At 49.4% G+C, this 57,671-nt stretch carries 34 protein-coding genes (2 of these 34 cut by a window edge); 20 read left to right on the top strand and 14 right to left on the bottom strand.

Features of this window, described 5'->3' with window-relative positions; translation table 11 throughout:
• The 4 genes from Pan54_RS19550 to glmS form a co-directional block, all read right to left on the bottom strand.
• Positions 1 to 3,672, bottom strand: partial view of a vWA domain-containing protein gene (locus Pan54_RS19550; RefSeq protein ID WP_146505085.1) — the 5' portion only. The gene continues 1,116 nt to the left of window position 1, outside the view; the window shows 3,672 of its 4,788 coding nt (coding positions 1-3,672); the start codon lies at positions 3,670 to 3,672; its stop codon lies beyond the left edge, outside the window.
• A 312-nt stretch (positions 3,673 to 3,984) separates the two neighbouring features.
• Complete coding sequence (locus tag Pan54_RS19545) at positions 3,985 to 5,562, bottom strand: hypothetical protein (RefSeq protein WP_146505084.1); 1,578 nt, start codon at positions 5,560 to 5,562, stop codon at positions 3,985 to 3,987.
• Positions 5,563 to 5,726: 164 nt separating this feature from the next.
• Positions 5,727 to 10,907 (bottom strand): carboxypeptidase-like regulatory domain-containing protein, encoded by a 5,181-nt coding sequence (locus Pan54_RS19540; protein ID WP_146505083.1) that lies wholly within the window; start codon positions 10,905 to 10,907, stop codon positions 5,727 to 5,729.
• 380 nt (positions 10,908 to 11,287) lie between these two features.
• Positions 11,288 to 13,150, bottom strand: a complete 1,863-nt coding sequence (gene glmS, locus Pan54_RS19535) for a glutamine--fructose-6-phosphate transaminase (isomerizing) (RefSeq protein WP_146505082.1) — start codon at positions 13,148 to 13,150, stop codon at positions 11,288 to 11,290.
• Between the two features lie 721 nt (positions 13,151 to 13,871).
• On the opposite strand from glmS, the gene Pan54_RS19530 reads away from it, so the two are divergent.
• Complete coding sequence (locus Pan54_RS19530) at positions 13,872 to 15,005, top strand: WD40 repeat domain-containing protein (protein ID WP_146505081.1); 1,134 nt, start codon at positions 13,872 to 13,874, stop codon at positions 15,003 to 15,005.
• Between the two features lie 12 nt (positions 15,006 to 15,017).
• Here Pan54_RS19530 and Pan54_RS19525 read toward each other — a convergent pair whose 3' ends face one another.
• The gene (locus tag Pan54_RS19525; RefSeq protein ID WP_146505080.1) at positions 15,018 to 15,812 is read right to left on the bottom strand and encodes an enoyl-ACP reductase FabI; all 795 of its coding nucleotides are present in this window, start codon (positions 15,810 to 15,812) and stop codon (positions 15,018 to 15,020) included.
• A gap of 171 nt (positions 15,813 to 15,983) precedes the next feature.
• Entirely contained in the window at positions 15,984 to 16,526 is a 543-nt protein-coding gene (locus Pan54_RS19520) for a M50 family metallopeptidase (RefSeq protein ID WP_146505079.1), read from the bottom strand.
• 166 nt (positions 16,527 to 16,692) lie between these two features.
• Here Pan54_RS19520 and Pan54_RS19515 point away from each other — a divergent pair, with 166 nt between their 5' ends.
• From Pan54_RS19515 to Pan54_RS19495, 5 genes are all read left to right on the top strand, one after another.
• Positions 16,693 to 18,216, top strand: coding sequence for a Na+/H+ antiporter NhaC family protein (locus tag Pan54_RS19515; RefSeq protein ID WP_146505078.1), 1,524 nt, complete (start codon positions 16,693 to 16,695; stop codon positions 18,214 to 18,216).
• 301 nt (positions 18,217 to 18,517) lie between these two features.
• On the top strand, positions 18,518 to 19,534 hold the full coding sequence (locus Pan54_RS19510; RefSeq protein WP_146505077.1) for a thioredoxin family protein: 1,017 nt from the start codon (positions 18,518 to 18,520) through the stop codon (positions 19,532 to 19,534).
• 1,520 nt (positions 19,535 to 21,054) lie between these two features.
• Complete coding sequence (rho, locus tag Pan54_RS19505; RefSeq protein WP_146505076.1) at positions 21,055 to 22,671, top strand: transcription termination factor Rho; 1,617 nt, start codon at positions 21,055 to 21,057, stop codon at positions 22,669 to 22,671.
• A 163-nt stretch (positions 22,672 to 22,834) separates the two neighbouring features.
• Entirely contained in the window at positions 22,835 to 24,676 is a 1,842-nt protein-coding gene (locus Pan54_RS19500) for a hypothetical protein (protein ID WP_146505075.1), read from the top strand.
• A 209-nt stretch (positions 24,677 to 24,885) separates the two neighbouring features.
• Positions 24,886 to 25,287 (top strand): hypothetical protein, encoded by a 402-nt coding sequence (locus tag Pan54_RS19495; RefSeq protein ID WP_146505074.1) that lies wholly within the window; start codon positions 24,886 to 24,888, stop codon positions 25,285 to 25,287.
• Positions 25,288 to 25,555: 268 nt separating this feature from the next.
• On the opposite strand, the gene Pan54_RS19490 is transcribed toward Pan54_RS19495, so the two are convergent.
• A complete protein-coding gene (locus tag Pan54_RS19490) occupies positions 25,556 to 26,077 on the bottom strand; it encodes a hypothetical protein (RefSeq protein WP_146505073.1) in 522 nt (173 codons plus the stop codon).
• Between the two features lie 322 nt (positions 26,078 to 26,399).
• Positions 26,400 to 28,298, bottom strand: a complete 1,899-nt coding sequence (locus Pan54_RS19485) for a hypothetical protein (protein ID WP_146505072.1) — start codon at positions 28,296 to 28,298, stop codon at positions 26,400 to 26,402.
• A gap of 438 nt (positions 28,299 to 28,736) precedes the next feature.
• Here Pan54_RS19485 and Pan54_RS19480 point away from each other — a divergent pair, with 438 nt between their 5' ends.
• From Pan54_RS19480 to Pan54_RS19470, 3 genes are all read left to right on the top strand, one after another.
• Positions 28,737 to 30,839 (top strand): pilus assembly protein N-terminal domain-containing protein, encoded by a 2,103-nt coding sequence (locus Pan54_RS19480; RefSeq protein ID WP_146505071.1) that lies wholly within the window; start codon positions 28,737 to 28,739, stop codon positions 30,837 to 30,839.
• A gap of 190 nt (positions 30,840 to 31,029) precedes the next feature.
• Positions 31,030 to 31,767: a hypothetical protein gene (locus Pan54_RS19475; protein ID WP_207310182.1), complete on the top strand. Its 738-nt coding sequence runs from the start codon at positions 31,030 to 31,032 to the stop codon at positions 31,765 to 31,767.
• A 169-nt stretch (positions 31,768 to 31,936) separates the two neighbouring features.
• Positions 31,937 to 33,772: a UbiD family decarboxylase gene (locus tag Pan54_RS19470; RefSeq protein ID WP_146505070.1), complete on the top strand. Its 1,836-nt coding sequence runs from the start codon at positions 31,937 to 31,939 to the stop codon at positions 33,770 to 33,772.
• 45 nt (positions 33,773 to 33,817) lie between these two features.
• Here the strand turns inward: Pan54_RS19470 and Pan54_RS19465 are convergent, their stop codons facing one another.
• Together Pan54_RS19465 and Pan54_RS19460 are read right to left on the bottom strand one after the other, a co-directional pair.
• Positions 33,818 to 34,579 (bottom strand): 2-phosphosulfolactate phosphatase, encoded by a 762-nt coding sequence (locus Pan54_RS19465; RefSeq protein WP_207310181.1) that lies wholly within the window; start codon positions 34,577 to 34,579, stop codon positions 33,818 to 33,820.
• A gap of 145 nt (positions 34,580 to 34,724) precedes the next feature.
• A complete protein-coding gene (locus Pan54_RS19460) occupies positions 34,725 to 36,224 on the bottom strand; it encodes a serine/threonine protein kinase (RefSeq protein ID WP_165441871.1) in 1,500 nt (499 codons plus the stop codon).
• 305 nt (positions 36,225 to 36,529) lie between these two features.
• On the opposite strand from Pan54_RS19460, the gene Pan54_RS19455 reads away from it, so the two are divergent.
• Both Pan54_RS19455 and Pan54_RS19450 read left to right on the top strand, forming a co-directional pair.
• A complete protein-coding gene (locus Pan54_RS19455; RefSeq protein WP_146505067.1) occupies positions 36,530 to 37,477 on the top strand; it encodes a site-2 protease family protein in 948 nt (315 codons plus the stop codon).
• Between the two features lie 49 nt (positions 37,478 to 37,526).
• The gene (locus Pan54_RS19450) at positions 37,527 to 38,708 is read left to right on the top strand and encodes a M28 family metallopeptidase (RefSeq protein ID WP_165441870.1); all 1,182 of its coding nucleotides are present in this window, start codon (positions 37,527 to 37,529) and stop codon (positions 38,706 to 38,708) included.
• Positions 38,709 to 38,998: 290 nt separating this feature from the next.
• Here Pan54_RS19450 and Pan54_RS19445 read toward each other — a convergent pair whose 3' ends face one another.
• The gene (locus Pan54_RS19445; RefSeq protein ID WP_165441869.1) at positions 38,999 to 39,367 is read right to left on the bottom strand and encodes a SpoIIAA family protein; all 369 of its coding nucleotides are present in this window, start codon (positions 39,365 to 39,367) and stop codon (positions 38,999 to 39,001) included.
• 203 nt (positions 39,368 to 39,570) lie between these two features.
• On the opposite strand from Pan54_RS19445, the gene Pan54_RS19440 reads away from it, so the two are divergent.
• Complete coding sequence (locus tag Pan54_RS19440) at positions 39,571 to 40,197, top strand: RNA polymerase sigma factor (protein ID WP_146505064.1); 627 nt, start codon at positions 39,571 to 39,573, stop codon at positions 40,195 to 40,197.
• 57 nt (positions 40,198 to 40,254) lie between these two features.
• On the top strand, positions 40,255 to 41,673 hold the full coding sequence (locus Pan54_RS19435; RefSeq protein WP_146505063.1) for a serine/threonine protein kinase: 1,419 nt from the start codon (positions 40,255 to 40,257) through the stop codon (positions 41,671 to 41,673).
• Here Pan54_RS19435 and Pan54_RS19430 read toward each other — a convergent pair.
• Complete coding sequence (locus tag Pan54_RS19430) at positions 41,626 to 42,612, bottom strand: IS30 family transposase (RefSeq protein ID WP_165441826.1); 987 nt, start codon at positions 42,610 to 42,612, stop codon at positions 41,626 to 41,628. The two genes, Pan54_RS19435 and Pan54_RS19430, sit on opposite strands and share 48 nt — an antisense overlap.
• Before the next feature lie 95 nt (positions 42,613 to 42,707).
• On the opposite strand from Pan54_RS19430, the gene Pan54_RS19425 reads away from it, so the two are divergent.
• The 3 genes from Pan54_RS19425 (at position 42,708) to Pan54_RS19415 (ending at position 47,508) form a co-directional block, all read left to right on the top strand.
• Complete coding sequence (locus Pan54_RS19425; RefSeq protein WP_146505062.1) at positions 42,708 to 43,679, top strand: hypothetical protein; 972 nt, start codon at positions 42,708 to 42,710, stop codon at positions 43,677 to 43,679.
• 191 nt (positions 43,680 to 43,870) lie between these two features.
• On the top strand, positions 43,871 to 44,875 hold the full coding sequence (locus Pan54_RS19420; RefSeq protein WP_146505061.1) for a hypothetical protein: 1,005 nt from the start codon (positions 43,871 to 43,873) through the stop codon (positions 44,873 to 44,875).
• Positions 44,876 to 45,060: 185 nt separating this feature from the next.
• Positions 45,061 to 47,508: a heavy metal translocating P-type ATPase gene (locus Pan54_RS19415; RefSeq protein WP_146505060.1), complete on the top strand. Its 2,448-nt coding sequence runs from the start codon at positions 45,061 to 45,063 to the stop codon at positions 47,506 to 47,508.
• A 260-nt stretch (positions 47,509 to 47,768) separates the two neighbouring features.
• Here the strand turns inward: Pan54_RS19415 and Pan54_RS19410 are convergent, their stop codons facing one another.
• Positions 47,769 to 48,557, bottom strand: coding sequence for an EF-hand domain-containing protein (locus Pan54_RS19410; protein WP_146505059.1), 789 nt, complete (start codon positions 48,555 to 48,557; stop codon positions 47,769 to 47,771).
• Positions 48,558 to 48,826: 269 nt separating this feature from the next.
• Here Pan54_RS19410 and Pan54_RS19405 point away from each other — a divergent pair, with 269 nt between their 5' ends.
• From Pan54_RS19405 to Pan54_RS19390, 4 genes are all read left to right on the top strand, one after another.
• On the top strand, positions 48,827 to 49,039 hold the full coding sequence (locus Pan54_RS19405; RefSeq protein WP_146505058.1) for a hypothetical protein: 213 nt from the start codon (positions 48,827 to 48,829) through the stop codon (positions 49,037 to 49,039).
• A complete protein-coding gene (locus tag Pan54_RS19400; protein ID WP_146505057.1) occupies positions 49,036 to 49,245 on the top strand; it encodes a hypothetical protein in 210 nt (69 codons plus the stop codon). Before Pan54_RS19405 ends, Pan54_RS19400 begins: the two co-directional genes overlap by 4 nt.
• A gap of 55 nt (positions 49,246 to 49,300) precedes the next feature.
• Complete coding sequence (locus tag Pan54_RS19395) at positions 49,301 to 50,608, top strand: MFS transporter (protein ID WP_165441868.1); 1,308 nt, start codon at positions 49,301 to 49,303, stop codon at positions 50,606 to 50,608.
• 106 nt (positions 50,609 to 50,714) lie between these two features.
• Positions 50,715 to 51,605: a dienelactone hydrolase family protein gene (locus tag Pan54_RS19390; RefSeq protein WP_146505055.1), complete on the top strand. Its 891-nt coding sequence runs from the start codon at positions 50,715 to 50,717 to the stop codon at positions 51,603 to 51,605.
• 285 nt (positions 51,606 to 51,890) lie between these two features.
• Here the strand turns inward: Pan54_RS19390 and Pan54_RS19385 are convergent, their stop codons facing one another.
• On the bottom strand, positions 51,891 to 57,671 hold the 3' portion of the coding sequence (locus Pan54_RS19385) for an alpha-2-macroglobulin family protein (protein ID WP_146505054.1). 423 nt of this gene lie beyond the right edge of the window; the window shows 5,781 of its 6,204 coding nt (coding positions 424-6,204); its start codon lies beyond the right edge, outside the window; the stop codon is at positions 51,891 to 51,893.

Raw genomic sequence — 57,671 nt, 5'->3', positions numbered from 1 at the left:
CGATACATATTTATCTGCAGAAGGATTGAGCTGTTTGTTGATCCCGTCCGTAATCACAATAATCTGTTGTTTTCCGCCGAGCGATTTGGAATTCATTTCCCGAAGAGCCGACTGGATCGAAAGATAGAGCGGCGTTTCTCCCCAGGGTTGTACCGTTTGCAGAATTTTCTGCAGTGAAGCGTCTTCCGATTTTCCGAACCGCCCGAACGGAAGTACGATTTCATAATCTTCATAGGGATACAGGACATCGGGAATGGGAAGGGCGTATTTGGTTTGTCGTAGAATTTGAGTCGGACTGGCGGTGTTCCAGCCGACACGATGTCCGTACAAGACCAGACCAACGCGTGCCTCAGGCAAATTCGCCAGCGAATTCAAGATTTGACCAGTTGCTGCCATCGCCGCATTGAATTTGGTCAATTCTTTTCCAGACGATTCCCAGGGAATGTTCGCGTTCATGCTTTGCGAGCAATCGAGCACGATCATTACAGAAATGGGATTGGCTTGATTATCGATGACCGTAACATCAGCGTGCAGACTGGTAGGATAATAAATATCGGCTTGTTGACCAGCAGGCATCGTCACATCGAGTGGAGTAAAAATTTCATGGCCGCGAAACTGGAACAGTCCCTGAACCTGTTTTGCAGCCTTGGCGTGTAATGTGAGGTCGGTTCCCAGTTCAAACTGATGGACTTGAGAATTCGTCTGCAGGCTCGAATTGATTTTTGCACTCTGTGGAGCCGTACAAGGCATCTTGTCTTCAACAATCACCAACTGACCCTGCATGTCTGGCAGAGCCTGAAACGCCGTTCGCGAACCGGACTGCAAATCAATTTCAAAAGAACCGAAGACATTCCCATCTATGACAAGGCTGCGAGTTCCAGTCAGTTTCAAACCGTTTTGTGCCGCCAGGACACGCTGGTTGAGTAACTCCTGCAATTGCTTTCTATCGAGTGTTAATTCCACATCCATTAAATGGAGGTGATTGAAATAATCCAGATAGTGGTGTGCGGCCTGCTGGAAAAAAGGAGGATTGATTGCGGTGGCTCCCCCGAGAAAATCGTCCAGAACCAGTTCGAGTTGCCACATAATGAAATTGGAGCTGTCAAATTTCAATAGTTCGTCAACGGCTGAGGATTCCAGATGGGGGTGCCAGTAACTGGCCAACTGCCGCGATCTCGAAGCGGCTTGAGTGAGTAACGTCCGCACATCTTTTCCATGCGTGCGAGATTCCTCGATCTGCAAACGGTTCTTTTCCGGATAGGATTCGAGCACGAGTCGGATAAAACTTTCAAAGTTCTCGATGGATCGTTCCGTATTCGATTCGTCTTCAAATTGCTGGAAATCTTTTGCGGAAGCGACAAGGTCACGGATGAGATTTTTTGTTGTTTCCAGTAACGATCGCAGGGAATCATTCTGACTGGCACCCTTGAGAATAGGATCCGCTTGCGGAGTGATCTTTGTGATCTGTATTGGTGCCTGGCTTTCAAAGTGTTTGGACATCCGACGAGTAATCAGATAGAGCGCTTTGCGTTGCTGAGCGCCGCTGAGCTTGTCTTCGTTATTGACAGGAAAGAGAATCGGAACGTGCAGCAGTCCCTGATTCGCTTTGAAATTCTCAATCACCCATGCCGCTTCTGCTGTTTCCAGAGTCGCTTCCCCAGTAAACGACTGCTGCAGTTTTGAAAGCAACAACGTTAATCCCTGAGCTGTTGTCTGCAATCGTTCCTGATCCAGAGCGATATTCTCTCCGGGATTTTCATTCAGGAATTGTTGCAGTTGCAGATTCGCATTCAACGCTGGGGCCAGGAGTTGTTCGGCGAGTTCAATATGATGCTTGAACAGTGAGTCCAGATGGCTGGCATCAGCCAGCCAACGCGCATAAAAGGGGATATCAGCCTGAGCCTGATCGCTCAACGCATAAAACCCTCCCAGTTTATTCACGTACAATTCAAAGTCGTCTATGGTCGCCTGCAGCTTTTGCCAATCGGACAAACTTCCTTTTCCGACCAGCAGGTCGTCTTCAAGTTGTCTGCGGCGTTTTTCAATTGGTCCCCAGGCGGTTTCAATTCGTGAGAGAATTCTCTGATCGGGAAGTAATGCCAGATTTCGACATTGCTGTTGTGTTTTCAATACGGTCGTCATCAATTCGCGATTCGAAATGGTTTGCTCATCTGCCATCTGCTGAACAATTTTGAGGAATCGAATGTCGACGAATTGATCAAACTCGGGGGGTGCATTTTTAAGAAATTCCGCGAGAGCACTAGCCGTGTAATTTTGAATCAGCTCATCGAGAGTCTGGACAAAACTGAGGGTCGTCGCGTCCGCACGTCCAAAATACTGATTCAAGGCGACCGTATGACCAATCGGTCCTGGTGTCGATTTCCAGGCATCACCCTTGTTCTTGGCGTTCTGGTAGGTAATGCCTTGCTGGATTTGAGAGAACTGTTTTTTGAGCGTCAGGAGTTTTTCTTCGACTCTCGTCAGATAGTAGTTTCCGGAAATCAATGCCTTTTCACACCAGCAGAGATCCTGAATGAAACGTGTGGTTGCGATTGGACTCAAACGCAACAAATCGGAACGGGAAACCTGTTCGTAAGACTGCCAGAGTTCATAAAGATTTTCTATGGCTAGAGAAACACGATCGCCCGATCTGTTTGGTGGCGATGCAATTTTGAGATCGCTGATGGCCCAGCCGAGTGATACATTATTGCCATGATCCGGAGTCAGCATGGGGGTCTGTCGTTGACCGCGAGATTTCAGACTCCAGTTTGAAACTCTCGATTCGACAAAGCTCATAATCTCGGACAATTGCAGTTGTCGATCACCATTTCCCTGATTTCGAGTCAGATCGGCTTCGCCAGATAACGCGCGTGCGACACTGTCTCCGAAGATTGAACCCTGCAATCCTTCAGAAAAGTTGGATTGCTGACCAGAACTTGTCGAATTGAGGACAAAAAGATTCGGCATCGCCGCATCGCGGACGGTGTTTGCAAGAGCCACTGCAAATGAATTGTAGACCAGACCTCGATCCCAGTTCGTGATTCGTTTATTGCAGTCCATAAACAGCATGACGGGCTGTTCCAGATTGAGTTCCAGTCGCTTAATTTCTTTCAGTAATTCCGACACGGGAATCCAGGTCGAAGTATCGACCGGTGAGGAGTTGGGAGGAATTAAACAGGGGTTACCGTCGGCATCAACCGAACCATGCATGCTGACGTAAATAAGAATCGGCTGATTCCCGCTGTGCTGAAATTCCGCATTCACCAGTTTGCGACTGAAATCGGTCAGCCATTCGGCTCGACGCATTTGATCTTCACCAACAGGATAAAGTTCCAGGTTGCGTCCATTAAGACTTTTGAAACGTTGCAGGTCTTCTTCCGCCCAGCAGTTCGGTCCGTAAGGCCAGGCGTAATCGAGTGAGACCATCATCAAGAGAGGAGTTTTTTGGGGAGCAAACAGAACAAGGTATGCAAACAGGACAAGTGTGAGTAGCAAACCTGCGACAATGCCCCACAGAAACATGATACGTCGCCAGGAACGGCGAAAGGTTCCACGATTCCCCAACTCCCCACGGACCTGCCATTGATGCTGGATCGAGCGGCTCGAAGCGGATTTTGTCCGCCACGCTTTGCCACTCTTTTTAGTTCCAGATTTTGAAGGTGCTGGGCTCATTTTGCCTTGAGTATTTCTGGAATCGAGGTTAATCCGCTAATCGAGCTTTGCTGAAGACTGTATTCTCATTTGTTGTGCCACTGGCTTTGCCAGTGCAAGTCGAGACTAAAACTGAAGTAACGATACACGGGCAAAGCCAGTGCCACCCAAATATATAGTTGGAACAGAGCTGTAGTGTTTTATTTCAATCGGTTCGTAGGGTGCCATGGCCATGCTTGTCGTGGCCAACTAAGGGATAAGGTCGTTCGGAATTCTATTTCGCATACTTACGCAAGCGTGAGCATGGCACCCGATATTTTGCTACCGACAACATCACTCCTCAAAACCGATCGGCTTTCGTTGTAAAACACGCACGATTTCATATCCGCCCTCAATTTCAATCACGTCGCTCATCTCGCCAATAGCGATAGATTCCAATGCTCCCCTCCGAGCAGAATTGGTGATGTATCCCGTATTTGTCCAGTCGATGGTTTTAGCCGTTAGCTGCTGTCGGAAAAATTCCTCGGGCGGATTAGCTTGAGGACTGTTTTTCAGGAACGCTCGCAACTGCTCCAGCTGCTTACGACCATTTGGAACCGCATCGTCCATCAGGATTAAACTTTCCCAACGAACCATGACAGCTTGACTTTGGTGACTTACCTGTTGAATTTGAGAATCGACAATGATCGGTTGCGGAATCTGCTGGACAATCGGTTTTCCTGCCATTGATGGCTGAGGGAATTTCAACTCGCGTGGAGGTGCAACCTGGACAGGAGATTTTTGCTTTGGCATAGGATTTGTCTGAACGGATTCTTTCACCAGAATCTGCTGTTGGACCTGCAGTTCGTGGACAATATCTCCGACTAATATTTCTCGTTCATTTTGAGTCTGCAGATAGTTTCTCATTCGTTTTCGCAAGATGTCCCGTTTTTCATCCAGAGAGAGGTCCGCTGGTAACTCGGCTAACCAGCTGGAAGCTAACTCTTCCACTTGCGATTGATCCAACCCTGTTAATCCCTCAACAGGATTCGAGGGAGTTGTCGCTAATTCATAACTCGCCTGTTGAACTCCAGTTTCTGGAGTCTGGGCAGGAATGGATTCACCAACTGCTGGTGGCGGGGCGAGTTCCAATGTTGGCCCTTCAATGTCTCCCGGCAAGATATCTGGAACGGCAGCCAGTCCCTTTGCTCCACAGGCAAACAAGGCGAGTCGAGCGACACGGCGGACTCGAGGGGAAGGTTCGCCGGGACAATCCAGACAATCACCTTCCTGAGTCATTTCCATCAATTTATTACGAATCTTCGGACTACAGCAACTTTTATGGGAACAGTAGGCACAGGCATTTCCACCCGATTCTTTCAAAGCGACCACGGCCGCATAACGAACGGATTCTGTGCAATCGTCTAAAGCGGCTAGAAAAGCATCTTCAACATCAGGATAGCAGCCTCCGCAACCAATGGTCGCGAGATAATTTATGGCTTTGACCTTCTGCTGAGCCTGGTTCTCATCCATTTTGATTTTGGCAGCACTTTGCACAGCTGGACTGCTCGAGGTCAAATTTGCCGGAGAATCGAGTGGCAAGACGGGATCACCAGGTTCACGTTCGGGAAAACCTGTTGCAATCACAGGGAAGAGCCGAGCGGTCAGCTGATAAACGCCTCCCGCCAGATTGCGAAACGCAGTTCCAATCCGGGGAAACCCAAGAAAATCGAACAACGAACAGCAGGATCGATGGACATTTACATTCAGATTATTGGGTACGACAACGGTTTTCGAACCATCTGCCCCAGGTGGAAGCGGAGGCAATCCTGGCGGGGCAGGAAGCGCAGCAGCACCCCCGGGAGGGGCCGCACATCCCTGAAGAAATGTGAACGCTCCCAGCAGAAGGATAAGAATTGACTTCCATTCCATCGCCGTAGAATCCATACAATCGGTAAAAACATCCTGAACCATCCATGTTATCGTCATTGATGCAAAATGACTTGAGGAGTGATCTTCGATTGGTCGTGGCAGAGAAAATCTCAAAACGGAATAATCGCACAATAAGAAGCTTGGGCGATTTGACGACTATGGGGCTATTCCAGTTTCAACACAAGATTCGCTTCGGGAGTTGCGGGAGTTAATTCGATGGACTGTGTCAGTGTTCGAATTTTTCCCCGTTCGACAGCTCGGACAGAGAGTTCATACGCGCCAGGTTTTAGATTTTTGATGATAAAACGTCCATTTTCATCAGATTTCGCTTCGCCAGCATTGGCCCCCGTGGCATCTTTAAGAGTGATCATCGCTTCATCGACAGGGTCTTTGCCATAAATAATTTGCCCCCGAACAGTTTTATCGGGAGCCTCTTCCTGTGCTTTCATTTCTTCGGCAGAGAGAAATTTCACAACTGTTCGAGCAGTCCGACTGACATTGCCTGCGCGATCGGTCGCCTGAGCGAGCAGGAGATAGCTTTCCGGTTTCGCATCAGCCGTGGGAACCTGAGCAATCCACTGCCCGTTTTCATTTATTTGCGCCTCAACTAAAGCGGCATCTGGCGTGATTTCTCCTTTCTGGGAGACATCCAGTACCAGCGAAACTTTCTCCACACCACTAAAATTTCCATCTGTTGCGGTCACCTCGACTGAAAGTGGAACACCGACAACAGCTGCGGAGACGGGTGTGACTTCAGAAATCACTGGGGGTTGACCATCGAGGATGATTTCGACTGGTTGACTCCAGACTTCTCCCTGGCCGGTGAGAACCTGTCCTAATAAATTCACGCGCTGATTTGTCAGATTGTCCAGTGGGACTTCAATCGATAGATCCTGGACAACATTGATCAGTTGAAGACTTGTTCCGGTTATCACATAAGAGAGTAGCGGAAGCCGATCCTGACCCAGTTTAACAGAGGGCTCCTGATACAGAACGCGATCCTGGTTGATATCGATTCCGAATTCAATGTAAGTCTGATTCTCTGAAGTGCTCGTGTAACCCAAATCGGCTTGGAGTTTACCGAGTAATTGATTCGTCTGACTGGAAAAAGCGGTTCCTGCTCCGGGTGAGAGAATTTGAATTTCTGATTGCGTCGATCGAGCTAAGTTCCGGATGGACTGGTTGAGTGGAAGTTCATAGCGGAACGCCCGTGGATAACCATCGACTGTGAGGTTGATGGATAATGGAGAAGCATTGGTTTCTGAAAAAGATGTTTCAAATGGAATTTGCTCCAGCTCCGAAGGGAGAGTGATCGGAAAATGAATTGCGTTACTCTCATCACCTGCGGCTACCAATTCCGCTTCAACTCGAATTGTCGGAGAGATGGGAAAGCCAGAGTTAATGCGATTCAGGTTGATCGTCAGTGACTTGGAAATGGTGTCAAAATTTATTTCAGGCTCCACATATTCCTGTGGATGCAGAATTTCAGTTTGTATCGGAACATAGCTCATCAGGTTCTTCTCAGTGTTATTGAGAATCGCAATCAGGACCGGAGCGACAGGTTTCTGTTCGGATGGTGGAGCTGGGGGGCTGCCGGCAGCAGGTCTGACGAACAGTGGAAAATCAGTGGTCTGAGCCGGGATCTCATGGACCACTGCTGCTGAGATCTCTTGGGTTGTCCCCCACTGTTGTTCGATCTGTTTGGTCAGACTTGCGTCCACAGCAACTGGTGGAAGATTCCCGGGCAAGCGATCCAGTCCAACAATTGACAATGCGACTTTCTGCGGAGTGTTGCTGGAGTTACTTGCAGACAATTCAACGTCCGTCGTGGAGTTGGGCAACATCTTAAGACTCCATCCGGCTTCGATTGGAATCGCAATTGCCTGGGGAGAGCTCCAGGTCAATTGGACCGGACTGGTTTGTCCGCAGTTGATCCAAACCGGATAGCGAATGATGCGATTGTTAGTCATGACATTAAATACACACTGACACGATTTCGCCTGAGTTTGAGTTCGGGTCATGCGAAAAGTGAATGTTTGCGTTCCACGTGGTTGCAATACAATTGGTGTTTGTGACGTTTTGACTTCGTCGAGATATCTCGAAAGAGGACGATAATCCGCAATCTGGGCAATTGTTTTCGAGTGATCCGCTTCGGCAAACGGCATCAACGGAACATTTTTACGGCTGTCTGTTCCAACCGTTTCCAGTAAAAATTCACTGCTATCATATTCTGCTGTCAGCCAGAGACTTTGCACCTGATCCCGGCTGGAGACAATCTTCAATTCAAATTCACTCGAAGGACTCGTTTGCAGATCGATCGGTGCTGTTTGTTTAATCTCTACCGGCAAGCCATCGACTACGCGATAGGACCAGACTGGCTGACCGAAAACGACAGGGCGGATCTGATCGGCTTCGCTTTTTATCTGTGGATATTGTGCGAAGGAGATCTCCACGGAATTCAGCAGGCGGTCGCGTAAAGCTTGCGCTATGATTCTTAAATCCTGTGGCAAATAGGTAAGATTCGTAATTTCTGATTGCGAATGGTCAGAAATATTCGTGGGCAAGGAACAGAATATCGCACGCATTCTTTGGGGAAAATTACTTTCGAGTTGTGCTTGTTCTTCTTGCTTCATCTTTGGCGAGCTATAGAAATTCCTCACAAATGCAGCGAAGGCTATTCCAAACTGTTCACTCAATTCAATCGTATGGGTTTGATACATCTGTAGATTCGGAATTGTCATTTCGACATCGTCGAGCGGTTTGAAATGATCTTCGACTTGCTGAAAGAGATCCGTAAGAGCCTCAAACTCAGGGGTCTTTTCTCCCCATAAAGCAATCTCAAGACGAGCCTGTGAATAGGCTTTCTGAATTTGGGATTGTACTGGCATCCAGGATTGCACGGGTCGTGATGAGATATCGAGCAATTGGTCCTCAGGCAGTAATTCCACGCCCGAGGAAGTGAATTTCTCTTCCAGTTTCATTGGGGTATTTAAATCTTCAGTGGAAGGCACCAGTAAATAGGAGTTGGCCTGAGTGACCAGTACTGGGGGGGCACTCTTAACGGTTTCTAAGTTGTATTCATATTGAAATACAGCATTCTGCCCCAACAATAACGCATCTCGATTCTTCAATTGAGCAAGTTGTTGAAAGAGCAATTCCGGATTTGCCTGTTTCACATCTTTAAGAAAGTTGTAGGCACTGGCAAGCACGGTCAATTCCGGGATTGATTTGTGACCGTCTTTCAGAAAAATTTCTTGTCGAACAGGAGTGACTTGATCAAAGTGGGGCGAGGTCACGTCTACAACTTGAACCCACAATTGATTTTGGACGACGGCCATTTTCTCATGAAACTTCAGCACCTGCTGATACAAACCGTCCGCTTTTTCCAGCGATGGTGAAATCTGAGATTCGTCTTCCGGATTCGTGGTCTGACTGATTTGTCGATTTGCATAAGCGAGTAACTCATCGGCTTGTGAGACCAGTTTTTGAGAATAGTCACTTTGAATATAGCGGGAGAATCGACATCGAATACTGATTTGTGTTGTTTGAATGACTTTTTGACAGATCGGCCATTCAATTCCAGATGTCAACAGTTGGTTACAAAGCTCAACTTCGCGATAAGAGTTGATCAATTCAGGATGTAGCGTCAGCCATTTCTGCATTGAATCAGAAGACTCAGAATTGAGAGCCGAATTAAAATCTTGAACGGTTTGCAGCATCGGCTTTTGAAGGGGACGATGATTACATTCCGCCAACCAGGTGAGCAAAATCAAGGAATCGGGCTTTGGCCAGCTGATATATTGACGAGGAAATGCACGATCAACTCTTCTGGCTATTCCGACTGCTCCCGGAAGCGGCTGAGTCGAATCAAATCCCTTCAATGACAAAACTTGTTCCGTCAATAATGTGTTCAATTCCGTCAGATTGGCAGAGCCGGGGCGTCGGGCAAGTGAAGTTGCAGAGACGAGCAGGGTTTCTAAATCTTTCCATGCCGCCGGAGCATAACTGGCGACCGGCATCGATAATGAGTTTTGGATCGATGCCGGTGAGGAATTGAGTAATTGTTCGTATACCCCCCAGCAGTCTTTGAGTGTCTTACTGAGATCTACCGGTTCAGGAGCTGCAGTCGGGGCCTTTTCCGTTTTCTCTTTTTGATTGTGTGATTGCTTGGGTTTTTCAGCTGGGGTATTTGAGGCATCTCCCGATAGAGTTGCCGAATTCTGATTTTGTGGAACTTCCGCAGCTGGGTTCTGCTGGAATGCGGTTGTGAAATACTGAGTGATTAGAAATGGAGAAATAAAAGCAGCCTGGGCTGGCTGCTTTTCTGGTGTTGCGGAACTGTTTTCCTCAGCCGACTCTTTCTCCAAGCCGGAGGAAATAATTCGTTGATTCCATTTTTCGGTGCCACGAGAAGAGTGACTTTTCAGGAATCGAACTGTTTGCTGCAGGCGCTGTTCCGATTCTTCGCCGACACGAAGTTGTACCTTCTGCTCCAGATAACTGAGGATCTCCTGCAATTCGACCCAGCCATTCTGATTCAAGTCGGCCCAACCGGAGAGCCCCTGTGAAAGTACGCTTTCAAATATTGATCGCTGATCCTGATCGGAAACATACGACTTCTCAAAAAGATCATGCGAAGCGATCACCCACAGGTTGTCTTGTTTCTGATCATTGAGGGCTTGTTGGAGGGAACTGTTAAACTGATTGACTAAGATTCCACTTGCCAGATCGGTCTCTAGCGTACCGTAATCGATCAGGACCAGAGTCGCCCGAGTTTCAAACGAGAGCTCTTCCAGTAAATCGCTCACGCTGAATCGTTTCAGAGGTGATTTCGGATTCCCCGTATGAACTAACAAAACGGCATCATCACTATCTGAGATCCCTTGAGCTCTGAGGTAGATCAGGACGACGTCGCGGGAATGAATTCCATTTTTTTGCCGTTTGCGTTCAATTGTGGGGATGAGGTCGCTGAGGCGATTAACCGATTGGGTTTCACAACGCGGCGGCGGAGTTTTCTCTGACTCCTCACCGGCATCTGCAGGTGCTGGTTTCAATTCACGAAACAGCGAATCCGGATTGGCAGGGTAAGCCAGCGGTTTAACCGCAAGCACACTTTCGAGTTGTGAATAGTCAGGAATCTGGTCTTCAAAGATAAACAGATGCGTCCGAGGTTGTCTGAAGACTTCTGTCAGACTCATCAGCAATGCCACAAACAACAGCGTGGTGACAATGAGCAATATCAGCCGACGGGAATAGAGTGTACTGCGAGCGACCGATTCTGAAGGTTGAGGTTTTCTCCACAATTGCTTGTGCAACTTCGACAAGCCCTCAGTTTGCTGGTTCATAGCAATCCATTTTATCTGTGGTGCAGTTTAAAAGATTGATTGAGTTCAATGGCATTCGATAATACAGGCACAAAGCGCAAGCGAGTGTGTTCTGTTACGGAATGGCTTTCTCGATTGCGTTTCTTAAGACTAAAGGTCTGTTCCAATTAAATTTAGAGTGGCACTGGCGAAGCCAATGGCACACAACCCGAAGTTTTAATTGGAACTACGAGTAGTGCTCTTTCGAGCTTTAAATGTCGCTCTCAAATCGCTATTCCGCAGGCAGTTTGCCTGCTCTCCGATGTTGAACTTACACGACATTTTGCGATAGTTGGAATCCTACGGAACTGAAAAAATCACATAGTATTCGGGTTAAGATTAGGCACCATTTAATTGTCACATTATTCTACAGTTACGCTCTTGGCCAGATTTCTTGGACGATCGACGTTGCAGCCGCGATGCAGGGCGATGTGATAGGAGAGTAGCTGCAAAGGAATCGAAGTGACCAGCGGTTGCAAATACTCTTCGACATCCGGGACAAAAATGACGTCATCGGCCAGCTCGGCAATTTTGTCATCTCCCTTACATGCGATGGCAATGACAGGACCTTTGCGGGCTTTCACTTCTTCGAGATTGCTGATGACCTTCGGGTAGATGCCACATTTCGGGACAACAAAGACAGAAGGCGTGACTTCATCGACCAGTGCTAACGGACCGTGCTTCATCTCGGCAGCCGGATAGCCTTCGGCATGAATGTAGCTGATTTCTTTGAGCTTCAAGGCTCCTTCGAGGGCGACCGGAAAATTATAGAGGCGGCCGAGGTAGAGGAAGTTGTTATTTTTTGCGTACTTATCCGCCACGTATTTGACCATCTCATGACATTTGAGCGTCTCTTCGATGATGCGGGGCATTTCTTTCAGATGGCGAATGATTCGAGAACCAGCCGGGTAGGAAAGGTGCCGCATGCGTCCGAAGTATAATGCCAATAATGTCAATACCGTGACCTGCGAGGTGAATGCTTTGGTGGAAGCGACACCGACTTCCGGTCCAGCGTGCAGATAGATTCCACCATCGGCTTCACGGGCAATGGTCGAACCAACGACATTACAGATGGCCAGAGTTGGATGTCCTTTTCGTTTGCATTCTCGCATTGCGGCCAACGTATCAGCTGTTTCACCGCTTTGAGTGATTGCAAAGATCATCGTGTTTTCGGACATCGGCGGGTTCCGATATCGCAGTTCGCTGGCGTATTCGACCTCGGTCGGTATACGGGCAAATTCTTCGAGCAGATATTCGCCGACCAGGCCAGCGTGCCAGGAAGTGCCGCAGGCCGTCAGGACGATCCGGTCGACTTTGCGGATATCCTTGGCAGACATATTCAGGCCACCAAACACGGCAGTCGCTTCATCTTCATTGAAGCGGCCGCGCATCGCGTTTTCAATCGATTGAGGCTGCTCGAAGATTTCTTTGAGCATGTAATGTTCAAATTCGCCGAGTTCGGATTCTGCTGCGGTTTGCTCGAGGACTTCAATTTTCGGGTCAACGATGCCGCTGTCGCGATGAATAATCTGGATATCGTCTGCGGTAAGAACCGCGATTTCATTATCCGAGAGATAGACAACTTCTTCGGTATGGACGGCGAGTGGACTGGCGTCGCTGGCGACGAAGTGTTCGTGATCGCCGATCCCTATCACAAGTGGGCTACCGACGCGGGCGACGTACATGACATCGGGACAATCACGAAATAGAACGGCAATTCCGTAAGTTCCTTTCAATTGAAGCAAGGTGGACTGAATGGCAACCAGACAGCTTTTCTGGGAGCCAGCTTCGCCTCCTTTTGAAACCGCTCGGCGGTATTCGTGAGCGAGCAGATGGGCAACGACCTCGGAGTCCGTTGTCGTGATGAATTCGAACCCCTTCTCTTTGAGCGATTTTCGCAGGCTTGTGTAATTTTCAATCACACCATTGTGCACGAGGCAGACTTCATTGTCGCCACCAATGTGGGGGTGCGAATTCGTATCGTTCACTTCCCCGTGTGTCGCCCAGCGCGTGTGTCCAATTCCGAGGTGACCTTTGAGCGGCTGCTGGGAAATCAGATGCCCCAGTTCCTGCACGCGACCCGATTTTTTACGGATCGTAATCTCTCCCTCTTCGAGCACTGCAATTCCAGCACTGTCGTAGCCTCGGTATTCGAGTCGGTGCAGGCTATCCAGCAATAGATTCTGAGCCTCTTGATATCCAACGTAACCGATTATTCCGCACATAGTATCAACCCTGATTCTTGAGCAATTGAAAATGCTCTGATTGGTTCCCTGCCTGGGCTACCACTCGCCATTTGTGAGAATCATTCCCTCATTCGAGTGATTTCACGTGAAGGCAATAAGCGTTAAGTGTAGTTCTGGCATGAAATTACCAGAATACGGAAAGATTGGTCAACACGGTCTGAGGCTTCGGTAGAAAATATACGGGGTCACGCAAAGAAACTCTCGGTATTTTGTCTGCAGAGTTTCAATCTGACTTAAGCCAACAGATTCAATGCTGGTAGGGCCATCGAAAGTGAGCAAAAGAGCAGCGTGTATTTTTGGATAACCCATTGGAGGTGCGTTTTTCCATTATTTTGAGAAATTCTCAAAATTCCCAGAAGAATTTTGCCTGTCTCGGTGTTTAGTAATTGTCAAGGAAGTGATCTAGTGCCCTTTCAGGGCTTAGATTTAGGACTCAAATAACTGTAGCGCACTCCGTTGTCGTGCTTTATAAGAACATCAACCCAAATGATTTAGTGTGTGAGTCGCACTAGTCCATCCTTTTCAGGGATATCTATCCTTGACGGTATGTTGGTTTAAAAATTCATTTAGGCACGCAATATGCTTACCTAATTGAGTTCTTAGAACCAACCTAATGCGCTCTCCTGTGTGCTCCCTCCTGATTGATTGATCGTTTTCGTGAAGAACTGCTTGCATAGCAGTTCGCCCCGTAAGGTTTCCCATGAATAATTCTGCGCACTCCATGCATGACTCTGCTGGTTCAGAATCAATATTTCTGGACGTTGCTTCACCATTGTTGCCTAATAACAAGGCAAATCGATTCAAAGCATTCGTTGTCTTTGCGATTTTAATCGCTGGTGGGGCCTGGTATCAGTTGAGCAGCACTGGGGCCGGGCTGATTCGGCCTTTTGGTGATACCGATCCAATTGTCAATAATATTGAAAAACCTCTGGGAGGGTTTTTCGATATTGCATTAGTGAGCGGTCAATCGAAAATCATCGCTCGGGCAACAGCTGGACGGACCATGGAACTGAACTTGGAAGATGGAACGATTGAACAAGTTTCCTCTCGTGAAAATCGCTCAGCACTGCAGTTAATGGTTCGCACTTCAGGTCTGCCACTTGCCGTTTACGTCAACTCAAATCCAAATTTTAACTTACACTTTAACTTGAATAATTCGTTCACCGAATTGTTTGTGCCACAATCGTTGGAAGTTTCTGCTGTCACCATGTTTGAGGACAATCAGAAAATCGCCGTTGCCAGTTGCGATTTCAAAGCAGAAAAGCGAGATTCCAAATTGACATACCGTGTTGATATTCTGGATACGATTTCCGGCCGACTTGAAAAGACTATCCGTCTGCAGCATCTGATTTTCGATTTTGCTTATGATGAACAGCTTCATAATCTGTATGCTTCGACAAATAATGGTATTTATCGTCTGGAAGACGGGGTTGATCAATTGGAATTGATCAACTCGTGTCATGCTCGTTCTCTGGAATGCCTGGGCAATAGCCGTTTATTGATTACGGGACAGTTCAATGGGGATGTCCAGGCGATTTCTCTGGATACGCTGGAAACCTGCTGGGCCACCTCAGTTGGAAAATCAGCGACCGTCAAGGCGTTGACCTGCCACGAAACTCTGAACATGATCGCCGTTGGTGGCGAATTCAACTTTGTTCTCCTGCTTGACAGTAACACCGGTGCGACGATGCGAGTGCTCCTTCAAGATGAGTCTGCCGTTAATGATGTCGCTTACTCGGATGATGGTGAGCAGCTCTACATTTCTCGCTCAAATTCTACTGTGGCACTGTGGGATCTGACTCAATCCAGTCTGGTCAAAGTGTATGATCTTTAACAGCAATGTGGTTCAGGAACCCTGCCGCAGGATCTCTTCGTCAAAATAGTTGATGCCCATCCCGGCATCGATCACAAGCCCCTGAGCGTTTATCCCGGAAGAACGCGGGCTGAGCAGGAAGGCGATTGTGTTGGCGACTTCTTCTGTCTGCACGGCTTGTTTTCTGAGCGTGGCTTTTTCTGCATGAAGATAGCTGTCGACGTAACCCGGAATTCCGGCAGAGGCAGAAGTTTTCAGCAATCCGGGGCAAACGGCATTGAAACGGACCCGGGAAAACTTCGAAAACGACTTCGCCAGAAAACAAACGGAGGAATCAAGAGCCGCTTTGACAGGACCCATGAAGCCATAATTTTCTGCGGCCATGCGGGTTGTTGAAATCGAAACCGTTACGATGCTTGCGTCTTCATGCCACTGCTCTTTAAAGGCTTCCGCTAAGGCCATTAATGAAAAGCAGGAGATGTTAACGCTTTGCAAAAACGCCGCCCTTGGTGTTTCGTTATACGGCTTCCAACCCGCCGAGTAGTCCGCAAAGGCTATGGAGTGGACCAGCCCGTCGAGTGTTCCATAGTCTTTCGAGACTTCCTGCTGAAGTCGATCAATTTCGGATTGATGCTCGACATCGCAAATATATACGGGACGATCCCCCAATAATTTCTTGAGTGACTCTTTGCGTTGCTCGGAACGAACCGAGTAAATCACACTCGCCCCGGCTTCTTCAAGTAATTGAGCAGTGTGCCAGGCGACACTCTTACGATTCGCAACGCCGGTAACGAGAATGGTTTTTCCATCGAGCTGGAGGTAATTCATGGAGATGAGCTTTGGTTAGAACATGTCGAAAATAATTAGATTCTTTGAGACATACCATAATCCAAAGAATTCGAATCGCCAACACGACAGGCAATAGCCATAACTATTACAGGGTTGAACGGGAAAAAGAATTTCAAAGGGTTCTGACTATAAAACCAGACTATAAAAAGCTTAAAAGCACTGTTGCTTCGCCATATCAAGAAAGTGTCGGACGGCTCTTCCGCTGATCGTTTCTTTCTCCATCAGCTCGTTGGCAATCAATTCGATCGCTTTCGATGGTTCTGCACCGTTGAGCAGGTTGTCGGTTTTATCGATCAGTCGTTGAGCCAGTCGCTGCAGTTGACGTTCGTTTTTAGCTCGATTTACGGAGAGCAGACTTTCAACGAGGAGCAGATCCTGAGAGGCTCCCAGCTGGCAATACCGTCCGGTCACACGACTTTCCGCCACCATCCCGGCCAGCAAAATCAGAACTTCATCTTCCATCGGGTCTTTGGAAGCTTTATGCCGACCTTTCTGAATTTTGCAGGCTCCGAGTCGACTGATCCCACTCTGCAGCTGCCCGGGAGCAATCGTTACTTTTTCAACGGGTCGCCCCAGCAAAATCGCCATCACCGCATGCCCCGCTTCGTGATAAGCGGTTGCTTTCAATTCTGCTTGGGACCGAGTGACGGTCTCTGCAGTTGATTCTATTTGTCCTCGATTTTTCTTACTCATGATAAGCTGAAAGTTGTAGCAGAAAATTAAGATCGCGTCGCGGATGCTGAAAATATTTGAGTGATAAGCATAATCGACGTAAGGCTTGGTGGCATGCGAGGCAGGCAGCCGAGTATGCTCAATCCGTCATTATTGCGCTCCGGTTCAAACACTTACTGAATTATGTATGGAAGCCTCCCTGCTGAGTCTGTTGCCGCCAGTTGTGGCTATTGTTCTGGCAATCACCTTGAGAAATGTGTTGCCGGCTTTGTTTGTTGGCGTCTGGGTGGGGACGACGATCATGGAAGGCGGTCGCCCGGATCTTGGCTTTCTAAGGATCTTCGACACACTCCTGTTACATCAAGTGGCTGCTCCCGGGGAGAACGGAACGGTCGATTACTTTCACCTGCATATTATTCTCTTCACGGCTTTTCTGGGTGCGATGGTCGGCATTATGACACTCTCGGGTGGCACCAATGCGGTTTTGAATCGGATTGCAAGTCGCATCGACGATCGACGTCACGGTCAAATGCTGACCTGGCTGATGGGGCTGATCATTTTCTTTGACGACTACGCGAACACGCTGCTCATCGGGGGAACGATGCGTCCGTTGACGGACCGATTGAAAATCTCACGAGAGAAACTGGCATTCCTGATTGATTCTACAGCCGCTCCCGTAGCCGGGCTCTCTTTGATTTCCACGTGGGCCGGTTTTGAAGTCTCGTTGCTGGTCGAGGGATTCCAGGCGGTTGGACAGTCGGTGAATGGCTGGGAAGTTTTTCTGGCGACGATACCGTATCGGTTTTATCCCCTGACGATGCTCCTGTTCGTTTTTCTGATTGGATGGACGGGACGAGACTATGGTCCAATGTTGACGGCTGAACTCAAAGCCGCCCATCCTGATCTCACTCCATCCAATGATACCGTGTCTCCAAACAACTCTCGAAATGATTCATTACTGATGCGACATGCCCTGCTGCCGATTGGCACGCTGCTTGTTACAGTCGCCATTGGAATGATGATGGACATGGACCGGGCAACTGAAGTGCTGGTTGTTGCTTCATTTCTCGCGTCAGCAGTGGGCGTAGTAAGCACGATTTTCAGTCGGACGTTTACGGTCAATGAATCGATGGAGGCTTGGATTGAGGGTGCTAAAAGTATGGTTCCAGCGATTGTGATTCTGACAATGGCCTGGATGATTGGAGCGATCTGTGATGATGATCACTTAAAAACCGGACGTTATTTGCAACAACTTGTCGGCAACTCGTTATCCCCGGAATGGTTGCCTGCGGTTGCATTTATCGTCTCGGCTGCAGTTTCGTTTATGACCGGCAGTTCGTTTGCGACGATGGGGTTACTGGTCGTGCCATTCACGGAATTGAGCTGGACGGCGCTCGGGGGAGAGGCGACTCTGATTTCTGATCCGGTATTGCTGGGAACAGTGGGGTCCGTACTGGCAGGTGCAATCTTCGGTGACCACTGTTCGCCAATATCAGATACCACGGTCCTCTCGGCTGCAGCAGCAGACTGCGATCATCTTAAACATGTGGAGACTCAGTTTCCCTACGCATTAACCGTCGGAGGGACATCGTTTTTACTGGGATGCCTGCCGATCGGTTTCGGGGTTAATGTTTGGCTTTGTCTGATTGTGCAAATTGTCGTGCTGTTTTTGTTCCTGCGAATCGTCGGTCGATTTTCGTCGGATAGCTGACGTGACAATGAAGTGTAAGTCAGGCAATGCCTGACCTACACCTTGGTGACATTGCCATCAATCTGAATTGACTCACTCGCTTGTGTATCGTGCTGGGAACGAGAAAACATCTCGATGACTGAGGAAACCGCATAAGACATAACTGTCGATTGTAAGGATTACACGGACGAGAATTTCGTCACAATCGTGTGATTACTCAGCTTTCTTTGAAGAATGATGTCCCCTGCAAGGCTCGGCTTTCGTTTAGAGAACTAGTGACCGATAGCAATAAAAAGCGTGCCTGAACTTCAAGGAGACCGTTATGAAACGGAATCACATTCAATATAATCTGCTAACTCTGTTCGTGTTCTCTCTTTTTTCGGGAGTTTTCACAGGGACAGCCTCCGCTGAAACTCCGCAGTTGATGTACCACGATTTCGACTCGGCTCGTAAAGTCGCCCGCGAACAGAATCTACCAATCCTGTTGCACTTCTATACCGACTGGTGTGGACCTTGCCGACAGATGAATCAAACCGTTTTCTCTTCACCACAATTGCAAAAGCAAATGGGGGGACGAGTGATTCTGGTCAAAGTAAATGCAGAACGGGCAACCGAACTGGCTCGAATGTATCAGGTGGATACTTACCCAACGGACGTGTTTATCGATGCCAACGGTCGCATGCTGAGCAAGCTGGTCGGGATGGCTTCTTATCAGGAGTTTGTCCGCAGTGGACTCGAAGTGGCCGATAAATATCAGAGGTCACAGGAGATACTTCGCGATCGTAAAAATTCCGGCAAAGATCCCGTGCCCGTTTCCATGTGGAAAATTCAGTTGGGAGAAGAAGGAAAACTGGCCGTTGAAGCTCAGGATCCTAATCAACCTGAGGAGCAGTCGGGCGGTCAGCAGAAATCTGTCCCCAATCCGTATGGAACGGATAAAGTCACTGCAGAACTGGAACCGGAAGTTGTGTTCCTGGCTCTGGATGGATTCTGCCCAGTCAGTTTGAAGAAGAACCGTCAGTGGGTTAAGGGGAGTGAAGAATTCGTTATGGTTCACAAGCAGCAGCGGTATCAGTTCACAGGAACTGAAGAACTGCGCGAGTTTGAGCAGAATCCGCACGAGTTCGCCCCCCGGTTACTTGGATGCGATCCTGTGATCGTTTGGGAATCAGATCGTGCGATTCCGGGATCGACCGCTTTTGCCGCTTATTATAATGAGGAGTTGTATCTGTTTACGACGGAAGAGAATCGTAAGTTATTTGAGCTCGACCCGGCTCGATATACGAATACGCGTCATGTGCTCGCACCCCGGGATGTCGAAGCAACTTTGATTCGATAAAAGTAAAATTTACTTGCAGTCGGGAATGATTCTGCCTGAGTTCATGGCTTTTGTGCCTCCAGTCAGAGTGTTTTCGAGTAAACCAGGTCGATAATTTTTTCTGAAAAAAAGCGATCTGTTAGAAAAACAGAATTGAAGATGCATTGACATGCCTTGACGCGTGGTACATACTGCAATTGTGCGAAGGCGATTGCCGAAAGCATAATGCCAAGATCGTGCATTCAAATTCTGACGGGAAGCCTTGCTAGGTTCCTATCGCTTGCAGAGACGATCTTATTGGAATTACATTACCGTAATAAGACATGACCCTTGTTGAAGTATGAGACGGTCAGTTCCTTCAACAAAACGGACTCCATCAACAGTCAATAGCGTCCAGGCAAAAATGTCTGGATAACAGTGTTTCCTGAGCAGTACTATTCACAACCATGGGGTTGCGAAAGACAGTTTCGGGTTCATTTCCCAGAGAAATCACGAATCAAATTTTCTCTAACTCCAAATTTTTTACGTATTGGTCCCTGTAGTGGATCGAATCGTAATTTCCGATCACTAAGTGTACAGGGTAGCACTCTGTAGTAGATTAAAGTTAGTCTGATCGTTACGCTCGAAAGAGTGCGTGAAACCATCGGTGCATTGTCCCGACAGGTCCGATTGCTGTTCTCACACGCAATAATAGAAACATAGCAGGTTCTTCTGAACAGAAAGCGTTCAGGATTTCTGTGTATTGTGTTTCATAAGATCAGCAGACGGTTCAATTCATTTGAAAAAGAATTTCAAAACGTGGCTGTCATCTTCTGAGAAGTTTAAACTTCTCGGTTTTTCACAGCATTTGGCTCATTCCGGCTTGGATTTTGCAATTCAAGAGTGAGCACCATGGGAAAGGAATCTAAACTCGCAAGTGAATGACTGGTCGTTCGTCACGGTGAAAATTTGACAGTAACGATTTTACTGTGACGGTTTTGGGAAGAGTAAGTTGTAAGCACGACAACGGTGTGCATTACAGTTTTTGGATTCCCGAATTAATACCCAGACAGGGTACTGGTCGTTCTCTGCGTCAGGTCTCTCTGGGTCGATTTACGACCGGAAACCGTTTGATGTCAGTCCGTAGGATTGTCTTGTTTATCCATTCAACGTGCACTGTTTAGGGGAGCTGATTTTAAGAACTGAAAATTCTGTGATCGCGGAAGGCTTCCTTCCAACCTCTCAGTTTGACTCTGATTCTTATCATTCTCAAACGGAACATGTTGTTGATTCTCAGGTGACCAATGCGTCCAACGTATTGAAGTTTTCCTGAGTCCCCTGATTTTTTGAGTATTCGATATTCAACCAGGAACGTCCAGGCACTTACACGGAAGTCATTGATTTCTGATGAGCTGGATTTTCCTGCACGAAATGGCAGGATGCTCCAGATGCGGTCGATCGGAATCGTTACGATCTCCGCTCACAACTTACTGCGAATTTTTTCGCGAGAATCACTTACTGCGAAGAAATCGCAAAAACGTAAGGCACTGTAGGAAAGATTTATGCCCACTAAGAGTACCAACTCAAGTAGCCGAACCCCACGCTCGGCTCCCAAAAGTCGCAAACGGACTAAAGCTGAATCAACGGATCAGCCAGCCGAAGAAATGAAAGCGTCCGCGACCGAAAGTGAAGCCCCTGCCAAGCCCAAAAAGGCCCCGGCAAAAACCTCAAATAAAGATGAAGATTTTGGAGATGGTGTGATGGACAACTCCAGCAACGCTAATTCTGGAGGCGGGAGAAAAGAGGGAGGCTCGAACGATGGAGACTCTCAAAAAAACCGCCCGCCTCGTCGCCGTCGCCGTCGACGAACTAACGGACGCGACGACAACACCAGCAATAATAGCAACAACAATAACAATCGTGGTCGCAATAATAACAGCGGCGGTAACAACAGTGGCGGTGGTAATCGTGGTCGTGGCCGTGGTCGTGGCCCGCAACGCCAGGGTGGGGGTGGTCGATCCAATACCAAATCGAATGTCGCTTCAACTGGCCAGCCGATTCATGAAATCGAAGGCGAAATCGAAGGCGTTCTCGAGTTGCATCCCAAAGGCTACGGCTTTATGCGGAACTCCAGCGTCAACTATTCTTCACAGGATTCCGACGCATTCGTCTCCAGCACAACCGTTGAAAAGTATGGTCTCCGCGAAGGGATTCTCATTCGTGGTCAGGTCGGTCCCGGCACTCGCGGACAGGGACCTCGACTGCACGAAATCATCAGTATCGATGGTCGCACCCCTGAAGAGTATTCTCAGATCAAGCATTTTGATGGTCTGACCGCCATCAATCCTTTTGAGCAGATCAAACTCGAAACGCAACCGGAAATGGTCACGATGCGAGTCATGGATCTGCTCACTCCAATCGGCAAAGGTCAACGCGCGTTGATTGTCGCACCACCGCGAACCGGTAAGACAATGCTCCTGCAGGATATCGCCAACTCTGTCAGTACGAATCATCCGGAAGTGCATCTGATTGTGCTGCTGATTGACGAACGGCCTGAAGAAGTGACCGAAATGCAGCGGCTCGTCAACGGCGAAGTGATTGCTTCGTCGATGGACCGCGATGTTGAAAGTCATGTGCGAACCAGTCAGCTCATCATCGAACGAGGCAAGCGTATTGCCGAAGCCGGTGGCGATTGCTTCATTTTATTGGACAGCATCACCCGCACCGCCCGCGCGTTCAATAAATGGGTCGGCAATACCGGCCGAACCATGACCGGTGGTCTGGATGTAAAGGCGATGGACATTCCCAAGAAGATGTTTGGAACCGCTCGCCGCTTCGACGAAGGGGGCTCGCTGACAGTTGTCGGCACAGCCCTGATCGATACCGGCAGCCGGATGGACGATGTTATCTTCCAGGAGTTCAAAGGAACAGGAAATATGGAAATGGTCCTGAGCCGCGATCTCGCCGATCGCCGCATCTGGCCATCAATCGACATTTCCAAATCCGGCACCCGCCGCGAAGAAAAAATCCTCGACCCGGACATCATGGAAGGCGTCACCGCCCTCCGCCGTGCCCTGATCACCATGAGCCCAACCGAAGCCATGGAAGAACTAACCCGCCGCCTGGCGATGTTCCCGAGCAACAAAGAATTCTTGGCCAAAATTCGTACGGTGCTGTAGGATTTCGGGTTGATGTAAGAACCAAAAAGCGGGTGATTTTTTTCACCCGCTTTTTTTATGTTGTCTTCGAATCTAGTTTATGCATAACAAACACTACTGACTACACTTCCTAATCGTGCTATTCTCAGCATGTCCACTAAAAAATAGCGCAGGAAATAAATTTATGAAAGCCAGTTTACAGACCATGTGCTTCGTGTTGCTCCTGATGTCGTTATTAAGTGGGGTGGCGCCCTGGAGTAGTTGCAATGATTTAATTGCCGAAGATAAACCCATTCCGAACACTGGAGAAGTGGCTAAATCTGCGAAATCTCCAACTCAAAATCGAGATGCAACGATTACACTGGAATTTGACAAGCCGACTTACTTTCTCGGTGAGAATGTGATTTTGCATTGGCACTTCGTCAACTCTGGAAATCAACCAATCAATATTAGTATGGGGGGAGATGGACGTACGCCAGGAGCAAAGCGTGCCATTCGATTTAAAGTCGATGTGATTGATGAAAAAGGTCTCTCCGCTGCGGATCCCTACCCGAATCCAAACAACTTTGGAGGAATGTTTGGTAACCCGACGCTTGAGCCTGGAGAGGAGTATTGGGATGAGTTGCAGTTAATGCGATATCGGGAGGTGAAGAAATCCGGAAAATATACGATCAAAGTTTATCATAATCTTGGCTGGAAAAAGCCAGATGAAGCACCGGTTGTGACCACAACCCTCAACTTCATAATGCCGAAAGAGAAACAGGCACGTGAAGTGTTTGAGGAAATGCTGAGCTTGCCGGACAATTCTGATCGCTCATGGGGCAAAAAAGGTCGGAAGTTCGCCGACTTCGAGCTAATGCGTTATCCCGTCTATCTCCCAATGGCGAAAGAACTTGCACAACAGGGTGACATTCGTGGCTTGAAAATGCTAGGAGAGATGGCTTTCCCTGATGCGACCACTGCTCTACTGGAGTTGATGAGTCACAACTCACCTGCGATATCAGAAAAAGCGGGAGAGTTATTACTCAGAAGAATGTCCCCTCACGAAGATTCAACAATTTCCCATGCAAGTTATCTGGCTTCCACGTCCTGGACGGATGAGCTAAGAAAGCTGGCAGCTGTCCCAGCCTGGAAACTATTGGCTGAAGATGACCGGGAGGGAATCATTCGGGGTGCAAGATTAATTCGTTCACTTGGCACCAAAGATGATCTCCCTGCGTTAATCAAGGTGATGGACCGGGTTCTAGTTGACTTGAAACATAACGAGATCGAGCAAAAAGCGTATCTTCGCCCTTGGACTGCCTCAAGCTCGTTGGAAGGAGCGAGTCAGGAATTATTACAACGTGGTGCACGACCACCCGAATCAGCAACAACGCCAGGAAATTCCGTAGTCTGGCTATTAGCTTTAGGAACTAACGAAGATTTTCGCCCTGAAGGTTGGCGCGAAACCATTCGGGGTCTGATTCAGCACGAAATCCCCTTTATTCGCGATCTGGCTTTACGCAATATGCCATTGCCGCTCGACTCTGATACCATCCCTGTCGTGGCGGATGCAATCTTGGATGGTTTTGCGCCCGTTCAGGCGGCAGCATGTGATTTGGCGAGAAGGTCGAAATTGAAAAAGTTTGGCCCCAATTTGATAACTGTTCTCAGACTCTCCGAAAACGATTGGTTAATCCGAGCGGCGTTCCGATCTGCTCATGAATGCGGTGTTCCCAATGACAAACGACTCGAAATCTGTCTCCAGCGAATGGGAGGTTTCACCAATGATCGGAATATGGTGATCCTGGGACTTTTGATCGATGGCTCAATTGACAGCAATGGACATGGGGCACAAGAAATTAAAGATTGGCAGCCATTTCTTCCAAGAATCCAAACTGCCTGGCTCGATTTTATTAAGTCTCATCGACAGGAATTACAAGAGGGTACACGATACCGACCTGGCTCTGAGGCACTCTCTCCAGACATGTTTCCCCCTCAATTTCAATTACATATTAGCGGCCAACCTGGCTGGCCCATTGAATGAAGCAGGATAGAACGCTGAGATTTCACTAGTTCAGTAGGTTGGGTTACTGTTTATAAATCATAAATGATAACAGCGGACAGTACCGCAGTCATTATAATGTAAAGAAAACATGGGACGCGGCTTCACTCATTTATAGCTATGTCGACGACGATCTCCCAGATGAATGGACGCTTTGCTCCGCTTATCTCAACTACGTTCTCGATGATGGAATGCGGCTAGCCGTCAATCAGGCCGACTACTACTGCCCCAATTGCAATCATTTTGTCGTAGGCGAGAGAATCGAAACCGTCTCAGCTCTTGAACAGGAAATCAACGACATCGAAAACGCTCCCCAAAGTCGTCGTCGTATGCTCGCCGAAGTCATTGGAAACATCCCACAACAGATCGCAGAATTGCACATTCGGATCAAGTGGAGAAAAAACCGAAGATCACCACCGAAGTGCCTTCATTGCGGTTGCGCAGATATCCTTCTGATTCCAGATAGAAAAGAATTCAATCATCCTGAAACTGGCAAAAGAATGAAGCGATCTGGAAATGGATTCGCCTCCACAGCCGAATGGTTCGCCACTTACACACCCGAAGGCGATCAAATAGAGTCATCAAACAAGTAGTGAAGTAGGGTGCGTCTTGACGCACCTTCCCATGATTCTCTTACAGGCGCAGGGATGTGCCAAACGCGGGCGTTTGGTTGACGAAAGTCATAAGAGGGTAACTTCCAACCGGGTGACACAATTCACGGTTTTTCATGAATCTTCCTGTTGCTATGCAACCCAGACGCACGCGTCTGGGCCATCCAGCCACCTGTCGTGACAACACCCGAGTCATGACTGACTCGGCTCGCCTCTTTATGGGCTTGATTATGAGATGCGCGATTCATTTTCAGAATATAAAAACACTGAAAATGATGATCAGTACTGCGACGAAGAATGCGGCTGAGATAGCTACGCCTATGGGAGTCCGGAAGAATGATTGCACTCCGATGGCAACCGAATGCTCCGTCTGAAAATCGAATTGATAACCATCCGCTTCGGTCGAGTCGGATGTCACCTGAACTTCGGTGATGACGTCTGAAATCAGTTTGTCCTGATCCTGCAGCCTGACTCCGACAATCTCACAAACGGGGATCGGTTCGTTGAGTCGCCAGGTCAGTCCTTGAACTGCAGAACTGTTTGGCTTGGTACCCAAGTTGGTTATTAGTCCGTTGGAATAATTGACAACGAGTTCATAGTCGGGCAGAGACTCTTGCTGCTTGATAAAGGGTAAATTGTGGTCACGAGGTTCGACTTCTGGATTGAGTGCAGTGACCGTGACCTGAATCAGTCCATTACTACGGAACGCGGCAATGACCACACAAGAAATAACGCTAAGGAGAATGATGCCAAAACAAATCAGCCTCGTCATCGGCCATGCCGAGTGAGTTGAACCTGATCGTGTTCTATCAGACTGTTCCTCTGTCATATAAGAAACCTTACTTCTATCTACAGCAATGTGCACACGTCTGGCACCTGCTTCAAAGTTGGGGGAAAAACCAACAAGTATCGTGACAATACCCGAGTCATCACTGACTTGGCTTGCCTTTGCTTAGGTTTGACTATTGTGTCCCTCTTGTGGTTTTGCCGCCCAGAGAACACTTCGAGATTCTCTGGGCAAACCTGCTCCTTAAAACTCATCCGTGAAAATCTGTGTTCATCCGTGGATCAAATAACTTGATCCTGGAGGGGACTTACGACTTCCGAATAAACTCTGAGGCATAGGCTCGTACGTGTTGTCCGTTGAGGACGTGGAACATGCGTAGTTGTTGGATGGTTTGTTGGCTGAATTTGTTGAGGGGGACGTGGATGATTTTTTTGCCGGAGCGTTGGGCCAGTTTTTTCCAGGCGATGCCGGGGGGCTTTTCGCTCAGTAGGGCGATATGTTTTTCCCGACTGTGATGGGCTCCGGCGACAATGAGGCGTTCTTCGAGGGTGTCGACAAAATCGAAACGGCTGTCGTGCCAGATGTCGCGGATGGGGCGGGGCGGGAACAGGAACATGGCGCCGCCGTAACGTCCCAGGGCGATGCCGGGGCCGACCATCTCTGCGAGATAGTTCGAGGCAAAAAATGAGAGAGTTGATTCATCGTTATGCTCGGCATGCCAGGTAATTCGTTGAGGATAGTCGCGCGGGTCAGCCGGGGAATCGAACAGCATGACGACGCAATCGAGTCCGCCGCGGGTCGGGGGAACTTCCTTCACGTAGAGGTCGCCCGTGTGCCAGTTGCGGAGTGTTTCCCGGATATCGAGGCCATCCTTGAGACTGGTCGTGAACTTCTCGGTTTTCGCCAGATCGTTACCGAGCATCGACATCGCCTGATCTTTGACATGCGAACGAAAATTTTCGATCGCGTTGTCTTCAGGTGGCCAGCTGCAGTGGGCATAGTGGTTCCAACTGGTTAGCCACTCTTTCTGTTGTTGTTTTTGGGGACGCGATTGGAGATTGCACGAGCGCCAGCTGATCGGATGCCCAGGCAACCTGGTTTTCATAGTCACGACATCGCCATCGGGCAGCCGAGCCTGATCGATGCCCATCGAGATATGAGGCGCATCGTTAGGTGGAGAAAAACGATATTCCCGGGCGACTTCGGCCAGGATGATCGCAAACTGATCGCCGAAGACTTGTTGAGCCGCGATGATGAGGGTGTAAAGATCGGGCGTCAAACGGCGTTCGATGAGCGATAAGTTGCGGATATATCGAAAATAGACGCCAAGGAGTTTGGGAGTGATGGGCCGAGCACGTTTTTTAAACTCCTCGACATAGACATCACGCGAGCGGAGCAACAATTGCTTGATGCCGTCGACGCTCAGGTTTTCATCGTTATCCAGTTCAAAGCGGGCTTCCTCATACAGACTAGTAATAGAGGGCAATTCCCCCAAGGCAAAAATGAGCGACTTTTCTGTTACCGTCGCCGTCTGAACAGGTGTTGGCGGAGGGCTCTCTAGCGAATCGACGGCTTCCTGATTGTCATAGGCGGCTTTGATCAGCATCCATTCCGAAAAAGAGCAGAGACAGAGAATCGATGTTTGCGTCCGTTCGAGTTCTCGCAATCGTTCTGCCATGTGTCGAATGCGATACAGCAATTGCGGGGTCTGGGCGGTTGAGAGTACCGGAATGGCAGCCGAGGTGAAGGCTTCGGCATGCAGCCGTTTGACGGCGTAGGGATCGGGAAGTGAGGTATGAATCACTTCAAACTGGGTCACTTCGGGATCGATAAAGGCCCGGGGAATGTGTTCCTGCATCGCGATCCGAATCGCGGCGATGACCGGTTGGCAGGGATCGATCGGCACATAAGTGGCCGATTCGTCATCGAAGTCGTCATCATCATCGTCTGTGAAGGAGTCGGGCTGCCATTGGGTGGCTTCAAAAGTAGCCTGCTCATTTTGCCAGACAACACTGATGACGGGAAGTTGATGAACAGCTGTTTCGACGGGCTCTTGAAATGGTTCCGGAAGTGGAACGGCCAGACAGTCGAATTTCCCGGACAGGAGGATCCGCCGAACTTCAACGGCATAATCTCCACTGCCGTGAATGACAGGCAGTAATTGAATGCGTTCACTCAGTTTTAGCAGACTGATCGATGGGTCCATAAAATTTGATGATATTCCAAAAATAGCGTGACAGCCACAAACAACCACGATGGACATTTATATTGAGATGTGCTGCATTGGATCAGCAATATTGTACGGAATTCGTCACTGGACAGGAGCAAAAATCAACTACAACCGAGCGAATTCATAGAATTCCTATCAACTCGACAATCGGTACAACCGATACCTAAACCGTGGACTTGTTTTGTAATGGAATACATGAGAAGGCCAAAAATCTAAAATGCGGGCTTTTATTGGGTGAATTGAATGCCTGATGTGTCATTGAAAAGCATTTTAAGATGAGGGACTCATATCTTTAGAGACTCCGGAATATCCCGTAGATCTCTGGTTGATACCATCAAGATGGCTGCCACTGGGGGACACCCGAACAGCCAGTTTGATTGATTTTTATTTACTCCAGGGAAGGAGCGACCTCGGATGGCGGATTCATCGAGGTATATTGGGCAACTGACAAGCAGATTGCGAGTTATGGAACTTGCATTGTGTGGTCTGATTCTGTCATGCACGGCCGTTTCGTTCGGGCAAAGTGCACCTCAGCCAGGGCTGGATGCTCGCATTATCAGTATGCCCAAAGTGGAACGAAAACTAGAGATCATTCAAAATCGCAGCCAGTTGATTAAGACTCGCAAACGCGTCACACGCATGGCGATCGCAGATCCAACCGTGATCGATATTGCTCCATTCGAGGACAATGAATTTGCGATAATCGGAGCTGCCCTAGGTACAACGACATTAACGTTGTGGTTTGAAGGCGATGACAATCCACTGATCTATGAAATCACGACCATTCGCGATCCGAACATTGAAGAACAGGTTCGAATCGATTATGGCAAGCTCGAACGCAAGTTGGCGATATTGTTTCCGAACAGTAAAGTCTATCTGATTCCTCTGCACGAAAAACTTGTGGTCAAAGGGGAAGCTCGGGATGCCGCTGAGGCAGCTCGGATCTTGCAAATCATTCGCGGTGAATTCATCGACGATTACGGTGGACTCGGCGGGCCGGGCGGAGCCGGTGGTCGGGGAGATGATTTTGGAGATCGAGGTGGTCCAGCAGGTCGAGATAACGACAACCTGTTTTCAAGTTTTATTGTCAATATGTTGCAGGTGCCCGGAGAATTCCAGGTCATGTTGCACGTTACGATTGCCGAGTTGAACCGCTCTCAGTTACGACGTATGGGAGTCAACATTAACGTGTTGATTAATGATGGCAGTACAGCCCTCACCTCTGCCATTTCCGGCGGTGTGCCTACTTTGACAGGTATTTTCAGCAATGGCGATGTCAGTGTCTTAATCAGCGCGCTGGCTTCAAACGGAACCGCGAAAATTCTTTCGCGTCCTTCATTGACAACCTTAAGTGGACACCCCGCAACTTTTCTGGCTGGGGGTGAATTTGCTGTGCCTACGGTAGTTGGTATTGGCGGAGCACAAGGTCAAACGACTCAGTTCCGAGGCTTCGGTACATCGATGGTTGTAGTTCCAACTGTTGTCGATGGAGATCTGTTTCGCTTACGCATCTCTCCCGAGTTTTCAAAGATCGATCCGAATGCCACCGTTGGTGGTATTCCAGGTTTGAGTTCTCGTCGAGTGAATACAACGGTTGAACTGAGAGAAGGACAAACCATTGTTCTGGGCGGATTGCTTTCACGTCAGCAAAGTACGGAAGTGACTCGAATTCCCTACCTCGGGGAAATCCCACTGATTGGACCTTTGTTGTTCAACAGTAAGCGGGCGAACGAAGATGAACTGGAACTGATTGTTCTGGTCACTCCAGAACTTGTCCGGGCGATGGATCCTGATGAAGTTCCTCCGGTTCCCGGCTTCAATGTCACACACCCGAACGATCCTGAACTTTATCGCTATGCGATGACCGAAGGGGCTCCCGATAACGAAGTGTATCAGCTGGCTCCTTACGGAAATCATGTTGGCGAACCAACACCTGTTGGATTCAACGTCTACAATCCTTCACCAGCAACACCGCAGTATGGACCGATTCCTCAGGCGAATCAGCCAAGTGGTGTGCCTTCGCCAGCTCCCTGGATGAACCAGAATTCCCGATATCAGGGAAACAGCAATGGTCTTCCCGGTGTCGAAATGCAGCAGGGACAGGGGTTTGACAATGGCGTTTATAATCAGTATCCGACTGAGCAGCAGTACTACGATCAGGAGATGATGAATCCTCAGATAATGAACCAGCAGAACATGTATCAGCAGCAAATGTATCAGCCTCAGGGAAACCAGGGGATGATGAATCCGCAGCCGAGGATGGCTCCGCCGACTCAGAATTATCCAAGTCATCCCATTCAAGGATACCAGAACAATTCTCAAATGTTGCAGTCGCCAAATCCAATGATGCCGGTTCCTGACGCGGGGGCTCAGTCTTATCGCGGTGGAAATCCTACGGCAGCAATGATGAATCCGGCTGGAACTCCGAACTACAACACACAAATGTTCAATCAGCAATACGCGGCTCCCGTTTCCAATACCCGTTACATTCAAACTCCACAGTACCAGCAGCGTTAAACTGGTTGGATTAGATGTGTCGAATTTGGGGAACTGATGAATATTTCCCTGTGAAACGGTAATTAGTGTTTGACGGAACGACGATATCGTTCAATGAGAAAGCGGTTTTAAGCAAATTGAAACCGGTATATTTGTAATAGAATTTAAAACGACGCAATAATCGTCGCTTCAGTTATTCTCGGGGGGGAATATGACCCGTTCATCCTGGACAATGTTTTCGACCGTCATGGTACTGGGAACCAGTCTCATGACTGGCTGTGCCGGTTGGCGTGGCGGTTCGTCATGTGATACTTGCGAAGTGGCAAGTTGTGACGTCTGTCAAACCGGTTGCGAAACCTGTGAAACCTGTGAAGTCTGTGACGATGGTGGTTCCTCCTGGGGGGCCGGAAGTGGAGGCTGGGGTTATTCCTGGTCGACAGCAAGCGCCCGCTTCTGGAGCCGATTCCGCAGCCATGCCATTCCTGAAGTACTTCCATTGGGCGTCGTAGTACGGTCTCACTATCAGGCAATGGAAACCAATGCCGAAGCTGTCGATTTCATTTTGTATGATCGGGACTTCGTTCTGGAAACTGCCGAGTTGACACCAGATGGTAAAGACAAGATTCTCGAAATTTCCGCTCGTATGCGATCGGCCCCGTTTCCGGTCCTGGTCGAACGATCTGAGAATAATTCAAATCCAGAACTCGATGCTTACCGTCGCGATCTGGTCGCTCAAATCCTGACAGACCTCGGCAATCCCGATGGTCAACAACGGACAATCGTCTCGACACCTTACGGTCCTGGTTACAACTCGATCGAATCAGAACGCGACTGGTATCAGCACATTGGCGGAGGCGGAAACAACAATAACTTCAGCAACAACGGATTAGGCAGCGGTGCAAATGGCGGATTCGGCGGTGGCGGTGGAGCTGGTGGCGGATTCTTTTAAGCCAGCGAGTTTCACTTGAACACCTTGTACAAATTAAAAGCGGCACTTCTAGTAAGTGCCGCTTTTTTTATGCCTCGAACTTCAGTACGTTTTGGCTAGAATCTGTTGATGTAATAAAGGATTTCAGTCAATTTCGTCAGGCACAGCCTGACCTATAGAACGTTCCATCATGGCCAATAGATCTCTTGCTGCCTGTCTGAACGATTTAAAACGCGGGCAGCACCTGCTTGAAATCGATGTGCCGATCGATCCCCATTTGCAGATGGCAGAAATTCAACGTCGTGTCTATCAGGCACAAGGCCCTGCACTGCTCTTCAAAAATGTGACTGGCTGTCGTTTTCCCATGGTGGGCAATCTGTTCGGCACGATGGACCGGACTCGCTATTTGTTCCGGCATACACTCGAAAACGTTCGTCAACTCGTTGCATTAAAAATTGATCCGAATGCAGGCTTCAAGGCTCCTCTCAAATCTCTCAAAGCGTTACCAACTGCCATCAGGATGCTGCCCAGGAAAGTCCGTCGCGGCCCAATCCTGAAGCATCAAATCCAAATCGAAGATCTGCCTCAACTGGTTTCCTGGCCGAAGGATGGAGGAGCGTTTGTGACTCTGCCGCAGGTCTATTCTGAGGATGTTGCGAAACCGGGTTTGATGGGATCGAACCTGGGAATGTATCGCGTACAGCTTTCGGGGAATGAATACGAACCGAATCGGCAAATCGGACTGCACTACCAGATCCATCGCAGTATCGGCGTGCACCACTCTCATGCTTTGGCTGAGGGGAAACCGTTTCGTGTCAATATTTTCGTCGGCGGGCACCCTGCGATGACACTCGCTGCCGTCATGCCGCTGCCGGAAGGGATGTCGGAACTGATGTTTGGAGGAGCGCTTGCCGGTCATCGGATTCCAATGATTACTTCACCGAATCGAGCCGGCATTTATGCTGAAGCCGACTTTTGTATCGTCGGCACTATCGACCCGGAACGCCAGTTGCCCGAAGGCCCCTTTGGCGATCACCTCGGGTATTACAGTCTCCAGCACGAGTTTCCGGTATTGAATGTTGAAGCCGTTTACCATCGTCCCGGTGCAATCTGGCCTTTTACGGTGGTTGGACGCCCCCCTCAGGAAGACACGGCTTTCGGGGAGATCATTCATGAAATCACCGGACCGATCATCCCGACGGTCATCGCTGGCGTCCATGAAATCCATGCTGTCGATGCTGCGGGCGTGCATCCTTTGTTACTCGCAATCGGTAGCGAACGATATGTCCCTTATGCAAAAGAACGTCGACCCCAGGAACTACTCACCTGTGCCAATGCGATTCTCGGACAAGGTCAACTTTCGCTCGCGAAGTATCTCATCATTGCGGCTCATGAAGATGATCCGTCTTTGAACTGTCACGATATTTCCAAGTTTCTGCAGCACGTTTTACAACGAGCCGACTGGACCCGAGATCTGCATTTTCAGACACGAACCACGATTGACACACTCGACTATTCCGGCTCTGGGTTCAACGAAGGCTCGAAATTAGTCATCGCTGCTGCAGGCGCACCAAAATTCGAGTTGCAAGCGGAATTAACGGGTGCTTTGAATTTGCCACACGAGATTCTATCGGCTCAGCTGGTCATGCCGGGAGTCCTCGCGGTTTCTGGACTGGACTATCAAAGCGATCAGGAATCACGAGGAATACAGCCTTTACTCGATTTACCAGTTACTCACCCCGTCAATAAATTCCGTCTGGTGATTGTTGTCGATGATGCAGAGTTCGCTGCCGCGACGCTCAACAATTTCCTGTGGACGACATTTACCCGCAGCAACCCTGCCGCCGATATTTTTGGAATTGGAGCCTTCACCGATCAAAAGCACTGGGGTTGTGAGGGAGCATTAATTATCGATGCCCGCGTCAAACCGCACCATGCCCCACCTTTGATTGAAGACCCGGAAGTGACCCGCAGTGTCGATGCTCTGGCAGCAAAAAGGGGCCCACTGCACGGGATCATTTCATAGAGATCTCTTTGAACGAATGAGATCATGCTGTCAGGACTTGTCGAATTAATCGTTGTTAATCCGATTCAATCCACTGTCCCATACCGGCACATTTTCCAGGACATCCACCTGAGCACAGAAAGCGACGTCTTCCTGCATCGAAAGATGTTGGAGATTTTGTCCTCCCTGAGATTCCAGCAGTCTCAGAAGAATTCCCTCGCTATGCTGAATCGACATGTGATACAGGTTCAAACAGAGGCGAGTCGCATCGTTCATGTCGAGCTGCTCGCCGCGTGAAATCAACCCCTCTGCGACTGCTCCAGCGAACAGACAGTCTTCCAGTGTGATCTTTCCATCGGTTCCCGCACAAACCATATGTATCGGCCCTGCATCCTGCTGTAACCAGTTCACGATGGGGGATCGATTCAGAAAACATCCAATCGCGACTCTCTCAGCCGTCTGACATCGATGCAAAGCGCGCGTGCCATTCGTTGTGCTGAAAATCAAAGTCCGATTCCCGACAACGTCCTTCGTGTAGTCTCGCGGAGAATTTCCCAGATCAAATCCTTCAATCTTAACCCCCTGCCGTTCGCCTCCCATCAGTACCGTTTCATCATCAAAGTCTTTTCGTGTCAGTTGAGCCGTCTCAATATGCTCGCAGGGAATCACTGCAGATGCTCCTGACTCCAGTGCCATGCAGATGGTGCTCGATGCACGCAGAATATCAATCACGACTGCGCTACCTTCCATTTTTTGATTGGCAGGGATTAAATCGGGTAGTAAATACGTCGTGAGTTGTCGAGTTTGAGTCGTAGGATCGATAGCCATAAGGAACGAGCGTTTTCCTGAAATTGCGGAAAGAATCATAGTCTGAAGTTCGGGGTATTCTCTCAGGTTATCCAGAAAATTGCACGTGAGGCAGACATTCGAAACCGGCACAAATCCGCAAAGTGTAAATTGATTGCGTGCCGCATTACTTTCCAGAATTAAAACAACCAAGACGTCTGCTGTTGAAATCCGCAGAGGCGCCATTGCCTATTGCTTCGCGATCTGCTGAGGACGCCCTGTCAGTTTCCACATGGCCCATCACCGCTGGCAACTCTTTCGGACTACCCTCTCTGCCCGCGAAGAATCGTCCAGTCATTCCGGCATAGACCAGTAACATCACCAGACCAATTAACCCAGCCTTCAGCCAACTCAATTTTGAATTGGAGTCAAGGTCCGCATTTTCTCCCAACGGATTCCTGGAAGACATGTCATAGGTCAGCAACATCGGGATCAGCACGGTCGATTCCATTGAAGCCTTTCCTTTAACCGTCTCCTTCGCCGCATGATCCACACGAGTCGATTTCAAATTCTGTCGACGGTTATTTGAGCGATCGATCGGCTCAAAATCGGAATCCTGAAAGACTCCTGGAAACAAAACGGTTTCCGAATTCTGCTGATTCTTTATCAACAGTTCGATTTTTTCAACCACCTCGTGCATGGATTGAAATCGATCCTCAGGATTCTTCGCCACCATCTTCTGGTAAATTGCATTCAGTGGATGTCCCGTTTCCATTGGCAGATCAGGGATCGGCTGATCTCGATGGGCAAACAGTTTTTCCACCAGTGTTGTTTCGGAATACATTGTCGTGCCGGTGAGTAGATAAAACAGGGTGCAGCCGAGGGAATAAATATCACTACGGGCATCAGCCATGTGAGCGTTCATTGCCTGTTCGGGAGCCATAAAGTCGACCGTTCCCATCATGCTGCCGGTTTCAGTTAAACTTTCTTGCGGCATCGATTTCTGATCCAGTCGGGCCAGTCCAAGGTCCAGAATCTTCAGTTGACCCGCTCGAGTCAGCAGGAGATTCTGAGGCTTGATATCCCGATGAATCACACCTTCTCGATGGGCATAGTCCAGTCCATGAGCGGCATGGAGAATACAGTTCATCACCTGCGAAACCGACATCGCTCCGTTCTTCTGAACCAGAGCCGCCAGATCTGCTCCCGCCACATATTCCATTACAAGAAAGTAGGACCCGTCCGATTCATCTGCATCAAAAGCCGTCACAATATTCGGATGAGACAACCGGCCGATGGCCTGAATCTCTCGTTGAAACCGCAGCCGCATTTCCTCATCCTGCACAAACTTCGGCGCCAGGACTTTTAATGCCACCTCGCGCTGCATCCTACGATGTTCGGCAAGATAGACCTCACCCATCCCCCCTGCCCCTAACGGCTTCTTCAGCAGATAGTTACCCAGCACTAACTGGTCGGCTTCCTCTTGAAGCAACTTATTTATCTGATACGAAGTTAACTCTCGTGATCCCACCAGCTGTTTCAAGCAAACGGTCTGAGGAACATCATTGAACAACAACTCTTTCTCCAGTTCACGAATTCGATTCTCGTCTAGAAGCTCGAATCGGCGCAATTGCTTAAGCAATCGAACCTGTTGGGCACAGTCTGAAATATGAAGTTGAGCAGACACGGGAGGTATCCTCAGGCATGGGAGCAATTGGCAGTCATCGACCATATAAGTCCCTGGTCAGTTGAATACACAAGTAACGCACCCACCGCCGATTTCTTCCCCAAAATTGCTCAGAAGATGTCGGATAATTGTGCGATCACTCTTAAATGTGTCGCAAAATCGAACACTTTGGCTTCATTCTTCACTCCTGCAGAAGAAAGGATGCCCGCAGTCGACACCTGTATGATTGATTTGCGCTCCAGAGACGGGATAATTAGGTTAAAAGTTCACAAACTCTAATACTGACCGCCAGATTGTCTTCCGCCATGCCCGAACAACCCGACCCACAATCCCGGACACAGGTTGAGGAAATTCTCATCTTCCCCGATGGCAGAACCGTCAAAGTTTCAGGAGGCGGCACATCTCCGCCCACTCAGCGACCCCAGTTCCGCAATTCTGGTCCGACACGCAAACAATATCTCTGGTCGCTGGGACTTTTCCTGGTCACCTGTTACACAACCTGGTCTGTGGGTGATAGCCGCTACTCCGATGGCTTCGGCTACATGATCCCCGTCATGGCCATTCTTCTCGCTCACGAGATGGGCCACTACATCGCCTCTCTCATTTACCGTGTCCCGGCTACGCCACCGTTTTTTATCCCGATGCCCTATTCTCCTCTGGGAACATTTGGTGCAGTCATCGTTAAGCAGGGAGGCCGTGAAGATCGTAAAGCTCTCTTCGATATCGCCATCGCCGGCCCATTAGCCGGTCTCGTCCTGGCAATCCCCGTCTGTATATATGGTGCCGCGACCGCGCAGGCGGTTCCTGTTGATCAGATCCGCTCAGATGAATTCCAATTCATCGCTCCTCCGCTGATGAAGTGGATCGTCTGGGGTGTCCGCGGTGACTGGCCTGCAGGAATGGTCCTCGAAAGTGCCATTCTCGATGCCGGGTGGGTTGGAATCTTTATCACCGCTCTCAATCTCATTCCCATCGGTCAACTCGATGGAGGCCATATTCTGTATACACTGCTCGGTCGAAAAGCCCACTACGTAGCCGGAGCACTCATCGCCGGCGCACTTGCCTATATGTTCATCACGGGTAATCTTACGTTTATGCTGATGCTCTTCCTGATCATCATGATGGGGCCTTATCATCCTCCCACTTCCAACGACCGAGCCCCACTCGGCTGGTTCCGCGTCGTCCTCGGTTGCATTACGCTACCATTCATCTTTATTGGATTTACTCCCACGCCCATCGTTATCGGTGGCTAATTCGAATTGGTATGAGGCATGTCCCGATTCACTGCAGAGAATGATTTGCATGAAACAAAATATTCTATACTCGTTTCGAGTTCTCGTGCTGATCACTCTGTGTGTAACGGAGCAAGTTTTTGCGCAAGCAGGGGAAGAAACTCCTGTTCCGGTGCCTGTTGCTTGTGTACGGCGTCATATTGAAACACTTGCCAGTGACGAATTTGCAGGCCGTAGCGGGGCATCAGCTTTGATGGCAGCCGAGTATGTGACTGATCAGTTTGAGAAACTGAAGCTACAACCGGTCTTTGCAGAAGAGTCATTTTTGCAGGTAATTCCTGGTCCTGTCGATGAAGCTGGAAATTCGACAACTGCTGGCTGGAATGTGACGGCTCGCTGGACTCCAGCAGGAGCCCAATTCCCCAATGAATATTTGATCGTCGCCGCCCATCACGATCATCTCGGCTCCCGGAAATCGGGCATTTATTATGGGGCCGACGATAATGCTTCCGGAGTGGCGATGGTCGTTGAAGTGGCCAAGTCGCTGATACGATCTGATATCAAACTGGATCGCTCGGTGTTGTTTGTCAGTTTCGATCTCGAAGAGCATTTGCTGTTCGGTTCCCGTTGGTGGACCGCTCATCCTCCCGTGCCTCTGGAGGATATCAAGTTTGTCATAGTCGCGGATATGCTGGGACGTTCGCTGGGAGATTTGCCGATCGATTCTGTGTTTCTGTGTGGAGCCGAGCACGGTTCGGGAGTCCGAAAAACCGTCAGCAAAATTCCATTCGCAGATACCGTCCAGCCGGTTCTGTTAAGTGATGATTTCGTTGGTTTACGCAGCGATTACGGCCCGTTCCGAGATCGGAAAATTCCGTTCCTGTTCGCCTCGACAGGACAATCCCGCGATTACCACACGATGGTTGACACTGCCGACAAAATTGACTTTGAACAGGTCGCCGCCATCTCCACGGGACTGGCTCGATTGATAGTTGCGATAGGCAATCAGCAGAAAGCTCCAGAATGGATCGAATCTCCTGAGATTGATCCGTCGGAAGTAAAAGCGATTCTGGAAATCTGCCGTCAGATTGACGAGCATGCCGTGGAATGGGAACTGACGGCGATTCAGAAATTCTTCGTGGACCAAACGCGTTCTCGAGCCGAGCGGATCCTCTCCCAGAAAACGATTACGCCGGAAGACCAACGCTGGTTGACTCGCACGACGCAGATGTTGCTGTTCACCGTGTTTTGAGAAGCGAGTTCACTCCAGGTATAAAAACAGCCCGATCCAAAGATCGAGCTGGCTTTTTCACATCCAGAAATCGAGGTGATTAGCTATCACCACGACTCTTCTTGTCGGCTTTCGCCTTGCGTTTTTCTTTAAGCGATTGAGTGGATTTCTTTTTCGCTTCTTTGCCACCCTTGTCTTTACTGCCGCGGTCTCCCATGGGAGTCTCTCCTGAATTAAATGCAGCGTGATTGATGCTGAAGAATGTATTCAGCATAAACTTTATATTAACTGCCTTTTCAGAAAATGTCGAGTTATGACTTTGATTGAAGCCAGGTCATTGCCTGAGGAAACTCGTCAGCGGGAAAATGACGAACATCGGCTTTGACAAAATGCCTGGCAATCAGCGGAGCAATTTCCAGAAACCCACTGTCAGAAACCGCGGCAACTTTTCCGACATGCTCATGATGATCGCGCACAAATCGGAAATGACTGAGAAACGAGGAGAAATTCTTCCACCCAGGAAACTTCTCCGCTTGAATCAAAATTCCCTGCAACTGGCCGTGCGCCTCGATGTAGGGATCGACAATCGTAGCGACGGATTTGAAATCGTCTTCGGAAAGAGGAGCCTCCGGCTTGATGATGAGAATGCCTACGGTTTCCAGAAGTTCTGCATGTAGCATTGGTATCGCCTTTCTTTTTATGGAACCTTGGATGATTTGCGAAAACCTTTTGTGAGAAATCATGTAACCATGATCCAGAAATCAACGCTAAATGACTGCATTTCAACTGGCAATAAGAGGCCTTGTCAGGGTACTATAAATTATCACTGTACAATTTGATATTGTGAACTTCTTGTCTGAAAGTTTCTCAGCGAAGTAATGTTATGTCGGATATTTCGGCCTCCCAAACTCATGTTAGTCTGTTACTGAGGATTCGTGAGAATGATCGCGATCCTGAGGCGTGGAATGCGTTTGTGAATCGTTACGGACGTCGGATTTATGAGTGGTGTCTGAATCGGAAGTTGCAGCCGGCTGATGCGGAGGACGTGACGCAAAATGTTCTGATCAAACTGGCTCGACAAATGGGGAGCTTCGAGTATCAATCGAATCTCACATTTCGAGGCTGGCTCCGACGCATTACGGAAAATGCAATTACCGATTTCTTTCGGGAACTTCGTGCAGAGAAACGGGCGTCTGAAATTCAAGCCGAACTGGATCAGTTGGATTCTGCGGTCGCACAGGCGGACCTGACAACCCGCTTGTGTGATGAGTTCGATCTGGAAATTCTCGAGATTGCCAAGCAAAGAGTGAAACAGCGAATCGAGCCTCAGCGTTGGAAAGCGTGGGAACAGATTTCCATCGAACAAAAGTCGGGACATGAAGTCGCCGAGGAACTTGGCATGCTGGTGCCAACGGTTTATTCGAGTCGCTATCAGGTGCAGAAGATGATTGCTGCTGAAGTCGAGAAACTTCAGGAAAGCAGTGAGCAGATATTCCGACTCAATTCCTGATCGACTTCACTTTCAGTCCCAATACCCAATTTTCTTTCGTGAGAAACTTTCAGACAAATGTCACACTGCCCGGATGACAATTTGCTGATTGAGGTGCTTCAGGGAACGATCAGCTCCAGTGATCTGCAGGAACTGGAACCTCATCTGTCCGATTGTGAGGCTTGCCAGTCTCGCATGGAAAAGTTATCTGAGCAAACCGAGACGATTAAAACCGTCTTGAATCTTGATCATGAAACCTCACATCCTCAGTGGGAAACCCACATCGCAGATCGAATCGCGGCTGCAATAGCCGAGAACGGCCTGAAGCGAATAGCGAAAACGGGGTTTATGCCTGCTGTTGAAGGCTATGAAATTGAATCGATCATTGCCCATGGCGGGATGGGGATTGTGTATCTGGCACGCCAGATTAATGCCGATCGCAAAGTCGCTCTTAAGATGATGCTCTATGGTCAGCAGGCCGATGTGGAAGAAGTTCAACGATTTCAAATCGAAGCCCAGGCCGCGGCTAAGTTGACCCATCAATTCATTGTTCCTGTATTTGATGTTGGAGTCAGTGATGGCCAGCACTACTTTTCGATGGGTTTTATTTCCGGCACCAGTTTGAAAGAGTTATTGCAAAACGGACTCCTCCCGACGCGTGAGGCAGCAGAAATGATTCGAAAGATTTCAGCGGCCATTGCTTACGCACATGAGGAAGGAATTGTGCATCGCGATTTGAAGCCGGGGAATATTCTCGTCGATCATCATGGCGACCCGCATGTGACTGACTTTGGCTTGGCCAAGCAGGTGAATCAGAATGATCAGCTGACAAAAACAGGACAGGTGATTGGCACACCGAGCTTTATGTCTCCCGAGCAGGCACGTGGACAGGTCAGTGAAATTGGTACACTCTCGGATGTCTATTCGATTGGGGCATTGTTGTATGCCACTCTAACGGGACGCCCTCCGTTCCAGTCGGACAATGCCGTCAAAACAATCATGCAGGTGATTGAAGATCCTCCTGTTTCCCCCCGCGTCCTGAATCCTGAAGTGAGCCGCGATCTCGAAACGATCTGCCTGAAATGTCTTGAGAAGAATCCAGCTTCTCGCTATCAATCAGCTGAGGAATTGAAACTGGAATTGAAGCGTTATCTGGATGGACTGCCGATTCTCGCTCGACCTGTTTCTGCTCCCGTTAAGCTCTGGCGGTGGTGTGTCCGAAAGCCTGCCCTGGCCGGGATGATGGTGAGTGTTGTTGTCAGCCTGCTGATAGGAACGGCTGTTTCAACATACTTTGCCATCCTGGCGAACCAGAGAGCCGAGCGAGCCGATGAAGGTATTCGTGTCGCCCTGACTTCGCTGGAGACGATAATTGAGACCGTCCAGCGGAAGTTGTATCAGGTTCCCGGAGCTTCAAAAATCCGACGTGACTTACTGAAAGTGGTGGATTCAATTTTGAAATGCACGGGTTTTGGGTTCGAACAGTTCGTGTGGTGATTTGAATTGGTACTTTTTGCGAGGCCGGTTGTTCAACTCCATCACAGCCGCTTGAATATCCTCGGCTTTCAGTTTACGGAAATCGCTCCCCTTCAGGAAGTATTGCCGCAGAAGCCCGTTGGTGTTCTCATTCTGGCCGCGTTGCCACGGCTGGCGAGCCGGAGCAAAATAGATCGCACAATGCAGGGCTTGCTCCAACTCTCGATGACCCGAAAACTCACTCCCGTTGTCCGTCGTCAAAGTTCGAATCAATGACGATGGCAACCCCTCAAACGCAAACACCGAAGCCGCGTTCAACGTCGATGCTTTCTTGTCCGGCAGATAGCTCGCCACAAGATAGCCGGTCTTGCGTTCGACATGCGTGACAATGTAGCCGGTCCCCTTTTGACCCTCGATGGTATCCGATTCCCAGTGCCCGATCCGCGAACGATTGCGTGCAGAAACCGGTCGCTGATCCATTGGCTTTTTGGTCGGGTCGCATCGTCTGGAGATCCCTGTGCCGTAGCGTTTGCGGCGTTTCTTTCTCGATTGACGCAGCTGCCTGTAGATGTTGCCGCCCTGCTTTTTGTTTGCTTTGATCCAGGCGTAAATCGTCTCAATGGATATTCGCATTCTGGCCTCCCGAGGATGCAGTCGCAAGAGTTGACCTGCAATCTGTTCCGGCGACCACTTGAGAGACAACTTATCGAGCAGGAATTCTTTGAGCGGAGCGTGGTTGAGTTTCCAGGGGAGTTTGCAGAGTTGTCGACGCCGTCGCGCTTTGCGGTCGGCTTTCCCGGCGAAATACTTCCCGGTCGCATCCGAATTCCGCCGCAGTTCTCGGGAGATCGTGCTGGGGTCTCGGGATAACTCGCGCGCAATTTCTATTCGAGAGTGTCCCAGGGCGTGCATGTGCGCTATGGAATCACGTTCCTCAGCAGTAAGATGCGTGTGTGACATTCGTGATTTCTTCTTAGTAGGATTGATGGTCGTTTGGTCAAAACAAACCATCTCACGAATGTCACTCTTTTTCCATCAACCCGTGCATTTCAAAATTGAATCCACCAGTCACCTTAAAGGATTTGGAGAACATCACGCGCGTAGCTGACTATGCCAAACGTATCGACCGCAACATGGCCAATGTCTTTGTCGATATGGGTGTCTTATATCACGAATACGGAGATGCGGGCGGCGGGAATGCTTCCCTCAAAGCGAAAGCCAATATGCTGCGAGCGGTGGAAATTTTCGAAGAAATTTCTCCTGGCGGAAGTTCGACTGATCAAAATATCCTGGAAGATCAGGCACGAGCTTTAAGAATTCTGGCAGACTATCTGCAGAACGAACACTGGATCGATGAAGCTCATCCCCATCAGCGAGAACCAGCCAAAGCTTTGCCCTATCTGATTCAAGGAACAAAAATCTGCCGCCAGTTATTACGGGATGATCCTGACAATCAGGAGATTCAATTTGAACTTGCCCGCACAATTAAGGGGTATGCGCAGGCAATCGACGATTTAGGCAGGCGCGACGAAGCTTTTGAATCGGTTCAAGAAGCCATTGTCTTATTGGTGACACTTAAAAATTCAAGAAAGGCCAGAGAATCCCATTTTAACATTTTATTGAGTTCATACATTGCAGCCGGTGACGCTGCACATGATTCCAAAAAAAATGAGGTGGCTTATGAACAGTTCCAGAAAGCACTGGAAGTCGCTGAAGAATATGCGATTCGATATCCCGTCACGGCTACAACCCACGATAATTTTTCCTGGTGCCACGAACGCTTGGCGAACCATTGGAGACAATTGAAGAATCTGCCCGAGGCTTTAGCAAGTTTTCAGAAAATGCAGATGAGTCTGGAACAGGCACTGATTCTGGATCCGGAAGATCGGATGCTCAAAGATGGCATGGCTGTCGCCTATGACGGATTGCGAAGCGTCTATCAGCTGATGGGACAAAATGAAGACGCCAAAGAAGCTCGGAAAAAACGGGATGAAATTGAGGCCTGGCTGGCCGTTTCCCGTGAGTAAAAGTGTCAGCTGTTTTCCGGCACACAAAATTCTTTCTGTTTTTCAAAATGTCCGCGCAGTTTGCTCTACTCCTACCCGTAAAGCCTGATGAATGGAACACTGCCACAACATGCATGCAGTGACTACTAACTTTGAATCAGAGTGATTGACTCTGATGGATTTTCAAGCATTAGGACGAGGGGATACTGAAGATGAATTACAGAATCAAATTCGGAGGAGCGATACTGACCGGGCTGATCGGCCTGCTTACGACTGGTAGCGAACAGTCTGTGATGGCACAGAAAGTGATTAAAGTGACCAATGCCGGATCGCAACCCGTGTGGGTGACCGTGGCCTTCGAGAAAAAGAATGTCGTCGAGAGTGATTCGGGAGTGACTGCGGATCGGGAAATTGAGGCTCATGCCCGCTATTCGCGAGAAGCCAATGCCGGTTTTGAAGGTTTTGAAGTCGGATCCAAAGATGAAATCGATCTGGGAGGCCGAACTCGTAATGTGGATTCCAGTTTTCTGAAAGAAAAATACGACTGGAGTCCGTTTATTGAAGCTGGAGAATCGAGAATTCAACCAGGGTTGACCGAAGAGTTTGGTGTCTCAGGCGATCAGCCCGTCTATTATATCACCATTCGCAAACAGAGTGGCTTCATTAAAGTCAATGTTCCCAAATTGATGAGCGTCCACAATGATCTGATTCTTTCCGATGGTGGCTACGAAGCTCCTCGGGTGGAAGCGGTGATCGATGCCGGCACCGCTTTGTACTTAAAATCTGGAAACGAATACATTTCCAAGCCCTACAAGCACGGCACATTTGGCGAAGCGGTGGCCATGCACAAATCCAATGCCGGCGTCCTCCACTACATTCGTCGCGTCAATGGACAGTCGGGACCAATTAAAAACGGTGACATTGTTTACCTCACTGTGAACCCAACCTCCGCCTATAACAAAAGTCAGCTCTATATGCATCATGGAGCCTACGATAACATCTATTACACAAACAATTCGAATCATCCTGCTTCCAAGTGGGAGATCATCAAGGTCCGTAATGGCAGTGCCAAAAAGGACCCTTATATCCGCACCAACCAGCCGTTCCTGCTGATGAATAACGAACACCGCAGCAAAGGACTGTCCGTCGATTCCAACGATGGCTGGATGCATTCCACTGACAAAGCCTCGCAATGGAAAATTGATTTGGATTTGTAAGCGATCAATCAGCAAAGAAGACAATCTCAAAATGGCACTTAGTAAATTGAACTAGGTGCCGTTTTCGTTTTGGTAGATGCGATCCCTCTCCCCTGTTGTTTACTCCTGTATCATTCAATCTATGATGAAAGTAGAAACAATGATTAATAACGAGTAAGAATCAGACGAAGTGGAAAGGCATCGAAATGGCGATCGATCCTATTTGTGGCATGACGGTCGATGAAAGTACAAATCTGACCGCCGAAAAAGACGGCAAAACGTATTACTTCTGCAGTCAGCATTGTCAGCAGAAATTCGTCAGCGGGGCTGAGGAAGAGTCAGTCGGGCATAGTTGCTGTGGTGGCGATCAGCAGGTTGTGGAACTCGGTTCCAATCGAAAGCCTTCAAGTTCAACAGCAAAATATGTCTGCCCGATGTGTGCAGGTGTCGAAAGTGACAAGCCGGGTGATTGTCCGAAATGTGGCATGTCGCTGGAGCGAAACCCGGCCTTCAAAGAAAAGTCTGAGCAGAAAACGATTTACACCTGCCCGATGCACCCTGAAATCGAGCAGGATCATCCCGGCGATTGCCCGAAATGCGGGATGGATCTTGAACCCAAAACGGTCACCGTTAATACCGAGGAACAGGACCCGGAATTACAGAGCATGACCTTCCGTTTCTGGGTGGCCTTGGCGCTAACACTCCCTGTCTTCCTGATGGCGATGTTACCGATGGTGGGAGTTCCCGTTAATGAATGGTTGGGGCATCGATTACACATCTGGCTGCAACTGATTTTGAGCACGCCTGTTGTGTTATGGGCTGGCTGGCCGTTTTTTGTACGGGGCGGGAAATCGTTCGTAACCGGCAATTTCAATATGTTTACATTGATCGCAATTGGAACAGGAGCAGCATATCTTTACAGTTTGATGGCGGTCCTTTTTCCGGGGATCATCCCGGAGAATTTCAAGCATCAGGGCCAGGTGGCAGTTTATTTTGAAGCGGCCAGTGTTATTATCACACTCGTTCTAATGGGGCAGGTGCTCGAATTGAGAGCCCGTCGTCGTACCAACAGTGCCATTCGCGAACTGCTTTCATTAGCTCCACCAACTGCTCACCTTGTCGAAAATGGGGAAGAACGCGATGTCTCTCTCGACGAGGTAAAGAAAGGTGATCAATTACGAGTTCGACCAGGTGAAAAGATTCCTGTCGATGGTCAGGTCAAAGAGGGAAAAAGTTCGGTCGACGAATCGATGATTACCGGCGAGCCAGGAGCCGTCGAAAAACAGTCGGGAGATTCTGTGATTGGCGGGACGGTCAATCAGACAGGTTCTTTTCTTATCAAAGCCGAGAAGGTGGGTGAAGAGACCGTTCTATCCCAAATCGTCAACATGGTTGCGAATGCTCAACGGAGTCGGGCTCCGATTCAGAAAGTGGCTGATACCGTTGCCGGCTATTTTGTTCCCGCCGTGTTACTGGTTGCGGTCATCACATTTCTGGTATGGGCGATCGTTCAACCTGAGCAGCCAGCTCTGGCTTGGGCTCTGGTTAATTCGGTCGCCGTGCTGATTATCGCCTGTCCCTGTGCACTGGGACTGGCAACGCCCATGTCGATCATGGTTGGTGTCGGAAGAGGAGCACAGGAAGGAGTGCTGATTAAGGATGCGGAAGTTCTGGAGACTCTCGAAAAGGTCGATACCATTGTTGTCGATAAAACGGGAACCTTGACCGAAGGACATCCGAAATTGACAGAGTGTATCCCGGTCGAGTCTATCGAAGAATCGGAATTGTTGCAGGCAGCCGCTTCGGTTGAACGGAACAGCGAACATCCGCTGGCGCAATCGATTGTGCGTGGAGCGAAAGACCGGGATATCAAACTCGCAGACGTTTCTGATTTCAATTCGATCACCGGCGGCGGAGTCGAAGGAAGTGTCGATGGAAAATCAATTCTGATTGGAAAGCAATCTCTGCTGGCTGATCGCAATGTCGAGAATGTGACCACTCTCAATCAGCAGGCGGACGAACTTCAACAGCAGGGACGAACCGTGATGTTCGTTGCGATCAATAATCAGTTAGCCGGCATCATTGCGGTTTCAGATCCGATCAAAGAAGCGACACCCGAAGCGGTCAAAACTCTCCATGAAATGGGACTGCGGATCATCATGTTGACGGGCGATAATGAACAGACCGCAAAAACCGTCGCGGAAAAACTGGGGATCGATGAATTCGAAGCTGGAGTTAAGCCCGAGGATAAACACGAGAAAATCAAATCTCTGAAAGCAGAAGGCCGGATTGTCGCGATGGCCGGAGACGGCATCAACGACGCCCCGGCTCTGGCGGAAGCGAATGTCGGGATCGCCATGGGAACTGGCACCGATGTCGCGATTGAATCGGCTGGTGTGACGCTCGTCAAAGGAGACCTGAGAGGCATCGTCAAAGCTGTGAAGCTCAGTCGGATCACAATGCAGAACATCCGCCAGAATCTGTTCTTCGCTTTGATCTATAATGCGATCGGCGTCCCAATTGCTGCCGGAGTTCTGTATCCGATTTCGCATCATTTGCTTCTCAACCCAATGCTCGCCGCAGCCGCGATGAGCTTCAGTTCGGTTTCAGTGATCAGCAACGCACTGCGCTTGCGGGCGATCTCGATTGATTGACCCAGAGAATCTTAACCCGCAGCGTCAGCGAGGGGACGGCGTCCCAATCACAAATTAACGTGGGTGGCGGGGGGCGTAGCGCAACGAATCCTCCAGATGATCGACCATTCTGGGAGCTCACTTCGTTCGACCCCAGCCACAAGTTACCAATATTCATTATCATCACTGATGATATGGAATAGGAACGTAAAAAAGCCCGGACAATATTATCCGGGCTTCTCGGTTTGCTGGCGATTGGGGGGATCGCCACTCAGGATTGGTTACTCAAATTCTGCTTTTGGTCGTTCAGGACGATCGCCTTCGGGACGTCCACCGCCGGGACGATCTCCACCAGGACGTCCGCCTTGACCGCGGAAGCGTTCGAACATTTGACGAATTTCAGCTTCGTCGACCTGACCATCTTTATTGGTGTCAATCTGATCGAAGTTCTCTTTCATGCGATCAGGAGCTTCTTCTTTGCTGATTTTCCCGTCGCCATTCTTGTCAATCTCTTTCATGCGACTGGCCATGTCACCACCGGGGCCGCCGGGGCCGCCACCTTGACGGAAACGATCTCGCATCGCTTCGAAGTCAGATTGATCAAGAACGCCGTCACCGTTTGCGTCCATCCGGTCGAAGTTTTCCCGCATCCGCTCAGGAGCTTCTTCCTTGCTGATTTTTCCGTCGCCATCTTTATCGAACTGGCCCATGAAATCGCCCATACCACCGCCAGGTCCACCACCAAAGCCGCCGCGTGGACCACGTGGGCGACCGTATTCTTCTTCGGTCAAAACGCCATCGCCGTTTCCATCGAGTGCCATTAACGCTTTCGTGGCATTTTTAAGTTCTTCAGCCGTAATTTTGCCATCGGAGTTGGTGTCCAATGCTTTGACCATTGGAGGAGCTTCGCGTTCCCCTTCGGGGCGATCGCCACCACGACGATCTCCGAAACCACCGCGACGCTCCCCGTCGCGTGGAGGGCCATTCCCGTCTCCGGGAGGTTGGGCAACAGCCATTGTGGCGGTCAGTGACAATGCGGCTACTCCGCAGCTTAACCAGTTCAAACGCATGATGATCTCCTGTCGAATTTGTATAACAGCTCCTCTACAAATGAGAAGAGCCGTGGGTGTCTTGGTTGTGAATTTGACACTCAGTCAATCAATAAACCCCGCTCCACGGAGCAGGGTTTCGGAAAATCTTTCAGGATTTTGAAAACGATATTCCTTCGCCACTTATTTTTAAGCGAATGAAAAATCCGAAAAACGTTTGGCAGCCCGATCCCGAACTGATAGCGTATACAAAACATCTCTTCTCACCCATGAAACGGGAGTCGCAACGGATGGATGGCGAATCCGATAAAACTGGTTCCTACGTGCTTTTCGGCATCATCATGCTCCCGCTGATCTACTTTGGCTTCTTCGGCATGATCATTCTCGATGAGATGGTCTTCCGAACCTATTTCTTCAGCAATTATGTCCCCCTGGGAGAACATGGAGATGAATTTATTCGACTGATTTACTGGCCGCTTTTGAAATTGATGAACCTGTTATGAACCATGAAGAAAAATCAGATTCGATCGCAATGAACGTAAGTCTTTATCTCGGCTTAATCCTGATGGTTTATGCAGGCTCGTTTGGACTGCTGTATCTTGACGAAGTCGTTTACAGCACCCACTGGGTGCAAAACACAATTCCAGTCAGTCCTATTATCCTTCAGGTGATCTACTGGCCATTGCTGAAGTTGTTTGGGTTTATTTGAATTCAATTTATGATGACGACCGACATGTCCCCAATAAATGATTGCAGGAATCCCTTTGCCCTCCTCTGAACTCTCGACACGCACGAAGCAGATTCGACGCAGTGTCGTTCAGAATCAAATGCTTTTCACGGCTGGGTATTCCCTCACTACGGGGGGATTTCTCTACTACTTCATGGGGGCGTTGGGAGCAGCCACCTGGGTTCTCACTGTTCTGCTGGCCTTGCCGGAAATCGTGGGTGTGCTCGCTGTGCTGACGCCCCTGGCTTTGCGGCTCACCGCAAATCGAAAACGTCTGTTTGTCGCGACTTCGATTCTGGCGAGAGTCTGCACCTGTGGAATTCCGCTCGTTGTCCTTCTGCCGGAGAACTGGTCGAAGCTGAGTTTCCTGATTGGCGTCCTGGCATTACAGGGCATCTTCCAGTCAATTGCCTACACAGCTTATCTCTCCTGGCTGAGTGACCTGGCCCCCGAAAAAAGCTGGGGACGATTTTTCGCCCGGCGGGATATCGCCAAAGCCCTCGTCCTGATTTTTATCCCCATCGCTGCTGCCTGGCTGAAAGATTATCTGCGAGATCCGGCCACAACCGATTCCATCGAATGGACGGGATACCTCATCGCCTTCGGAATTGGAAATCTACTCCAGTTGATCTCTTTGATCCCACTCCTGAAATGGCCTGCCGTCGAAGTCAATTCTGAAATCGCTCACCAGACAGCACCCACCATTCCATCAATGACGGATCACCCCGGCTATTCAATGCCGGGCTTTCTCGGAATCCTCGCATTTTCCTGGTGGCTGGCCTTTTTTCAGGGGATGACACAAACCGCGTTCTTTCTGCACAGTTATCGCGAACTGCAGGTCAGCCTGACGAACTACTACTTATTGACCGGATTAATGTACGCGCTGCAGATGGTGACTGCTGCCATAGCCGGGCAAATTGGAGATCGACGTGGTTACCGCACCATGCTGATGCTGAGCACATTCGCAGTCAGTTTTGCGATTCCTTTCTGGATGTTTTCATTGGAAGGAAACTGGCTCTGGCTGTGGGGAGCATATGCGATGTGGGGGTTGTTCGGAGCTGTTAATCTCTCACTTCAAAATCAATTATTGATCGTCACGCCCAGGCATCGAAACACGTTTCAACTGGCGTTGTGCCGTCAGGGAGCCGGTTTGATTGCCGGGCTGACCGGACTGGCGGGTGGCTTCTGGCTGGAGAAACAATTGGGAAGTTCAGCTCAAATCGAATGGATGTCCCGTAAGTGGAATCCTTTCCTGATGATTTTTGCGGTCTCATTTCTGGGACGCCTGACGGCTCCACTCTGGTTGTTGCTTGTGCCGCAAGAAAAAATGGTCACCGAGCAGTAGGGTTCTTGAGGAAATGGTATTGATCACTTGAAGAACTTGTCGCACTTATCAATGCTATTCGCTGGCTGTATTCATTATCAGACCCCCTTAAACAGAACGGCTAATCATGGAACGTAAGCAGGCAAAAGACTTTGATCAGAAACTTCTCGATCTTTACGACGACTATGCCCACGGCCGGGTCAACCGCCGCGACTTTGTTCGGGGTGTCGGTGCGTTTGCCGTTGGCGGCATGACGGTCGAAGGGTTGATTCAGGCCATCAGCCCGAATTATGCGTGGGCCGAGCAGGTCAAAAAAGATGACCCGGCTATCAAAACAGAAACGGTTCAATACAAGTCTCCCAAAGGAGCAGGAGAGATGCAGGGCTACATGGCCTGGCCAGCTAAGGCATCTGGGAAATTGCCCGCCGTTCTGGTCGTGCATGAGAATCGTGGGTTGAATCCTTACGTGCAAGATGTGGTTCGCCGGTTGGGAAAAGCTGGTTTTCTGGCCTTCGGTCCCGACGCGCTATATCCACTGGGAGGTTATCCCGGAAATGACGATGAAGGCCGGGAAATGCAGCGCAAACGGGATTCGGACGAAATGATTCAGGATTTCATCGCTGCTGCGAAGTTACTCGACATCCATAAAATGTCGAATGGCCATGTCGGAGTTGTTGGATTCTGTTATGGAGGTGGTATCTGCAATACTTTGGCCGTCGAAATTCCCGATGTGATCGATGCAGCCGCTCCTTATTACGGACGTCAACCCGATCCAGCCGATGTCTCCAAAATTAAAGCGGCTCTGTTAATCCACTACGCCGCACTCGATGAACGCATCAACGCCGGCTGGCCTGCGTATGAAGAGGCGCTCAAGCAAAACGATGTCGAATACGAAGCGTTTATTTACCAAGACTGCAACCACGGCTTCCATAACGATACGACACCACGCTTTGACGAAGAAGCCGCAGAACTTTCGTGGAAACGGACCATCGATTTCTTCAAGAAAGAACTGGCATAATTTGTCTAAGCGTTTGATGAAATAGCCATACGAATAATACGAGGGTGGCGGGGGCGATCTCGAAGTGAAGCCCCCGGATCTTTAACCTTTCGGGGGCTTCCGCTACGCAGAGCGCCCCCGCCACCCAACCGTGGAAACGTACGGTCGAGTTCTTCAACAAAGAACTTGCATAGTTGATAAATTAAAAAACCACGGATTCGCCGGAGACTCGCAGACTAAAACATCTGTGAAAATCCGTGCTCGTCCGTGGTTCTTTTTATTCAGATTTATTCAGATTGGCAGTAATTACTCGCGCACGCGTTCTTCAATCGTAATTTTGAACTCATCCGAATTGGCTTTCAATTCGGGAGCATACATCGCATAACTGAAGGTTGGCAGTGCGGAGAATGAGCCAGGGATTTCTGCCCGCAGGCGATACTTCATACTACTGGTTCCGCGTTGAAGGGCTCGTATGAAGAAGGCGACTTTCTCATCCCGGAATTCAGCATAGGCTCCGTTGCCGCCGTCGATATATCCGCTTCGGATATCGACTGGCTCCGTCCCGGCTGCTTTGAAGTCTTCGAGGATGACATATTCGTAATCGTTCTTGCTGTCGATGCCGAGTTCGATTTCGAGCAGATCGCCACTGACAACCTCATCGCCCGGCTGCAGTTCGATGCGGTCATACTCTTCCACCTTTTGGGAGACAACCTGGCCGCTTGAACCAGCGACGTTGGCTTTCGCATTCTTTTTAGGAACCAGTTTGTAAACGGAACGTCGAACTTTCAATTCCAGGCCGGTGGCTGCGATTGGATCTTCCAGTGTGAAGTTCGTGAGGTAGGCATTCCAGTAGAGAGGACCACGTCCCACCTTGCGGAATTCGACCGTGTGTTGACCGGTTGATAATGCTTCACCTTCGATGACAACCGTGCCATCGAAAGTGAGCAGGTTCTTGCCATCGATATGAATCTGCTTTTTGACCTGACCATCAACCAGGACTTCGAGATCCATGTCCGGTTGATCTTCTCCGGAAGCCTGCAGATACTCGGCCAGCGCTTCGATACACAAAGAGGTATCTCGCGTACTGTTCCAGTAGGTCGAATGTTTGCGGTTATTGAGCAGATACTTCACGAGCCGTGGAGCACGCACGCCGTTTGGTTCTACCCGGGAGAGGAGTTTCAGGTAATACGCGTTTGCTTCGACTTCATTTCCGTGCCAGTACCACCAGGAGTAGCCTGCGGGAAATTTTAGATAAGCGGTCTCGTTTTCGAGATCTTCAACGAAATACTGCTCAATATTTTTGAGGACCATGTCGAGACGATCCTGCACTTCAAGTTTGTGAAGTGTCAGCCCAAACATTGCCAGCGAGTACACCGAAAGGTCGGTACGATCTCGATACAGATAGTCCTGCATCTGCTGATTCTTGATCCCCGCATCAACAAGAATCATATACACCAACGCATCAAGATTATTCGCCTTCTTCCGATAAGGCTGCTCAGGCTTCTCGGCTTCACCTTTTTTGAGCAGACGAACCTGTTCGTTCTGATACTTTTCGAGCCACTTGATGCCCCGATCGAGCATGCCTTCGACCAGCACCATGCCGTTGGCTTCGGCGACCTGCAGACCGTGGACAACAGTCGCCGTCGTGTGGGGGTAAGCATGCTCGCCGTAACCGGAGAACCAGCCCCAGCCGCCGTCGGAAAGTTGCATGTCTGTCAGACGTTTGAGGCCGACTTTGACAATCTCCTTCATCTTGTCGGTATTATAAACGGGATTGGCATCAAAGCGTTTCCACTGAGCGGCTCGTTCGTCAGCCTCGCCAATTTCCTGAGCATTCAGATTCGTGACCTTCTGCTGAATCTCTTCGAGATTGACGCCCAGATCCTGCAAAATCTTTTGAGTGATGACCGCAGGCACAAACCGATTGAGCGTCTGTTCGGTGCAGCCGTAGGGGTAATCGAGTAGATAAGGCAGGGCATCGATCATCGCTCCGGCCAGTGTCGGTGAATAGCGGATTTCAAATCGCGTTTCATTCGGACGACGCTCGGCTGGTACATTGACGGTGAACTTGCCTGCGCCCTCGGCATTGCGGAGCACACCTGTGAACGATTCCGTTTTGAGCATGCCGTGCACATAAACGGGGAAGGTCATCTGCATGGCATCGGAGTCGGCATCGGTCAAGGCTTTCACCGTGATCACAGCAGAGCCTTCAGCAGTCGCTTTGACACGCCAGTCGACGCGTTGCTCTCCGCCGGCAGGAATGGTGATCGTTCGTGTCAATTCATCCATTCCCTCAAGGGTATTCCCTTCAAGCATCATCACCACCCGAGTGGACTTGGCTTCTTCGAGATAGTTATGCACATTCGCAGAAATGATGACTTCATCTTTTTCGACAAAGAACCGAGGAGCCTGCAAACGGACTAGCACATCCTTAGCCGTTACGACGGCCGCTTCGCCTTCACCAACACGGGTTCCCTCTCCCATCGACCAGGCTTTGAGTTTCCAGGCGGTCAGATTTTCCGGCATGTTGAACGTGACAGTTGCCCGTCCATTTTCATCGGGAGTGACATTCGCTGCCCAGTATGCGGTATCAGCAAACTCTTTGCGGATAGTTGGCTCAATGAAATTGGCTTCGCCACCGAGTCCATCGTTTCTGAAGCCGGAGCTATCCTTATCGGCTGCTGATTTCTCCATGGCCATGCCCGCCATCGGAGCAGCCATTGGTGCCGCCATTCCATCGGCCATCATATTCATTCGGCTCATTTTGGAACGTACCATTCCATAACTATCGTTTCGCTGCTCTTCAACAACACCCAGTTGAAAACTACTCAGTTCCGTATCAGCCACCAGATTTCCGAAGATTCCAATCGCCTGCATGCTCAGTTCATTCGGCTCGATAATATTCCCGAAATATCTCTGCAAAGAAGATCGATAACTCGCATTGTGAGAACGTCGGAACTTCCAGAAGAATTCACGGATTTCGGGAACATTACTTCCCCCGGAAATGTATTCGACACTGCGATCATAAACCGTCAGCACTGTCGATCCCTGTATCGGGTTCCCATCCATGTCGGTCAGGATGACATCCACCTTCGCTTCGCTGCCGGGTAGATATCGTTCTGATGAAGGTTCAACACTCACATTGATAATCCGTTTTTCCGGTGGAACGACAACATCTTTCAGCTGCTGATAGATATTCGCATCGCTGAGCGTCATCGCCTCAATGAAGAAGTTTGGCATGTCTTCGGATTTCACACCAATATCGACAACCGTGCTTTTGCCCTGCATGCGAATCGTTTGCGGTGGCAGGTAGACACCATTGGAAGGTCGCAGGAATAAGAGGACGGTCGAGTTTTCCTGATTCGTATTGATCATCAGCTTGACGGTTTCGCCCGGTTGATACGATTTCTTATCTGGCACGATTTCGAGATCATTAAATCGATAGTCGGCGAGATTGGAGCCTTCACCACGAACAACAAACACAATGCCCCCTTCTCGGGAATTGCCTTTGGTATCGGTCACGGTGCAGGAGAGTCGGAATTGACCGGGTTGAGTGGTTTTGAGCTTCTGCTCTATCATGCCTTCGGCATTCGTTTCGGTTTCCCATTTCTCGACTTCCGTTTCCTGAGGCTGACCTTTTTCGTCGTAACGAATTTGATATAGCTTGATAACCGCTGGCCCGATAATCGGTTTTTTATCGAGCGTTTGGGCTTTGATGCTGGCAGTCGCGGTGTCGCCCACATTGTAGTAACCACGATTCATCCAGGTGAAAACCTGAAACGGATCGCGAGCAACCAGCACAGAACCGGAGCCGACAATCGTGCGGCGGGATTCATCGACCACTTCGGCAGTGATCGAATAATTGTGATCGGTATCGCCGTGCAGTTCCTTGGCTAACTCGGTATCGATTTCGATTTCGATCGTGCCATCAGGCCCAATCGGAACTTCGTTTTCCATAATCACTTCCGGAGGATCAGCTTGATTGTGCCACCACCAGGGAGTCGGCGGCAGACAACCCCAGCGATTCCAGCCGGGATACCACGTGTAATTTTCGCCAAACCACCAGTAGCCATTCCCATACAACCAGTCGTAAGGTTCGACGGGGAACCAGCGGGAATCGTGGGAAATTCGTTCAACTTTATACTTCACAAACCCTTTGGTAACGGGAGCACCGAAGTAGTATTTCGCTTTAACGGTCGCTGTCACTTTTTCACCGAGTTGAATCGGCTCATCGGGAGCATCGACCGTCACTTCGTATTCCGGCTTTTTGTATTCTTCAACGCGGAAGGAATTTCCGCCGCCAACATTGCTGGTGTTATCCCTCGGAATGTTGATCGAATAACTTCCCAGTGTCGCATCATCCGGCAATTCGAGTTCATCATCGAACCCGCCATATTCGTCGGCTGTGTAGGTTTTCTCCAGAACCTTTTCGCCTCGCGGATTTACGATCTCAACTCGGAACGACTTGCCTGCGAATTTGCATTTGTCTGTGTTTTGATAGTCCGCCTGACGAATCCAGAATTTGAATTTGACGGCTTGTCCGGGGCGATAAACCGGACGATCGGTAATTGTATAAACTTTGTTTTGCTGATACTTTTCCCACTGCCGCCCCTGATGCCAGATGCGATCAAACCCGAGGTGAGCGACGCGTCCATCTCGCGACTTGGCTGTCAACAGCCAGTTCCTATTGTGATCCAGAAGTTTCCCACCAACAATCAGCTGACCATTGGCATCGCAGCGGTCGGCAAATTCGGAAACGACGATATTCGGTCGTTTATTCTGCCGAGATTCGACTTTATATCCAAAGAATTGTGTGGTCACATTGGCGATTGGTTCGCCCGTTTTTGTATCGGCGAAGTAGTACCACTGCTTGTTATCGAGTGGTTTCTGCACAATGCTCATGTCATCCAGCCAGACGACAATCCGGCTCGTATTCCCATCCTTCATCTTGGCAATCAGCAGATACGCGCCCGCATCTTTGAGCGGAGCTTTGAGAGAAATACGTCGATCGAGATGCTCTTCTCGCGGTTCGAGTTTTTCAGTCCATTTCGCAACCGACTTGCCTTTGTATCGCGTCTGATTTTGGACGACAATCTGGTGGCCAATGTCGCCCAGTTGAGCCTTATTCCAATCCCATTTCGCGGGTTGAGATTTCAAATAGGCTTTCACATCATTAATCAGTAACTCATGCTTGAGAGCGAACGCTTCCAGTTCGAGGAGTTCGCCATTGCGGAATTTGAAGGAGAGTTCAACCTGATCACCAGCCGGTTCGATGGATGTTCCTTCGAAGGTGCCCCAGGGATCGACAATTTGACTAAGTTGTTTCGCTCGGCTTTTGTTATCGTTGTCGCCATGCTTTTCGATGAGCGTTTTCAGGAATTCGGCTGCTCGTGGATACTGCATTCGGTTTTCAAAGATGCGGACGAGACTCTGCAAAGCCGATTCGTCGTAACCTGTTTTTGGATTCTCCACGATCTGCTTGAACAGCTCAATTGGATTGTATTCTTCGGGAAACTCAAAACGCTTCACACCGTTGGCCAGCCGGGCAATGGTTTCATTTTCATTCAGGCTGCGAACGCTGAACTTCCCCTTCGCGGCATCGGCTTCGTCATCATCCTGACTGCCGCGAAGTAGCGAGATATAGCCTCCGAGTGTCTGCACACCGAATTGACCAAATGCAAAATTGGCTCGAGTCCAGAGTACCTGGTTTTCCAAAGCCGGATTCGCTTTGACGGCTTGGTCGAGCAACCAGCGCCAGCGTTCCCCATCACTACTTGCGGTTTCCCAGGATTCAGGTACGGCATAGACAACAGGATTTCCCTCGGCATCAACGGGAGCGCCCTGAGTGCCGGAAACATGAGTACTCCCAAAATCGGTAGGATCAAAATAACGATTTGAGGGATTTACATTGGGCAATTCGGAAAGATCGGTTATCGCCTGCAGTTGCCAGCTCTGAGAATTGTTCTGTCGGGAGGACATGACATTCTGGGCGAACTTCAGATAAAACTCGCCTTGCTCTTTGGCAGTCCCGTTTTTCACGAGGGCCATTGCTTCCTGAAACAGTTGCAGCGACCGAACACGATCTTG

Source organism: Rubinisphaera italica (assembly GCF_007859715.1).
GTDB classification, from domain to species: domain Bacteria; phylum Planctomycetota; class Planctomycetia; order Planctomycetales; family Planctomycetaceae; genus Rubinisphaera; species Rubinisphaera italica.
This window is presented reverse-complemented; position numbering and strand designations above follow the sequence as displayed.

What these genes read in the sequence shown, in the direction of transcription:
- Pan54_RS19445 (WP_165441869.1), bottom strand. Translation starts at nt 39,367, where the DNA reads ATGCTACATGCAGAACTTCTGGAAACCGTAGGCATTCTCATCATCAAG.
- Pan54_RS19430 (WP_165441826.1), bottom strand. Translation starts at nt 42,612, where the DNA reads ATGTCACACACGCATCTTACTGCTGAGGAACGTGATTCCATAGCGCAC.
- Pan54_RS19530 (WP_146505081.1), top strand. Translation starts at nt 13,872, where the DNA reads ATGAATAATTCTGCGCACTCCATGCATGACTCTGCTGGTTCAGAATCA.
- Pan54_RS19435 (WP_146505063.1), top strand. Translation starts at nt 40,255, where the DNA reads ATGTCACACTGCCCGGATGACAATTTGCTGATTGAGGTGCTTCAGGGA.
- Pan54_RS19400 (WP_146505057.1), top strand. Translation starts at nt 49,036, where the DNA reads ATGAACCATGAAGAAAAATCAGATTCGATCGCAATGAACGTAAGTCTT.
- Pan54_RS19455 (WP_146505067.1), top strand. Translation starts at nt 36,530, where the DNA reads ATGCCCGAACAACCCGACCCACAATCCCGGACACAGGTTGAGGAAATT.
- Pan54_RS19495 (WP_146505074.1), top strand. Translation starts at nt 24,886, where the DNA reads ATGCGGCTAGCCGTCAATCAGGCCGACTACTACTGCCCCAATTGCAAT.
- Pan54_RS19510 (WP_146505077.1), top strand. Translation starts at nt 18,518, where the DNA reads ATGAAACGGAATCACATTCAATATAATCTGCTAACTCTGTTCGTGTTC.
- Pan54_RS19545 (WP_146505084.1), bottom strand. Translation starts at nt 5,562, where the DNA reads ATGGAATGGAAGTCAATTCTTATCCTTCTGCTGGGAGCGTTCACATTT.
- Pan54_RS19500 (WP_146505075.1), top strand. Translation starts at nt 22,835, where the DNA reads ATGAAAGCCAGTTTACAGACCATGTGCTTCGTGTTGCTCCTGATGTCG.
- rho (WP_146505076.1), top strand. Translation starts at nt 21,055, where the DNA reads ATGCCCACTAAGAGTACCAACTCAAGTAGCCGAACCCCACGCTCGGCT.
- Pan54_RS19465 (WP_207310181.1), bottom strand. Translation starts at nt 34,579, where the DNA reads ATGGCTATCGATCCTACGACTCAAACTCGACAACTCACGACGTATTTA.
- Pan54_RS19450 (WP_165441870.1), top strand. Translation starts at nt 37,527, where the DNA reads ATGAAACAAAATATTCTATACTCGTTTCGAGTTCTCGTGCTGATCACT.
- Pan54_RS19470 (WP_146505070.1), top strand. Translation starts at nt 31,937, where the DNA reads ATGGCCAATAGATCTCTTGCTGCCTGTCTGAACGATTTAAAACGCGGG.
- Pan54_RS19520 (WP_146505079.1), bottom strand. Translation starts at nt 16,526, where the DNA reads ATGAGTAAGAAAAATCGAGGACAAATAGAATCAACTGCAGAGACCGTC.
- Pan54_RS19485 (WP_146505072.1), bottom strand. Translation starts at nt 28,298, where the DNA reads ATGGACCCATCGATCAGTCTGCTAAAACTGAGTGAACGCATTCAATTA.
- Pan54_RS19525 (WP_146505080.1), bottom strand. Translation starts at nt 15,812, where the DNA reads ATGAATTACCTCCAGCTCGATGGAAAAACCATTCTCGTTACCGGCGTT.
- Pan54_RS19415 (WP_146505060.1), top strand. Translation starts at nt 45,061, where the DNA reads ATGGCGATCGATCCTATTTGTGGCATGACGGTCGATGAAAGTACAAAT.
- Pan54_RS19440 (WP_146505064.1), top strand. Translation starts at nt 39,571, where the DNA reads ATGTCGGATATTTCGGCCTCCCAAACTCATGTTAGTCTGTTACTGAGG.
- glmS (WP_146505082.1), bottom strand. Translation starts at nt 13,150, where the DNA reads ATGTGCGGAATAATCGGTTACGTTGGATATCAAGAGGCTCAGAATCTA.
- Pan54_RS19540 (WP_146505083.1), bottom strand. Translation starts at nt 10,907, where the DNA reads ATGAACCAGCAAACTGAGGGCTTGTCGAAGTTGCACAAGCAATTGTGG.
- Pan54_RS19490 (WP_146505073.1), bottom strand. Translation starts at nt 26,077, where the DNA reads ATGACGAGGCTGATTTGTTTTGGCATCATTCTCCTTAGCGTTATTTCT.
- Pan54_RS19515 (WP_146505078.1), top strand. Translation starts at nt 16,693, where the DNA reads ATGGAAGCCTCCCTGCTGAGTCTGTTGCCGCCAGTTGTGGCTATTGTT.
- Pan54_RS19475 (WP_207310182.1), top strand. Translation starts at nt 31,030, where the DNA reads ATGACCCGTTCATCCTGGACAATGTTTTCGACCGTCATGGTACTGGGA.
- Pan54_RS19390 (WP_146505055.1), top strand. Translation starts at nt 50,715, where the DNA reads ATGGAACGTAAGCAGGCAAAAGACTTTGATCAGAAACTTCTCGATCTT.
- Pan54_RS19405 (WP_146505058.1), top strand. Translation starts at nt 48,827, where the DNA reads ATGGATGGCGAATCCGATAAAACTGGTTCCTACGTGCTTTTCGGCATC.
- Pan54_RS19410 (WP_146505059.1), bottom strand. Translation starts at nt 48,557, where the DNA reads ATGCGTTTGAACTGGTTAAGCTGCGGAGTAGCCGCATTGTCACTGACC.
- Pan54_RS19480 (WP_146505071.1), top strand. Translation starts at nt 28,737, where the DNA reads ATGGCGGATTCATCGAGGTATATTGGGCAACTGACAAGCAGATTGCGA.
- Pan54_RS19420 (WP_146505061.1), top strand. Translation starts at nt 43,871, where the DNA reads ATGAATTACAGAATCAAATTCGGAGGAGCGATACTGACCGGGCTGATC.